At 43.7% G+C, this 55,367-nt stretch carries 44 protein-coding genes and 2 pseudogenes; 11 read left to right on the plus strand and 35 right to left on the minus strand.

Annotated elements, in window-relative coordinates:
• Nucleotides 1–177: 177 nt before the first annotated feature.
• The 3 genes from gdhA to PGW42_RS09610 form a co-directional block, all read right to left on the minus strand.
• Nucleotides 178–1,512, minus strand: coding sequence for an NADP-specific glutamate dehydrogenase (gene gdhA, locus PGW42_RS09600; RefSeq protein ID WP_008374749.1), 1,335 nt, complete (start codon nt 1,510–1,512; stop codon nt 178–180).
• Between the two features lie 312 nt (nt 1,513–1,824).
• Nucleotides 1,825–5,583, minus strand: a complete 3,759-nt coding sequence (locus tag PGW42_RS09605; protein ID WP_270203356.1) for a phosphoribosylformylglycinamidine synthase — start codon at nt 5,581–5,583, stop codon at nt 1,825–1,827.
• A gap of 150 nt (nt 5,584–5,733) precedes the next feature.
• The gene (locus tag PGW42_RS09610) at nt 5,734–6,438 is read right to left on the minus strand and encodes a TIGR01906 family membrane protein (protein ID WP_117556299.1); all 705 of its coding nucleotides are present in this window, start codon (nt 6,436–6,438) and stop codon (nt 5,734–5,736) included.
• Between the two features lie 128 nt (nt 6,439–6,566).
• Between PGW42_RS09610 and PGW42_RS09615 the strand changes: the two genes are divergently transcribed.
• Nucleotides 6,567–7,445: a LysR family transcriptional regulator gene (locus tag PGW42_RS09615; RefSeq protein ID WP_008374739.1), complete on the plus strand. Its 879-nt coding sequence runs from the start codon at nt 6,567–6,569 to the stop codon at nt 7,443–7,445.
• An 8-nt stretch (nt 7,446–7,453) separates the two neighbouring features.
• Here PGW42_RS09615 and PGW42_RS09620 read toward each other — a convergent pair whose 3' ends face one another.
• From PGW42_RS09620 to argC, 26 genes are all read right to left on the minus strand, one after another.
• On the minus strand, nt 7,454–9,826 hold the full coding sequence (locus tag PGW42_RS09620; protein WP_270203342.1) for an ATP-dependent DNA helicase: 2,373 nt from the start codon (nt 9,824–9,826) through the stop codon (nt 7,454–7,456).
• Nucleotides 9,827–9,982: 156 nt separating this feature from the next.
• Complete coding sequence (locus PGW42_RS09625; RefSeq protein ID WP_117823958.1) at nt 9,983–10,819, minus strand: Mrp/NBP35 family ATP-binding protein; 837 nt, start codon at nt 10,817–10,819, stop codon at nt 9,983–9,985.
• A 35-nt stretch (nt 10,820–10,854) separates the two neighbouring features.
• On the minus strand, nt 10,855–11,232 hold the full coding sequence (locus PGW42_RS09630) for a RidA family protein (protein WP_117556305.1): 378 nt from the start codon (nt 11,230–11,232) through the stop codon (nt 10,855–10,857).
• Between the two features lie 84 nt (nt 11,233–11,316).
• Nucleotides 11,317–12,681: an MATE family efflux transporter gene (locus PGW42_RS09635; RefSeq protein WP_243006437.1), complete on the minus strand. Its 1,365-nt coding sequence runs from the start codon at nt 12,679–12,681 to the stop codon at nt 11,317–11,319.
• Nucleotide 12,682: 1 nt separating this feature from the next.
• Nucleotides 12,683–13,867 carry an iron-containing alcohol dehydrogenase gene (locus PGW42_RS09640; protein WP_270203343.1) on the minus strand — a complete coding sequence of 395 codons (1,185 nt, stop codon included), beginning with the start codon at nt 13,865–13,867 and terminating at the stop codon, nt 12,683–12,685.
• Between the two features lie 74 nt (nt 13,868–13,941).
• On the minus strand, nt 13,942–14,490 hold the full coding sequence (locus PGW42_RS09645; RefSeq protein WP_070097332.1) for a DUF6465 family protein: 549 nt from the start codon (nt 14,488–14,490) through the stop codon (nt 13,942–13,944).
• 351 nt (nt 14,491–14,841) lie between these two features.
• A complete protein-coding gene (gene dnaJ, locus PGW42_RS09650) occupies nt 14,842–16,029 on the minus strand; it encodes a molecular chaperone DnaJ (protein WP_008374725.1) in 1,188 nt (395 codons plus the stop codon).
• A 217-nt stretch (nt 16,030–16,246) separates the two neighbouring features.
• Complete coding sequence (gene dnaK, locus PGW42_RS09655; protein WP_008374721.1) at nt 16,247–18,121, minus strand: molecular chaperone DnaK; 1,875 nt, start codon at nt 18,119–18,121, stop codon at nt 16,247–16,249.
• 88 nt (nt 18,122–18,209) lie between these two features.
• Nucleotides 18,210–18,857 (minus strand): nucleotide exchange factor GrpE, encoded by a 648-nt coding sequence (gene grpE / locus PGW42_RS09660; RefSeq protein ID WP_117823989.1) that lies wholly within the window; start codon nt 18,855–18,857, stop codon nt 18,210–18,212.
• A gap of 36 nt (nt 18,858–18,893) precedes the next feature.
• Complete coding sequence (hrcA, locus tag PGW42_RS09665) at nt 18,894–19,955, minus strand: heat-inducible transcriptional repressor HrcA (RefSeq protein WP_008374717.1); 1,062 nt, start codon at nt 19,953–19,955, stop codon at nt 18,894–18,896.
• Between the two features lie 301 nt (nt 19,956–20,256).
• Nucleotides 20,257–20,703 carry an RrF2 family transcriptional regulator gene (locus tag PGW42_RS09670; protein WP_008374709.1) on the minus strand — a complete coding sequence of 149 codons (447 nt, stop codon included), beginning with the start codon at nt 20,701–20,703 and terminating at the stop codon, nt 20,257–20,259.
• Nucleotides 20,704–20,706: 3 nt separating this feature from the next.
• A complete protein-coding gene (gene cysK, locus PGW42_RS09675; RefSeq protein WP_055157569.1) occupies nt 20,707–21,639 on the minus strand; it encodes a cysteine synthase A in 933 nt (310 codons plus the stop codon).
• A 114-nt stretch (nt 21,640–21,753) separates the two neighbouring features.
• Nucleotides 21,754–22,935: a radical SAM family heme chaperone HemW gene (gene hemW / locus PGW42_RS09680; RefSeq protein WP_270203344.1), complete on the minus strand. Its 1,182-nt coding sequence runs from the start codon at nt 22,933–22,935 to the stop codon at nt 21,754–21,756.
• A gap of 208 nt (nt 22,936–23,143) precedes the next feature.
• The gene (lepA, locus tag PGW42_RS09685) at nt 23,144–24,955 is read right to left on the minus strand and encodes a translation elongation factor 4 (RefSeq protein ID WP_008374702.1); all 1,812 of its coding nucleotides are present in this window, start codon (nt 24,953–24,955) and stop codon (nt 23,144–23,146) included.
• Between the two features lie 38 nt (nt 24,956–24,993).
• A complete protein-coding gene (holA, locus tag PGW42_RS09690) occupies nt 24,994–25,983 on the minus strand; it encodes a DNA polymerase III subunit delta (RefSeq protein WP_270203345.1) in 990 nt (329 codons plus the stop codon).
• Nucleotides 25,980–28,214, minus strand: coding sequence for a DNA internalization-related competence protein ComEC/Rec2 (locus PGW42_RS09695; RefSeq protein WP_270203346.1), 2,235 nt, complete (start codon nt 28,212–28,214; stop codon nt 25,980–25,982). Before PGW42_RS09695 ends, holA begins: the two co-directional genes overlap by 4 nt.
• Before the next feature lie 4 nt (nt 28,215–28,218).
• A complete protein-coding gene (locus PGW42_RS09700) occupies nt 28,219–29,145 on the minus strand; it encodes a GerMN domain-containing protein (protein WP_147356964.1) in 927 nt (308 codons plus the stop codon).
• A 5-nt stretch (nt 29,146–29,150) separates the two neighbouring features.
• On the minus strand, nt 29,151–30,488 hold the full coding sequence (locus PGW42_RS09705) for a sensor histidine kinase (RefSeq protein ID WP_442872431.1): 1,338 nt from the start codon (nt 30,486–30,488) through the stop codon (nt 29,151–29,153).
• Between the two features lie 88 nt (nt 30,489–30,576).
• A complete protein-coding gene (locus tag PGW42_RS09710; protein WP_008374691.1) occupies nt 30,577–31,266 on the minus strand; it encodes a response regulator transcription factor in 690 nt (229 codons plus the stop codon).
• Nucleotides 31,267–31,279: 13 nt separating this feature from the next.
• Nucleotides 31,280–31,942 carry a helix-hairpin-helix domain-containing protein gene (locus PGW42_RS09715; protein WP_022220712.1) on the minus strand — a complete coding sequence of 221 codons (663 nt, stop codon included), beginning with the start codon at nt 31,940–31,942 and terminating at the stop codon, nt 31,280–31,282.
• Nucleotides 31,943–32,023: 81 nt separating this feature from the next.
• Nucleotides 32,024–32,455, minus strand: coding sequence for a DMT family transporter (locus PGW42_RS09720; protein WP_008374687.1), 432 nt, complete (start codon nt 32,453–32,455; stop codon nt 32,024–32,026).
• A 78-nt stretch (nt 32,456–32,533) separates the two neighbouring features.
• On the minus strand, nt 32,534–33,715 hold the full coding sequence (locus tag PGW42_RS09725; protein ID WP_118217300.1) for an aspartate aminotransferase family protein: 1,182 nt from the start codon (nt 33,713–33,715) through the stop codon (nt 32,534–32,536).
• Between the two features lie 29 nt (nt 33,716–33,744).
• Nucleotides 33,745–34,632, minus strand: a complete 888-nt coding sequence (argB, locus tag PGW42_RS09730; RefSeq protein WP_008374684.1) for an acetylglutamate kinase — start codon at nt 34,630–34,632, stop codon at nt 33,745–33,747.
• A 12-nt stretch (nt 34,633–34,644) separates the two neighbouring features.
• Nucleotides 34,645–35,868, minus strand: a complete 1,224-nt coding sequence (gene argJ / locus PGW42_RS09735; RefSeq protein WP_117823967.1) for a bifunctional glutamate N-acetyltransferase/amino-acid acetyltransferase ArgJ — start codon at nt 35,866–35,868, stop codon at nt 34,645–34,647.
• Nucleotides 35,869–35,883: 15 nt separating this feature from the next.
• A complete protein-coding gene (locus PGW42_RS09740; RefSeq protein WP_334304022.1) occupies nt 35,884–36,333 on the minus strand; it encodes a GNAT family N-acetyltransferase in 450 nt (149 codons plus the stop codon).
• 43 nt (nt 36,334–36,376) lie between these two features.
• Nucleotides 36,377–37,417, minus strand: coding sequence for an N-acetyl-gamma-glutamyl-phosphate reductase (argC, locus tag PGW42_RS09745; protein ID WP_022220715.1), 1,041 nt, complete (start codon nt 37,415–37,417; stop codon nt 36,377–36,379).
• Nucleotides 37,418–37,768: 351 nt separating this feature from the next.
• Here argC and PGW42_RS09750 point away from each other — a divergent pair, with 351 nt between their 5' ends.
• Complete coding sequence (locus PGW42_RS09750; RefSeq protein ID WP_270203348.1) at nt 37,769–39,100, plus strand: MATE family efflux transporter; 1,332 nt, start codon at nt 37,769–37,771, stop codon at nt 39,098–39,100.
• Nucleotides 39,101–39,181: 81 nt separating this feature from the next.
• Here the strand turns inward: PGW42_RS09750 and PGW42_RS09755 are convergent, their stop codons facing one another.
• Nucleotides 39,182–39,688: a methylated-DNA--[protein]-cysteine S-methyltransferase gene (locus tag PGW42_RS09755; RefSeq protein ID WP_270203349.1), complete on the minus strand. Its 507-nt coding sequence runs from the start codon at nt 39,686–39,688 to the stop codon at nt 39,182–39,184.
• A gap of 194 nt (nt 39,689–39,882) precedes the next feature.
• A pseudogene (proA, locus tag PGW42_RS09760) lies at nt 39,883–40,050 on the minus strand (glutamate-5-semialdehyde dehydrogenase); the annotation flags it as partial.
• Between the two features lie 386 nt (nt 40,051–40,436).
• Between proA and PGW42_RS09765 the strand changes: the two are divergent.
• Nucleotides 40,437–41,657, plus strand: coding sequence for an argininosuccinate synthase (locus tag PGW42_RS09765; protein ID WP_270203350.1), 1,221 nt, complete (start codon nt 40,437–40,439; stop codon nt 41,655–41,657).
• A gap of 519 nt (nt 41,658–42,176) precedes the next feature.
• Here the strand turns inward: PGW42_RS09765 and PGW42_RS09770 are convergent.
• Genes PGW42_RS09770 through PGW42_RS09780 form a run of 3 tightly spaced genes read right to left on the minus strand, consistent with a single transcriptional unit; the run spans nt 42,177 to nt 46,000 of the window.
• Nucleotides 42,177–43,685 (minus strand): ATP-binding protein, encoded by a 1,509-nt coding sequence (locus PGW42_RS09770; protein ID WP_195251293.1) that lies wholly within the window; start codon nt 43,683–43,685, stop codon nt 42,177–42,179.
• Nucleotides 43,682–44,986, minus strand: coding sequence for a vWA domain-containing protein (locus PGW42_RS09775; protein WP_270203351.1), 1,305 nt, complete (start codon nt 44,984–44,986; stop codon nt 43,682–43,684). The genes PGW42_RS09770 and PGW42_RS09775 overlap by 4 nt, the downstream gene beginning before the upstream one ends.
• 24 nt (nt 44,987–45,010) lie before the next feature.
• A complete protein-coding gene (locus PGW42_RS09780; protein WP_270203352.1) occupies nt 45,011–46,000 on the minus strand; it encodes a leucine-rich repeat protein in 990 nt (329 codons plus the stop codon).
• Nucleotides 46,001–46,203: 203 nt separating this feature from the next.
• Between PGW42_RS09780 and PGW42_RS09785 the strand changes: the two genes are divergently transcribed.
• Entirely contained in the window at nt 46,204–46,539 is a 336-nt protein-coding gene (locus PGW42_RS09785; protein WP_270203353.1) for a sporulation initiation factor Spo0A C-terminal domain-containing protein, read from the plus strand.
• Nucleotides 46,540–46,701: 162 nt separating this feature from the next.
• Here the strand turns inward: PGW42_RS09785 and PGW42_RS09790 are convergent.
• Nucleotides 46,702–46,929 (minus strand): annotated as a pseudogene (locus tag PGW42_RS09790) (manganese catalase family protein); the annotation flags it as partial.
• Nucleotides 46,930–47,134: 205 nt separating this feature from the next.
• Between PGW42_RS09790 and PGW42_RS09795 the strand changes: the two are divergent.
• The 7 genes from PGW42_RS09795 to PGW42_RS09825 all read left to right on the plus strand — a co-directional run bounded on the left by PGW42_RS09795 (nt 47,135) and on the right by PGW42_RS09825 (nt 55,312).
• Entirely contained in the window at nt 47,135–50,563 is a 3,429-nt protein-coding gene (locus tag PGW42_RS09795) for a VaFE repeat-containing surface-anchored protein (protein ID WP_117981830.1), read from the plus strand.
• 243 nt (nt 50,564–50,806) lie between these two features.
• Nucleotides 50,807–51,121 (plus strand): YdcP family protein, encoded by a 315-nt coding sequence (locus tag PGW42_RS09800; protein ID WP_117981855.1) that lies wholly within the window; start codon nt 50,807–50,809, stop codon nt 51,119–51,121.
• A 15-nt stretch (nt 51,122–51,136) separates the two neighbouring features.
• Entirely contained in the window at nt 51,137–51,508 is a 372-nt protein-coding gene (locus PGW42_RS09805; RefSeq protein WP_117981831.1) for a YdcP family protein, read from the plus strand.
• A gap of 50 nt (nt 51,509–51,558) precedes the next feature.
• Nucleotides 51,559–52,347: a hypothetical protein gene (locus PGW42_RS09810; protein ID WP_015541083.1), complete on the plus strand. Its 789-nt coding sequence runs from the start codon at nt 51,559–51,561 to the stop codon at nt 52,345–52,347.
• A 58-nt stretch (nt 52,348–52,405) separates the two neighbouring features.
• Complete coding sequence (locus PGW42_RS09815; RefSeq protein WP_115623101.1) at nt 52,406–53,809, plus strand: FtsK/SpoIIIE domain-containing protein; 1,404 nt, start codon at nt 52,406–52,408, stop codon at nt 53,807–53,809.
• A gap of 137 nt (nt 53,810–53,946) precedes the next feature.
• Complete coding sequence (gene mobT / locus PGW42_RS09820) at nt 53,947–55,194, plus strand: MobT family relaxase (protein WP_101884091.1); 1,248 nt, start codon at nt 53,947–53,949, stop codon at nt 55,192–55,194.
• A gap of 4 nt (nt 55,195–55,198) precedes the next feature.
• Nucleotides 55,199–55,312: a DUF3789 domain-containing protein gene (locus PGW42_RS09825; protein WP_270203354.1), complete on the plus strand. Its 114-nt coding sequence runs from the start codon at nt 55,199–55,201 to the stop codon at nt 55,310–55,312.
• Nucleotides 55,313–55,367 lie beyond the last annotated feature (55 nt).

Below are 55,367 nucleotides of genomic sequence, written 5' to 3' on the forward strand. Positions count from 1 at the left end.
ATGTTTGTCCGTCTCACAACCGACTTTGTTATTATACAATTATAATCACTGAAATGTCAACTGTTTTTTTACTTTTTTTGACACTTTTTTTAACAGATTTTTACCCTTCCTAAGCAAAAGCCCCCGGAATTTACTTCCGGGGACTTTTGGTTTATATTTTTACATAGAGGATATGTCTTATACAATTCCCTGAGCCTGCATTGCGTCTACAACTTTTTCAAATCCGGCAATGTTAGCACCTACTACATAGTTTCCTTCTGCTCCGTAACGTTTTGCTGCGTCTGCTGCGTTGTGGCAGATATTTACCATGATGTTCTGAAGTTTTGCATCAACTTCTTCGAATGTCCAGCTGAGACGTTCGCTGTTCTGTGACATCTCAAGTGCTGATGTGGCAACACCACCTGCATTAGAAGCTTTACCAGGTGCAAATAATACACCGTTCTCCTGCAGATACTGTGTAGCTTCCAGTGTGGTAGGCATGTTAGCTCCTTCTGCTACTGCGAAGCATCCGTTTGCAACAAGCTGTTTTGCATCTTCCAGATGAAGTTCGTTCTGTGTTGCACAAGGAAGAGCGATATCAACTTTTACTGACCATACACCACGTCCTTCATGATATTCTGAATTTGGACGGTAGTTCTTGTATTCTGTAAGTCTTGCTCTCTTCACTTCTTTGATTTCTTTCAGTGCTGCAACATCGATTCCTTCCGGATCATAAACCCATCCAGTAGAATCGCTGCATGTTACAACTTTGGCACCCATCTGCTGTGCTTTTTCGATTGCGTAGATTGCAACGTTACCTGCTCCAGAAACAGCAACTGTCTTGCCAGCGATGTCTTTTCCTGCAAGTTTGAGCATCTCGCGTGTAAAATACAGAAGTCCGTATCCTGTAGCTTCTGTACGTGCAAGGGATCCACCGTAGCTGAGTCCTTTACCTGTAAGAACACCTTCTGATAATCCACGGATTCTCTTGTACTGACCGTACATATATCCGATCTCTCTTGCACCTGTTCCGATATCTCCGGCCGGTACATCTGTGTCTGCTCCGATATATTTGCAAAGCTCTGTCATAAAGCTCTGGCAGAATGCCATAACTTCACGATCTGATTTTCCTTTCGGATCGAAATCTGATCCACCTTTACCTCCACCGATCGGAAGACCTGTCAGAGAGTTTTTGAAGATCTGTTCGAATCCAAGGAATTTGATAATTCCGATATTTACTGAAGGATGAAGACGCAATCCTCCTTTATATGGTCCAATTGCACTGTTAAACTGTACACGGTATCCTGTATTAACCTGAACCTGACCTTTATCATCTACCCACGGTACGCGGAATTTGATCTGTCTTTCCGGCTCAACAAGTCTTTCAAGAAGAGCGTCTCTTCTGTATTCTTCTTCATGAGCTTCTACAACTGCACGAAGAGATTCCAGAACCTCTTTTACTGCCTGATGAAATTCTGGTTCATCTGGGTTTTTCTTTACTACAAGTTCAATTACTTCATCAACATAAGACATACTACTCAATACCTCCTGAATGTTCTTTTACAAAAATGTGACTTTGCACACTTCTTTGCTAAAAAAAGAGGGACAAACAAATGTCTGTCCCTCCGGAACACCTTTGTTCTTTAACAGAGTAAAGCATTCAGGCGCCTGTGTCAAGATTTTTTTTGCATATTTTTCAATTTTTATGAATTTCCACTACATTTTTGTTTCAAATACAGCTGATTTTCATTTTTTTTCTTGATACTTCTTCTCTTTTTTGCAAGTTTGTGTCGACAATCTTGCATTTTCGTCTCATTCGAAGCATTTTATTCCAGATTTCCCGTCTTATTTGAAATATTTCACACCGGATTCAAAGATCTTCATATCCTGCTCACCATAAATATTGATTGCCACGGAATCTGCACGACGTTCTGAATGTGCCATCTTACCAAGCACACGGCCATCCGGACTTGTGATACCTTCAATTGCGCGATAAGAGCCATTGACGTTCCATTCTTCGTCCATAGATACATTTCCGTCAAGGTCACAGTACTGTGTTGCAACCTGTCCGTTTGCAAAGAGCTTGTCGAGCCATTCTTCACTTGCAACAAAACGTCCCTCTCCGTGGGATGCCGGATTGGTGTAAACTCCGCCAAGCTCTGCCCCCTGCAGCCATGGTGACTTGTTGGTAACAACTTTCGTGTAAACCATCTTGGAAATATGGCGTCCGATGGTATTGTAGGTCAGTGTCGGAGAATCCGGTGTCTGTCCCACAACTTCTCCGTAAGGAACCAGACCAAGTTTAACCAGTGTCTGGAATCCGTTACAAATACCAAGTACAAGACCATCTCTTTCGTTCAGAAGTTTTTCTACTGCTTCTTTGAGTTTTGCATTCTGGAATGCAGTTGCAAAAAATTTTGCTGAACCATCTGGTTCGTCACCAGCTGAGAATCCACCCGGGAACATGATGATCTGGGATTTTGCAATTTCTTTTTCAAATGTATTCACAGAATCTACGATATCTGCTGCATCCATGTTACGGAATACTTTTGTGATGACCTTTGCACCTGCTCTTTCAAATGCTTTTGCACTGTCATATTCGCAGTTTGTTCCCGGGAATACCGGGATAAATACGGTCGGCTGTGCAATCTTGTGTCCGCAGATCACAATGTCTTTTGTGTCATACAGTGGAGATTCTACCTTTTCATCAGAAGCTTCGTCAGATACCGTACGGAATACCTGTTCCAGAGTTCCTGTCCATGCATCTTCTGCTTCTTTCAGTGTGATTTCTGTATCTCCAAATGCGAATTTCGCATCATCTGTCACTTCACCGATCACAGTGTAAGAAATGGAGAGTTCTCCTACCTTGTCTGCCGGAACTTCTGCTACGATGTCACCGAATGCAGGTGCAAAAAGTTCTCTTGCATCCATGCTGTGTTCGATCTTCACACCCATTCCGTTACCGAATGCCATCTTACTGACAGCTGCGATCACTCCATGGCGGTCAAGTGCGTAAGCCGATACAATCTTTCCGTTGTGGATATCATCAGCGAACTTACCGTACTGATCCATTACCTGTTCATATACCGGAAGCTCATATTCATCTTTTTCAATCTTCATCCATACAAGTTTATTACCTGCTTTTTTCAGTTCCGGAGTAATGATATCTCCTTCTTTGGCAATGTCAACTGCAAAGGATACCAGTGTCGGCGGTACATCGATATGTTCAAATGTTCCGGACATGCTGTCCTTTCCTCCGATTGACGGAAGTCCGTAAGCAATCTGTGCCTTATATGCACCAAGCAGTGCTGCAAATGGCTGACTCCATCTTTCCGGATCCTCTGTCATTCTGCGGAAATATTCCTGGAATGTAAAACGGATCTTGCTGTAATCTCCACCACAAGCCACGATCTTAGCCATAGACTCTGTGACAGCATAGACAGCTCCGTGATACGGACTCCAGCTTGACAGATACGGATCAAATCCATAACTCATCATCGTAACGGTATCGCATTTACCATGCATAACCGGAAGCTTTGCAACCATACTCTGCGTCTCTGTCATCTGGTATTTTCCACCGTGAGGCATGAAAACCGAGCCTGCTCCGATGGATCCGTCGAACATCTCAACCAGACCTTTCTGCGAGCATACATTCAGATCTTTCAGAGTATCCAGCCATTTTTCTTTTACATCGCCAACCTCAACCTGTTTCTTAAGGATGGTATCTTCTCTTGAAGGAATATCAACTTTAACCGTTGTCTCCTGGTGTGCACCGTTGGTGTTCAGGAAGGCACGGGAAATATTTACAATCTCTTTTCCTCTCCATGAAAGAACAAGTCTCGGATCTTCGGTAACAACTGCAACCTTTACCGCCTCCAGATTCTCTTCTTTTGCATAGCCAAGGAATTCATCTACATCCTTCGGATCTACCACAACAGCCATACGCTCCTGGGATTCAGAAATTGCAATCTCTGTTCCGTCAAGACCTGCATATTTTTTCGATACTTTGTCCAGATTGATCTGAAGACCATCTGCAAGTTCTCCGATTGCAACAGATACTCCGCCTGCTCCGAAGTCATTACACTTCTTGATCAGCTTGCTGACTTCTTCTCTGCGGAACATTCTCTGGATTTTACGTTCGGTCGGCGCATTACCCTTCTGAACCTCAGCTCCACATGTCTCGATAGATTCTTCGGTATGAACTTTGGAAGAACCGGTTGCTCCACCACAGCCATCACGTCCGGTACGTCCGCCAAGAAGAATGATGATATCTCCCGGATCCGAATTTTCACGGATAACTGCACGTCTCGGAGCAGCACCCATAACCGCACCGATCTCCATTCTCTTTGCCACATAATCCGGATGATAGATCTCTTTTACCAGTCCGGTTGCAAGTCCGATCTGATTACCATATGAGCTGTATCCATGTGCTGCACTACGCACCAGTTTCTTCTGCGGCAGTTTTCCTTTCATCGTCTCTTTTACAGATACGGTCGGATCTGCTGCACCTGTTACACGCATTGCCTGGTATACATAAGTACGTCCTGACAGCGGGTCACGGATTGCTCCACCAAGGCAGGTAGCTGCACCACCAAATGGTTCGATCTCGGTCGGATGGTTGTGCGTCTCGTTCTTGAAGTTGACAAGCCACTCTTCTTCCACACCATCTACTTCAACCGGGACAACGATACTGCAGGCATTGATCTCATCGGATTCTTCCTGATCCTGAAGTTTGCCTTCTTTTTTCAGCTTCCGCATTGCCATCAACGCAAGATCCATCAGGCATACAAATTTGTCTTCGCGTCCTTTAAAGATCTCACTGTGTGTCTGAAGGTATTCTTTATAAGTATCTTCCATCGGCTTTCTGTAATCGCCATCACCGAAGGATACTTCTGTAAGTTCTGTTGAGAATGTAGTATGACGGCAGTGGTCAGACCAGTAAGTATCCAGAACACGGATCTCTGTCATAGATGGATCTCTGTGTTCCTCCCCTTTGAAATAATTCTGGATGTGCTGGAAATCCTTGAATGTCATAGCAAGTCCAAGAGAACTGTATAACTCTTTCAGTTCCGCTTCCGGCATATCTTTGAATCCGTCAAAAATCTTTACATCTGCAGGTTCCTCGAATTTCGTAACCAGTGTCTCCGGTTTTTCAAGCCCTGTCTCTCTGGAATCCACCGGATTGATGCAGTGTGCCTTGATAGCTTCCATCTCTTCTTCGCTGATCTCACCTTCGATCACATAAGTGGTCGCTGTCTTGATAACCGGCAGCTCATCCTCTTTGATAAACTGTACGCACTGAACAGCAGAATCTGCTCTCTGGTCAAACTGTCCAGGAAGAAATTCTACAGAAAAAATGTGGTCACTTTCTTCGCGCGGGAAGTCCTCTCTGTAAAGCACATCTACCGGTGGTTCTGCAAACACACCGTTGCATGCTCTTTCAAATGTTGCATCAGAAAGATTTTCCACATCATAGCGGATCAGTACACGTACATTCTTCACCGTCTTAATTCCAAGATAACTCTTCACCTCATGGCGAAGTTCTTTAGCCTGTACTGCAAATTCTGGTTTTTTCTCCACATATACACGTTTTACGCCCATAATTTCCTCCATTAGCTTTGGTAGTAATATTGAAACCGCATGCCTTGATCCGGCATAACGGCAGTTTCCTCGATTTTTATTTTACCACATCACCTTTTATAAGTACAATAAATATAACTAAATCTTTTTATAAGTATATCTTATTTATTACAATTAACGTGAACCGCATCTCTTATTTATCTTTTTCTGAACAATACTGCAGACAAAAGATACGATTAAAAACACAGCAAAAATACTTCCGATCCTCATCACCATATCATAGAAAAAGCCCTCCGGTAGCATCCGGATCATATAGTCTTCTGCCGGATCAAGGATCCATAAGTTATTGTTAAAGAAAATATGATGAAAGATCACGAAATATTTGTTAAAGTCTCTTGAGAACAGAAATCCTGCCACCGCGGTAAGTGCCAGAAATACCGCCAGCACCCGCTGATACATCTGCGGGATCAGTCTCTTCCAGTCTGCTTTCATAAGCACAAGTGCCGCCATTGAAAAAAGCAGTACAAGGATCGCTCCCCGCCGGATTGCAAGTCCGCCAAGAAAAAGCCCCTGCACATCTGCCATATGAAGCCGGTCCTTCTCATTGAAAAAATCCTGTATATTTCCTTCCACTTCCGTCTCAATACTCAGTTTCTTCTCGTTGCCCCGCAAATAAGACATCATGAATTTTGTCACCTTCATAATATCCGGCATCTCCATATAAAGTTCATCCGCTACCTTATATTTTTCATATTCTTTTTCATAAAAATTCCAGTCTCCGTATGCACCGATCTCAAAACTGCTGATCAGCAGGATCACGATCAGTGAAATACTCGGCAAAATCGCCAGGATTTTATGCAGCCATTTCTTTTTTGCCATCCTTTTTCTCCTTCTCTTTTTTGTCTATAGTTTAGCAACCCTGTCTTCATTTGTCAAAAATGGTTTTCTCTTGAAATTTTATTTTTTATCACTTATAATACTAATAGGTTTTATAAGGAGGACTAATAATGGATATCAACTATGAATTATATAAAGTATTTTATTATGTTGCAGACACGCTCAGCTTTTCTGAGGCTTCCAAGCAGCTCTTTATTTCACAGTCCGCTGTCAGCCAGTCCATTAAAGCACTGGAAAAGAAACTGGATCAGGTTCTTTTCATCCGAAGCACAAAAAAAGTTCAGCTCACCCCGGAAGGTGAGATCCTTCTGCGTCATATCGAACCGGCGATCAATCTGATCAAGCGCGGGGAATCCCAGATCATGGAAACAGCCTCTACCGGCGGTCAGATCCGCATCGGTGCCAGCGACACCATCTGCCGGTATTTTCTGGTCCCTTATCTGGAACGTTTCCACAAAGCTTTCCCTAACGCACATATAAAAGTGACCAATGCCACTTCGATCAAGTGTACGGAACTTCTTGAGAACGGTCAGGTAGATCTCATTGTCGCTAACTATCCGAACGTTTACCTTGGCAGTCTTGCCTCCTTCCGAAAGATCCGTGATTTTCACGATGTCTTTATCGCAAACCAGTCCTTTGCGGAACTGCAGGGGAAAAAGCTTTCCCTCAAAGAACTGCAGCGTTATCCGATCATCATGCTGGACAGAAAAAGTACAACCAGTGAATTTCTGCATTCTCTCTTCCAGCAGCATCAGTTGGATCTGGTTCCTGAAATCGAGCTGAGCAGCAACGATCTTCTGATCGATCTCGCACGGATCGGACTTGGCATCGCTTTTATTCCGGACTACTGTGTACCAAAGAATTCCGACCAACTCTTTGTCGTCCAGACCGAAGAACAACTTCCAAAGCGTCAGCTGGTTGCCGCATGGAACGGACATGTTCCGGTTTCCCGCGCGACACAGGCATTTCTGGATTACTTTAATGCATAAAAAGTTTCTTAATTATCCGTCTGTTTTTCCCAGAACAGACGGATTTTTTCTTCCACAATGTCTAACCGGCATCTTTCACAGTCCGCCCATTCTTTCGGGAAAATCTCTTTCCCCTTCTCCCTCTGAAAACGCTCATCCAGAAGAAGTATCACTCCGCGGTCATCCTCTGTGCGGATCACCCTTCCTGCCGCCTGCAAAACCTTGTTCATCCCCGGATACCGGTAAGCATAGTCAAACCCGTAAAGTCCCTTCTGGTCAAAATAGCTTTTCAGGATTTCCCGCTCATTGCACACCTGCGGCAGCCCTGTTCCGATGATCAGTGTCCCGATCAGCTTCTCATTTGTCAGATCGATTCCTTCTGAGAAAATCCCGCCAAGAACTCCAAAACCGATCAGACTTTTCTCTCTTCCCATTTCAAATGCACGCAGGAAATTTTCCCGTTCTTCTTCATCCATGTGCTTCTGCTGAATAACCAGTTCCATCTCTTCTTCATCTGATGCAAGAAGCTGTGTAAATTCCTGATACACATCTTCCATAAACCGGTAAGACGGGAAAAAGATCAGATAATTCCCCATTTTTGCTTTCACTACCCGGAAAATGTATGTCGCATATCGTTGATACATTTCCCTGGAACGCATGGCGTAACGGGTACTCACATCCACACCATTCATAAGCAGTCTCTTCTTTGTATCAAACGAAGAATCAATGTAGACCGCATAGTTGTCTTTTTCCGTACTCAGAAGTCTTTTGTAATACTGGATTGGCAGAAGTGTTGCCGAAAAGAATACAGCACTGTTCCCCTTATCCAGACATTTCTGCAGATTTGCCGCCGGGTTAACACAAAACAACTTCAGAACAAATCTTCCATTCTCCTGATACTCCGTATAGACGACATAGTTCTCATCCAACCCATCATATATATTCAGGAAAGACCTCACTTGAAAATAAAAATCCAATACGGTTTCCCGGACTTCTTTATCCACACATTCCTCCAGATACCGGTCTGTCTCAGATAGTACATTCATAAGCTGGATTCCAAAATGCGAAATATTGTCCAGCACTTTATAGTTTTCACACTCTTTTTTCATTGCCAGAAGAATCTTATTGCATGCCTCCAGTCTTTTTGCAAACCGCGGTGCTTCTCCCTTTACCAGTTTCTTCACCGCAAGAAAGTCCTCCTTGCATAACTCTGCACTGTACATCTGCCGTCCACGTTCTACCAGATTGTGTGCCTCATCGATCAGAAACAAATATCCTCCAGCGCCACCTTCTGCAAAGAAACGTCTGAGCCGGGCATCCGGGTCAAACACATAATTATAATCGCAGATCACACCATCCACCCAGGTCGACACATCCAGTGCCATTTCAAATGGACAGACCTTATGCTTTCTTGCCTGCGCTTCCAACACTTCCCGGCTCATCACATCTTCCCGCATCAAAAGCTCATAGACCGCGTCATTTACCCGGTCAAAATGCCCTTTGGCATATGGGCAGTCATCCGGATTGCAGCTTGTCTCCTCACAGAAACAGATTTTTTCTTTTGCCGTTAAAGTGATCACCTTGAACTTCAGATTCTGTTCCCGTAAGGTTTCAAATGCCTGCTCCGCCACCGTCCGGGTGATTGTCTTTGCCGTCAGATAAAAAATCTTCTCACCCAGTTCTTCTCCAACCGCTTTCACTGCCGGAAATACCGTTGAAATCGTCTTCCCCACTCCGGTTGGTGCCTGGATGAACAACTTTTTCTTCCGAAGAATCGTCCGGTAAACAGATACCGCAAGATCTCTCTGCCCTTTACGATATGGAAACGGAAATTCAATCCCTTTAACAGATGCATTTCTTGCCTTTCTCCATTCAATCTGGAACTTTGCCCATTTTTCATACTGTCGGATCACTTCATCGAACCAGACTTTCAGTTCATTACTCCGATAAGAATACTGAAACCTTTTCACCTCTTCCGTCTCCATCTGGCAATAGGTCATCTGTACCCCGATCTCATCCACCCCTTCCTGTTCTGCTACCATGCTGGCATAACATTTTGCCTGTGCCAGATGAATGCCTGCCGGCTCCTGCACCCGGTCAAGTTCCCGCAGAACACCCTTGATCTCATCTACCATGACCTGCTCTTTTGTATGAATCAGTCCGTCGGCACGTCCTTCTATTTTCAAAGTAAACCCATCACAGACGATCTCTGTCTTAAGAGGTACCTCCGCCTGATAATCCGATCCCATCTGTCTCTGGATCTTCCGGTGAATCCGGCTTCCCATCTGCATATTCTCCGGATCTTGTCCGCCTCCTGTTCGATTGTCAATATTCCCTTCTCTTAAAATAAACTCCACAAGGTTTCGCACCGAAATCCGGATCATCGGGAGATTCTCGTCCATGTTCTTTCTGCCTCCGCTTTTTGCTACCTGTTATCATACCATAAACACATGTTCCTTGCCAATTGTATCCGTCCTGTCATGATATGGCTTTTCACATTTTCCGTGCCTCTATAACTAAAAAGCCCCGGCGATCATCACCTCGCCGGAGCTTTCTTCTTAATTGAACTTGTCAATGATGTTTTTAAGATACTGGTTGTCTGCCTCATAGAACTTCTCCTGTTCTACAATTTCGGCAAGTTTCGGATCGATCGGCATCTTTCCGAGTACTTCTACCCCAAGTTTTTCTGCAATCTCGTCAATGTGGCTTTCCCCAAATACAGATATTTTCTTTCCACAGTCCGGACATTCCAGATAACTGTAGTTTTCCACCAGTCCGAGAACCGGTATGTTCATCTTCTTTGCCATATTGTAAGCTTTCTCTACGATCATCTGTACCAGATCCTGTGGCGAAGTCACAATCACAACGCCGTCTACCGGAAGTGACTGGAATACCGTAAGAGGAACATCCCCTGTTCCCGGCGGCATATCAACAAATAAGAAATCCAGATCTCCCCACATTACATCAGTCCAGAACTGGGTTACTACTCCTGCGATCACCGGTCCTCTCCAGATGACAGGATCTGATTCGTGTTCCAGAAGCAGATTGACCGACATGATCTTCGTGCCGTCTTTTGCAACGCACGGGAACATTCCCGCCTCGCTTCCGACTGCACTTCCATGCACTCCATACATCTTCGGGATAGATGGTCCTGTGATATCCGCATCCAGAATACCAACTGAATATCCCTGCTGTACCATCATACGTGCAAGAGATGCTGTCACCATTGATTTGCCGACTCCACCTTTACCGCTGACTACTCCAATTACTTTTTTTACCTGTGAATACGGATTTGCCGGTGCTTTCAGATCTTTCTTCGCACTGCTGCATGAACCCGCATGCGCACAGGAAGAACACGATTCCGGCGAACATCCGCTGTTCTGCTCTTCTGCCATAACGCCATCCTCCTAATTTTCAGGATTTATAAATCCTATTCTTCTACTGCTGCTATCACTTCAATTTCGCAAAGAAGGTTCTTTGGAAGTGTCTTAACAGCAACACAGCTTCTGGCTGGTTTTGATGTGAAATATTTCGCATAAACTTCGTTAAATGCGGCAAAATCTCCCATATCAGCAAGGAAACAGGTTGTCTTTAATACTTTGTCAAAAGAAGTTCCTGCTTCTTCAAGGATTGCTCCGATGTTCTTACATACCTGGTCAGCCTGTCCTTCGATGGTATCAGCTTCTACAGTATCTGTAGCCGGATTGATCGCAATCTGTCCTGCTGAATAAAGGATTCCCCCATGTACATATCCCTGGGAATACGGTCCAAGTGCTTTTGGTGCTTTTTCTGTTGATACTAATTTCATGTTGCAAATCTCCTTTTCAAATATATTCTTTCTATATCATATCACATCTGCCTCAAAATTCCAAATTTATTTTCGCATACAATGTTATGACAGCTCTGCTTTTTCTCTCGTCACATTCTGAATCCATTTATAGCTTCGGTAGCGCATGACTGTGATCGGTACTTTGATCACCTCATCACTCATCAGAAGGATATAAACAACCTGCACCGGCGCATGAAAGACAAAGGCAGCGATCATACCCAGCAGAATAGAGCATCCCCACATGGTAGACACATCCAGGATCAGACCAAACCTGGTATCTCCTCCTGCCCGGAATACACCCACCACAAGTGTCGTATTGATCGCCTGGCAGAGTGTAAAGTAAGACATAACAAAAAACATAAAATAAAGATACCCCTGCGCTTCCTGTGAGAGTGTCATCACATGATTTGCAATCGGAGCAGCTATCAGAATGATGCCGCCTCCTACCGCACCAGTAATAATACTCAGCCACAAAAATCTTTTTCCATACTCTTTTGCCAGATGAAACTCTTTTGCACCGATGGTCTTACCAAGATAAATGGCAGTCGCATTGGATACACCAAAGGCAACCACCGTTGCCAGCTGTCTTGCAACCTGCGCCACGGAATTTGCTGCCACCGCAGCACTTCCCAGATGACCGATCACTGCTGTATTCGCTGTAGAACCAAGTCCCCACATCATTTCATTCAAGATCACCGGACTCGCATAAATCAGAAAGTCTTTTAGAAGCACCTTGTCGATCTTACGCATATAGACCGGGTGAAATCTAACGTCATGGTTTTTTACTTTTGCATACCAGATTACAATGATAAGTTCTACGATCCTTGCTGTCAGAGTTCCGATTGCCGCACCCATAATTCCCATCTTCGGTAAACCAAATAAGCCAAAAATAAGAAGCGCATTTACCAGGACATTACAAACTAGTGACGCGCTGTAAACAACCGTTGCGATCACAACCTGCTCGATACTCCGCATAATGTAAAGATAGACCTGCGTTGCCGCCATCAGAACATAGGAAAGCGCCACGATCCGCAAATATTTCACACCTTCTGCGATCACGGCCGGGTCACTGGTATAGATATGAAGCAGCACTTCCGGAATGATTTCCGCAACAATGGTAAAAAGAGCTGCACAGCTGACACCGATGGTCATTCCCATTCCAAGGATTTTTTCAATCGTCTGTGTATCTTTCTTTCCCCAGTACTGTGCAGTCAAAACCGTTGCACCTGATGTTGTACCAAAAAGGATCAGTGTCATGACAAACTGTATCTGCCCTGCAAGGGATGCACCTGAAAGAACTTTTTCGCTGACTCTTCCAAGCATCAGCACGTCTGCCGCCGTCACACCCACATTGATCAGATTCTGAAGTGCCATTGGGATTACAAGTGCGAACACTTGTCTGTAAAATTTTCTCTTATTTATTTCCATCTTATTTTCCTGCTGCTTTCCGAAAAATCTGGTATACATCTTCGGCAGTAAGTTCTTTGATTTTTGAAAGTTTTACGGTATCATTTAATGTCGCAGCCATAGAAAGTTCCCGCAGATCTTCCTCTGATACTTCTCCGATCTCCAGTTCCTTTAAATTTGTCGGCATATGAATCTCACGGAAATATTCTACAGTCCGGCGAATTCCCTCTTTTGCGGCTTTCGCCACATCTTCTTCCTCTACGCCCCATACTTTTTTTGCGTAATGCGCAAATCTTTCTTCATCGTTTTTATAGACATATTCTGCCCAGGATCCCCAGACAGCTGAAAGGGTTGCACCATGCGCCTTATCATATTTTGCACCAAGTGCATGTCCGAGCTTATGTACAGAAAAATCTTTTGCTCTTCCGAGACCTGTCAGACCATTATGGGAAAGGCTTCCTGCCCACATGATTTCACTCATGGCATCGTAATCTGTCGAATTCTCCAGACCTTTCTTTCCATTTTCAATCACAACCCGCAGAACTCCCTCTGCAATTTCATCTGTTATCTGATTTCTCGTATTTGGAATAAAATATCGCTCTAGTGTATGCATCATGATATCCACGATTCCGCACGCAATCTGATATTTTGGAAGCGTATAGGTAAGAACCGGATTCATAATCGCAAACTTCGGGCGGTTCAGGCTAGTGCTGATTCCTCCCTTTTTCCTTGTTTCTTCGTTTGTCAGAACTGCGGAATCGCTTGTTTCACTTCCTGCTGCCGCAATCGTAAGTACGCATCCTACCGGTGTCGATCTGGTAAGTATGATTTCACCTCCCCAGATTTCCTCCAGAGACCAGTCCGGGTTTGCCACACCATGGGCGATCGCCTTTGCTGTATCAATAGAACTTCCACCGCCTACTGCAAGAAGAAAATCCGCACCGAACTCAATTGCTTTCTCAACGCCTTCCTGTGCATATGCCATCCGGGGATTTGGCTTTACTCCGCCAAATTCCTCATAAGCAAGTCCTTCTTTTTCCAGTGCTTCTTCTACCTGCGCAAGAAGTCCGCTTTTCTTTACACTTCCATCGCCATATACGATAAACACACGGCTTCCGCCCCATTTCTTAACTTCTTTCCCAACTTCTGCCTGTGTGTTTTCTCCAAACAGGATTTCTGTCGGGGTATACTGTATAAACTTTTGCATTTTACCTCTCTCCTTAAAAAAATCCGAACCGTTCAATAAAGATTGCGGTTCGGACTAAATCTTTCAGTCTTATCTTATAACCATACTTTTCCGGTATGTTCGCCATTGATTACATAGTATACTGCATAATCTTCCGGTTTTACATAAAGCTCAATACTCTTGATCTCGGAAATTTTATGTTTCTGTTTTGTCCAGTCTTTTTTTACTGAAGCAATCATATCTTTTGTGTTTACTTCTTTTTCACCATACTGAAGAACAACTTCTGTTTTGATTTCTTTCTTTGCCGCAGATTTTTTTGCTGTTGTTTTTGGTGCTGCTTTCTTTACTTCTTTTGTAACTTTCTCTGCAGTTTTCTTCACTTCTTTTGCAGCTTTTTCAGCTGTTTCTTCTACTGTTTTTTTCACTTCTCCTGCAGCTTTTTTTACCTCCTGCGCTTTCTTTTCAACAGTAGCCTTTACTTCTTTCGGCTGTGCTTCTTTTTTAGCAGTTTCTTTTACTTCTTCTACTTTTTCGCTGACTTTATCTTCTGCTGCTTTAACTGCTGTTTTTACTTCTTCTTTAGTTTCTGCCGCTGCCTTTACCTCTGCTGCCTTTGTTTCTTTTATCTGTTTTTTCAGTGCCATATTGGTTTGCCCTCCTTAACCGCTAAGCCTTACTATTTTAAATCCGCAAAACTGACAATACGCTGTGTTATCATTTGCTCTTTGACATTATAGCATACTAAATGAAAAAAGTCACATTTTTTCATTTAATTTTACTTGCCTCCGTGTTATACTATAAAAAGACGAGAAAAGGAGGTACGTGTTATGGGTATTTTAGTAGCACTGATCGGTGTAGCAATCATCGCCGCTGTCGTTGTTGCTTCTTTCACTGCCGTTCTCGGAGGTGTCATCGGAGGAGAACTGGAAGACGAAGAAGAATAAAAAAAGGTGGCTGTGAAAAATTCAATCGAGTTTTTCACAGCCACCTTTTTATTATTCTTCAAATGTTTCTTTTAACTTATCCATGAACCCTTTTTTCTTAGCTTTACCCTTCGATTCAGAAGCCGGCTCTTCCTGGTTCAGTGTATTTCCTGTCAACTGATCAAAATGTCTAAGCACTTCTTTGGCTTCCGGACTTAATTTTTCCGGGGTCTGAATAACCAGCGTCACGTAATGATCACCTCTGACCTGAGGATTTCTCAAAGAAGGTACCCCTTTTCCTTTCAGGCGTACTTTTGTATCAGTCTTAGTTCCCGGTTTTACGGTATAGATCACATCACCATCAACCGTCTTGATTCGCACATCACCACCAAGTGCTGCCTGCGCAAACGAAATTGGTGCAGTTGAGAAAATATGAACATCCTGTCTCTGGAAGATTGGATGTCTGGAAACCGTAACTTCTACCAGAAGGTCTCCCCTCGGTCCGCCATTCACACCCGGTTCACCTTTCTCACGGATTCTTACGCTCTGACCATTGTCAATACCTGCCGGGATTGTGACTTTGATCTTCTTGCGGCTTGAAGTATAGCCTGTTCCACCACAGTCCGGACATTTCTCACGAATGATCTTACCCGTTCCATGACAGTCCGGACAGGTCTGCACATTCTGCACCGTTCCGAAGAACGACTGTGATGTATAAACAACCTGACCTTTTCCACCACATTTTGAACAGGTCTCCGGACTCGTTCCCGGTTTTGCTCCTGTTCCGTTACACTTTGTACATGGATCTTTCAGAACGATATCCAGTTCCTTCTCGCATCCAAAAATTGCTTCCTCAAATGTAATCCGGACACCTTTACGGATATTGGCGCCTTTCATCGGACCATTGTTCGCACGTCCGCCTCTTCTGCCACCGCCAAACAGATCACCGAAGATATCACCAAAAATATCACCAAAGTCTGCCCCGTTAAAATCAAAACCGCCATATCCACCGGCTCCGCCTGCACCGCCTTCAAACGCTGCATGACCAAACTGATCGTACTGACGCCGTTTGTCTGCATCACTCAGAACAGCATAGGCTTCAGAAGCCTCCTTGAACTTCTTTTCGGCTTCTGCATCTCCTGGATTCATATCCGGGTGATATTTTTTCGCCAAAGCTCTGTATGCTTTTTTCAGAGTCGCATCATCCGCATCTCGTGATACGCCCAGGATCTCATAATAATCCCTTTTTGCCTCTGCCATAATCCTACCTCACTTAGATATTTCTCAAAGTATTTTAATACAGAATGTACCCTGGCACATTCTCATGCCCGCGCCGGCTCTCTGCAACATCTTCTTTGCACATGCAGTTCACCTAACCGGAGGCTTTTTATGTCATAAAAACTATTTTTATTTATGATACATGAAATCTGCAAGACGGTATAATGCCGCCTTGCAGTTTCTCATCTTATCTTACGGATTAAACTTCTTTGTAATCTCCGTCAACTACGTCATCTCCGTTAAATCCTTCCGGAGCCGGTCCTGCTTCTGGTGCAGGTCCAGCCTGTGGTCCTGCCTGACCAGCCTGTGCGCCTGCCTGTTCGTAAACCTTTGTGAACAGTTTCTGAGCGCTTTCCATCAGTTTTTCTTTTCCTGCTTTGATTTCTGCAACCTGAGCATCTGTAAGTTCTTCTGTATTCGCTTTCGCAAGCAGATCTTTCAGAGCCTGTACGTCAGCTTCTACTGCTGCTTTGTCTGCTGCATCGATCTTATCTCCAACTTCGCCAAGTGCTTTTTCTGTCTGGAATACCATAGCGTCGGCATCGTTCTTAGCATCGATTGCTTCTTTACGTTTCTTATCCTGAGCTTCAAATTCAGCAGCTTCTTTTACAGCTTTGTCGATATCTGCATCAGACATATTAGATCCTGCTGTAATTGTGATGTGCTGTTCTTTTCCTGTTCCCAGATCTTTTGCAGATACATTTACGATACCGTTTGCATCAATATCGAATGTAACTTCGATCTGTGGGATTCCACGTGGAGCCGGCGGAATTCCATCCAGTCTGAACTGTCCAAGGGACTTGTTATCTCTTGCAAACTGTCTTTCACCCTGTACAACATTGATATCAACGGCTGTCTGGTTATCAGCTGCTGTAGAGAAGATCTGGCTCTTCTTTGTCGGGATTGTTGTGTTTCTCTCGATCAGTCTTGTAGCTACACCACCCATTGTTTCGATAGAAAGTGAAAGTGGAGTTACATCAAGAAGAAGGATGTCGCCTGCACCTGCATCTCCTGCAAGCTTACCACCCTGGATAGAAGCACCAAGTGCTACACATTCATCCGGGTTAAGAGATTTGCTTGGTTCTTTTCCTGTCAGACGTTTTACTTCTTCCTGAACTGCCGGGATACGTGTAGATCCACCAACAAGAAGTACCTGACCTAAGTCTGCTGCTGTAAGTCCTGCATCAGAAAGTGCACGTCTTACCGGTTCCTGTGTCTTTTCTACAAGGTCACGTGTCAGTTCATCGAATTTAGCTCTTGTAAGAGTCATATCAAAATGCTTCGGTCCTTCAGCTGTTGCTGTGATGAACGGAAGGTTGATGTTTGTTGTTGTTGCAGAAGAAAGTTCTTTCTTTGCTTTTTCAGCTGCTTCTTTCAGTCTCTGAAGTGCCATTCTGTCTGTTGACAGGTCTACGCCTTCTTTTGCCTTGAAATCTGCAAGCATATAATCTGTGATCTTCTGGTCGAAGTCATCTCCACCAAGTCTGTTGTTACCAGCTGTAGAAAGAACTTCGATAACGCCGTCACCAATCTCGATAACAGATACATCAAATGTACCACCACCAAGGTCGTATACCATGATCTTCTGTTCTTTTTCATTGTCAAGTCCATATGCAAGAGCTGCTGCTGTAGGCTCGTTGATGATACGTTTTACATCAAGGCCTGCAATCTTACCTGCATCTTTTGTAGCCTGACGCTGAGCATCATTGAAGTAAGCCGGAACAGTGATAACTGCTTCCGTAACTTTTTCTCCAAGATATCCTTCTGCATCTGCTTTCAATTTCTGGAGGATCATAGCTGAAATTTCCTGTGGAGAATATTTCTTTCCATCGATGTCTACTTTATGATCTGTACCCATCTCACGCTTGATAGATGAGATTGTCTTTTCTGCATTTGTTACTGCCTGACGTTTTGCAGGTTCACCTACAAGACGTTCTCCTGTCTTTGTAAATGCTACTACAGATGGTGTAGTTCTTGCTCCTTCTGTATTTGCGATTACGACCGGCTGTCCACCTTCCATAACCGCTACACAACTGTTTGTTGTACCTAAGTCAATACCAATGATTTTGCCCATTATGAAGACCTCCTGTTAATATTATAAAAATTGTATTTTGCTTTGTTATTTATATAAAGTGTATCGTAAATGCGGTACACGGTATATCTTAGTTTGCTACCTTTACCATGCTGTGTCTTACGACTGAGTCACGGTACATATATCCTTTCTGGAATTCCTCAGCTACTACATTTTCACCAAGTTCTTCATCCTCCACATGCATCACTGCATTGTGGAAATTCGGATCGAATTCCTGACCAACTGCTTCGATCGGTTTTACTCCGATTCCTTCCAGTGTGCTCATCATTTGTTTATAGATCTTATCCATTCCATCTACGAACGGATCATCTTTCTTTTCTTCCGGTACGGACTGAAGTCCGCGTTCAAAGTTGTCTACAATCGGAAGAATTTTTTCTACAACATCTTTGGCTCCGATCTCATACATCGCTGACTTTTCTTTTTCAGTACGCTTTCTGTAATTATCGAACTCAGCCATGTGTCTCGTAAGTTTGTCTGTCAGATCTGCGATCTGCTCATCCTTTTTATCTTTTTTATTCTTCTTTTCAAACAGCTTCTTTTTCTTTGGTTCTTCAGCATCTTCGGAATTCGTCTCTTTACCAACAGCTTCTTCCTCTGTTGCTTCGGTTTCTTCCGTGTCTTCCGGTTCCTGCCCTTTTGCCTCCTGCTCTTTGGCTTCTGCCTCCGCAGCTTTCTTTGCTTCTTCCACTGCTTCTTTTACCATTTCTTCATTACTCATCTTTTTATCCAATGGTTCTTCCACCTTTCTTACTTCTTATTCGAGCTTTTTCGGCTCATCCCTGTGGAATATGTCATCCAGCTCTGCCATCAGTGTCTTAAGCGTCTTCATGACATGTTCATAATCCATTCGCTTCGGTCCGATGATTCCGATGGTTCCTTGCATGCCCTCGCCCAACTCATATGTTGCTGTGACTACGCTGCAGTCTTTCATGTTCTCCACATTCGATTCATCTCCGATGTATACCTGGATGTCTCTGTCTTCACCGCCGTTTGCCATTGACTTTGTTACCAGAGCGGCAAGCTGCTGCTTTTCTTCAAAAGCACTGATGATCTCCTGTGCGCTCTGCTTATCACTAAGCTCCGGATACTTGAAAATATTCGTCGCGCCACTGGTGTAAATCTCCATGTCGTCATCCAGCTGGATCACATTCGCTACTGCATCCAGGACACTGCTCATCACACCACTGTGGATCCCTGCCTGTTCTTTCAGTCTTGCGATCACTCCCAGATTGATCTGCTCTAGCGAAGTTCCGTTCAGCGAAGTATTCAGAAGCATATTCAGCTTCAATAGTGCTTCATTGCTGAGCGGCTCATCCAGTGTCACGATCTGGTTCTTTACAATGTTGCCTTCCATCACGATCACAACGATCAGCTGATGGTCATCAACCTGTGAAAGCTGGATAAATTTTAATTTGTTCCCGTTGTAAGTCGGAGTCGAAATCATCGTCGCATAATTCGTGTTGTTCGCAAGAACCTTTGCAACCTGCTTCAGAAGTTCTTCCATCTTGTCAGCCTTCTCAAGCATCTGACCTTTGATTTCGGTAATCTCCTGTTCTTTCTGGCTCATCAGCATATCCACATACCATCTGTAACCTTTATCCGACGGAATCCTTCCTGCTGATGTGTGAGGCTGCATGATATAACCAAGCTCTTCGAGATCTGCCATCTCATTCCGGATTGTTGCCGAACTTAAATTCAGATCCGTATACTTGGAAATCGTTCTGGATCCCACAGGCTCTCCGGTCTCAAGATAGTTCTTAATGATTGCATGTAAGATCTTCGTCTTCCGCTCACTAAGTTCCTGTATGGCTTCCATATGCTACCTCCTTTTTGTTATTAGCACTCGTTATGTATGAGTGCTAATATTTTCTACGCTTATAAATGTACCACTTACTATTCACTTTGTCAACAGGGTTTATGATTTTTTTATTTTTAGTCCGGTTCCACCCGGATATGCTGTCGGATTCCAATTCAATCGGCAAACCATTCCGTTTGAATCGGAATCCCTTCTTTTCTGCCTGAACCGCCTGCTCCCTTCCTCCCAAACTCCCCACCCGACCGTCAAACCAAAAAATACACACCCCAGCCTCCCGGTCTGATGGTGTGCATTTCTTCTATTATATATAGTACATATCCTGACTGTATTCACTGTATTCCTGATATTTTTGTTCGAGGTCAGAGAGAAACAGATTCTCAAGGATATCCTGTAGTCCTCTGTTCAGACGTTCGATAACTTCACTCTGCACAGCCTGAGCCGCAGCTCTTCCATTCTCGGCGCCTTCTACATCCTCTTCTTCGATGAGATAATCACCTTCCAGCGCACGTAATATTTCCGCAACCGAAATCTTTGTGGCAGGCTTCGCCAACAGGTATCCCCCCTGTGGTCCTTTCACACTTTTGATGATTCCGGCTTTTCTGAGTGCCGCAAATACCTGTTCCAGATACTGCGGTGAAATACTGTTACGCTCTGCAATTGCTGCAAGTGCAACATGGGATTCTTTCGAGTATACGGACAGGTCGATCAGTGCCCGAAGTCCGTATCTGCTTTTCTTTGAAAAATTCATATTCTACTCCGTGAAGAGCGGTGTGGAGTAATATCTGTCTCCGGTATCCGGAAGCAGTGCCACAATCGTCTTTCCTTTGTTTTCCGGACGTTTTGCAAGTTCGATTGCTCCATAAAGTGCAGCTCCCGAAGAAATTCCTACCAGGATTCCCTCTTTCTTTGCAAGCAGCTTTCCTGTTGCAAAAGCGTCATCATTTTCTACAGTAAATATTTCATCATATACAGTTGTGTTGAGTACGTCCGGTACAAATCCTGCTCCGATTCCCTGAATTTTGTGAGGACCACCTTTTCCTGTAGAAAGTACCGGTGAACTTGCAGGCTCCAATGCAACGATCTTCACATCCGGATTCTGGGATTTCAGATATTCGCCGACACCGGTCAGTGTTCCACCTGTACCAACACCTGCGATAAACAGATCTACTTCTCCGTCTGTATCCTTCCAGATCTCTGGTCCGGTTGTCTTTCTGTGTACTTCCGGATTAGCCGGATTAACAAACTGTCCAGGGATATAGCTGCCCGGGATCTCTTTTGCAAGTTCATCTGCTTTTTCAATCGCACCCTTCATTCCCTTTGCGCCTTCTGTCAGAACAATCTCTGCTCCGTATGCTTTCAGTATGTTTCTTCTTTCTACACTCATTGTCTCCGGCATAGTAAGAATGATACGGTATCCTTTGACTGCTGCAATCGATGCAAGACCGATTCCCGTATTTCCCGAAGTAGGCTCAATGATAACAGAACCTTCTTTTAATAATCCTTTTTCCTCAGCATCCTCGATCATTGCTTTGGCAATTCTGTCTTTTACACTTCCGGCCGGGTTAAAATATTCCAGTTTCACAAGGATTCTTGCCTCTAATCCTAATTCTTCTTCAATATTTTTCACCTCTACAAGAGGAGTATTTCCAACAAGCTCTAAAGCACCATTATAAATTTTTGACATCGTAAGTTCTCCTTTCTTTCCTACTGTTTTGATAGGTTTAACTCGATGATGTCATTATATGCCTATAAAACCTATTTGTCAAGTATACTTTATATTTTTCTGATTTTCCAAATTTTACTCTTCCAGCAGAAACTCTACAAACACACTGTTGCTGACATCGATCCCCCGTTTTGTAAGCCATACTCTGTCATCATCCTGCTCAAGAAGCTTTAAGCTTTCCAGTTTGCAGATCGGTTCACCGTAAATATCCTCCAGACTCTTCCCAAAATACTCTGAAAATTCTTTTTTTGAGATTCCGTTCATTTTCCGCAGTCCAAGAAACATAAATTCCTCCATCTCCTCAGTTTCTGTCAGAAGCTCTGCCTGAAATTTGTTCCTGTAGGAATGTGCATACTCCCTTAACTGATCCGGGTTCGTGTAGCGACTCATTTTTCCTTCCAGCTTCCTGCATTTTCCAATCAGATCCCCGGGAACCAGAGATGCCGCACCAATTCCAAATCCCAGATACGGAATTCTCTCCCAATATCCCAGGTTGTGCCGGCAGGCATATCCCTCCTTAGCATAATTGGAAATTTCATAACGGTGATATCCGTTCTTCTCCATCAGCGTTTCCGTATCCCAGTACATCTGACGCTCCGCATCCTCATCCGGAAGCTTTGGTCCTTCTTTTGTCTCGTCTTCTACATATTTTTTATAGAAAGTTGTTCCCTCTTCCAAGATCAGACTATATGCAGAAATATGCTCCGGGGAAAGTGCCATTACCTGCTCCAGTGTACGCCTCCAGCTTTCCACCGTCTGCCCTGGAATTGCCGAGATCAGGTCTACATTGATATTTGAAAAACCATTGGCTCTCGCCAGATGATATGCTTCCCGAAATTCTTCATAAGTATGGATTCTTCCAAGCAGACGAAGTTCCTCATCATTGACCGACTGCAGACCGATACTCAGACGGTTCACCCCTGCCTGTCTGTACTTTCGCAGTTTTTCTTCCGTTACCGTTCCCGGATTCATTTCCATAGTGATCTCTGCGTCCTCATCCAACGTAAATATTTCCCTGACCGTATCCATCAGCCGCCCAATCTGCTCACCGGTAAGAAGAGATGGAGTTCCGCCTCCGAAAAAAATGGAAATCACCCTGTAATTCTGCACTGTATCCGGACAGTTTCTGATCTCGTCGACCAGCATTTTCACATATTCCTCTTTTTCCTTTTCTCCGGCCGGACCGGAAAGGAAATCACAATATGCACATTTTTTCACACAAAACGGAATATGAATATATAGTTCTAAAGGCTGCATCTGCTTTTCTCCTTTTCTGTGCAAAAGGCAGGAACTTTTCCTCGGAAATCGCTCCTGCCTTTTTGTGTATACGATGAGCCAAGTACAGATTTGTGCTTGCACAAGAATCTGTACTTGGCGAATGTACATCATCGAGCTGTTAAGCGAGATAGTGTACAAAGTATACGAATCGAGTAGGAGTCAGCCTGCTCGATTATCCTTTGTCTGTCTATTTGTCGTCCAGTTTTAATACACTCATAAATGCCTTCTGTGGAATTTCTACATTTCCAACCTGGCGCATACGCTTCTTTCCTTCCTTCTGCTTTTCCAGAAGCTTCTTCTTACGGCTGATATCACCGCCGTAGCACTTGGCAAGTACGTCCTTACGCATGGCTCTTACTGTCTCACGGGCAATGATCTTGCTTCCGACAGCTGCCTGGATCGGAATCTCAAAAAGCTGTCTCGGAATCTCTTCTTTGAGCTTCTCACACATCTTTCTTCCTCTCTCATAAGCACTTCCCGCAAATACAATAAAGGAAAGAGCATCCACTTCTTCTTTGTTGATCAGGATGTCCAGCTTGACCAGATCAGATTTGACATAGCCGAGCATTTCATAATCAAAAGACGCATAACCGCGGGATCTGGATTTGAGCGCATCAAAGAAATCATAGATGATCTCATTCAGAGGCAGGTGGTATTTCAATACCGCTCTGGTCTCTTCGATGTATTCCATTCCCTGATATTCGCCACGTCTTTCCTGACACAGATCCATGATCGCACCGATAAATTCGGATGTCACCATAATCTCTGCTTTTACCATCGGCTCTTCCATAAAATCAATTTCTGACGGATCCGGAAGATTAGACGGATTAGTCAGGTCGATCACTTCTCCGTTGGTCTTGTGCACCTTGTAGATAACGCCCGGCGCAGTTGTCACCAGATCCAGATTGTATTCTCTTTCCAGTCTCTCCTGAATGATCTCCAGATGCAAAAGTCCAAGGAAACCACAGCGGAAACCAAATCCCAGCGCAAGAGAGGTCTCCGGTTCAAACTGAAGTGCCGCATCGTTGAGTTGCAGTTTTTCCAGTGCATCTCTCAGATCCGGGTATTTGGAGCTGTCTGCCGGATACATTCCGCAGTACACCATCGGGTTGACCTTTTTATATCCCGGAAGAGGCTCAGAACATGGATTTTCCGCACCTGTTACGGTATCACCCACACGGGTGTCCTTTACATTTTTCAGGCTGGCTGTAAAATATCCAACCATTCCTGCTGAAAGCTCATCACAAGGGATAAACTGTCCGGCACCAAAATATCCAACCTCCACAACATCGGCAGTTGCACCTGTCGCCATCATATGAATCGGCATTCCTTTCGTGATACATCCTTCTTTGATACGGCAGAATACGATAACGCCTTTATACGGATCATAGAGGGAATCGAAAATCAGTGCCTGAAGCGGTGCATCCGGATCTCCTGTCGGAGAAGGGATCTTTGTCACGATCTGTTCCAGAACCTGATCTACATTAAGCCCTGTCTTTGCCGAGATCAGTGGTGCATCCTGCGCTTCAATTCCGATCACATCTTCAATCTCTTCGATCACACGCTGCGGCTCTGCGCTTGGAAGATCGATCTTGTTGATAACCGGCATGACATCCAGATCATGGTCCAGTGCCAGATATACATTTGCCAGTGTCTGCGCTTCTACGCCCTGTGCCGCATCAACGACCAGGATCGCTCCATCACAGGCTGCAAGACTCCGTGACACTTCATAGTTAAAGTCTACGTGTCCCGGAGTATCGATCAGATTAAAGATATATTCCTCCCCATCCTTTGCCTTATAAACCGTGCGGACTGCCTGTGATTTGATTGTGATACCACGTTCTCTTTCCAGATCCATGTTATCCAGCACCTGTGCCTGCATCTCTCTGCTGGTCAGAAGACCTGTCTGTTCAATAATACGGTCCGCCAGTGTGGATTTTCCATGGTCAATATGTGCAATAATACAAAAATTCCGAATCTTTTTCTGATCCATATGCATATTTTCAGTCTCTCCTTTTTCTTCTTATCTATATCTGATTACTTTTCCCGTTTGCTACTGTACTGCACCAGAAAGAGTTCCACCGAGAGGATATCTCCCATCTTTCCGGTTTTTACATCTTCTTCCGTCTGTACACCGGCTTCTACGATCCCACGCAGCTCTTTCCTGGTAAATGCCTTCGCCTGTGCCCGGTACTTTCCTACCAGGAATGGCATGATTCCCACCTTGGCGGCAATCTCTTTTGGCGGAACCCCAGTACGGTCCATCTCTTTTACCTCCATCAGGATACGGAACTGTCTGGTCAGCAGGTAGAGGATCCGCATCGGCGGTTCCCTCAGTGTCAGAAGATCATAATAGTAATCCAGCGCTTTTTTCTGCTCTTTTGCTGCAACTGCATCTACCATATCAAAAATATGGTTTCCGATCTGCGTAGTACAGATTTCATCAATATCTGCTGCCGTGATCTCCGTGTGGTTCATGCAGTAACAGAATAATTTTTCCAGCTCCTGCCCGAGATTCTCCATGTCATTACCAGTCTTTGCAAGCAGATAGCGCACTGCTGCCTCCGACATCTGAAGCTTCTCCTTTTTCGCCATCCCAAGGATCCAGCGGATCAGTGTCTTTTCATCCTGCCGCTTCAGTTCTACAATATGACCTTTCTCCTTGATCGCTTTGTAGAGCTTTCCTCTCTTATCCAGCTCTGATTCCACAAAGATCATATAAGTGGTCTCCGGCATGTTCTTCAGATATTCTGCCAGCTCCGGTGTCGCATTTTTCAGAAAACCGGTATTTTCCAGAACGATCAGCCTGCGCTCTGCAAAAAAAGGTAAGGTCTCGGCAAGGTCGATAATCTCCTTCGGGTTCGTGTTCTTTCCCTCAAAATAACGATAATTCATCGTGTCACCTTCCGGAATCATCGCTTTGACGAAACGGTTTTTATATAATTTTTTCAGATAAGCTTCTTCGCCGTACAGAAGATAAATCTGCTTAAACTGTCCTGTCTTTAAATCTTCATTCAAACTTTTCATGGACTTTGGATACCATATTCCCTTCCATCTGTATACATACTGACAGCACCTCTGTCTTTCGTATTATATAGGCTTACGCCCCATTTTGCAAGTCTTTCCAGTGTTTCCGCATGCGGATGTCCATAACGGTTTTCTTTTCCGGATGAACAGAATGCTACCCGTGGTCGGATCACTTCCAGAAGCTCTTCGCCGGTCGCATTTCTTGATCCGTGGTGTCCGACTTTCAGCAGATCATAACACGCCGGAAGTTCTCCTTTTTTCCGGAGATTCTTTATTCTCTCTGCCAACAGCTCTTCTCCGGTATTTTCCAGATCTCCGGTAAAAAGCATGGTAATTTTTCCATATTGCAGGTGAAGTACCAGAGAATTTTCATTTCCATTTTCAGATGGCTCACCTTCTCCAGGCCAGAGACAACGCATCTTCAATTTTCCAGACAGAAAAATAGTATCCATCTCCATTACCCGTACCTTCGTTCCTGCCTCTTCTGCCAGATTACATAATTTAATAAGCCTTTCATCCCAATATTTCTGTTCCGGAAAAATCAGATACTGGATTTCTACTCCATACTTTCTCCGTTCCAGAAGTTCTTCCACTGCATTTAAGTGATCCACATCCCCATGCGTCACCCACACATAATCCAGCCTCTTCACGCCCCGGAATTTTAAAAATGGTTCCAACCGGTATCTTCCTGCTGCATCTACCGAACTGCTTCCGCCGTCGATCAGGTAATTTTTTCCGTTTCCGTCCCGAAAGAAAAAACAGTCGCCCTGTCCCACATCCAGCATAGTCAGCTCCATCTGCCCTCGTTTCCACTTTGGAATCCCGAGCAGGATGAGCAGGATTCCAGCTGTCACAAGCTGTCTTACCACCTGTTTCCCGGTTTGTCTGCCCTCTTTCTTTTCCTTCCTTTTTCTCCACAAATAAAATAGAAGAACCCCATAATAACAGGCAATCTGCCAGAGCCGTGGTCTTCCCGGAATCCACCTTGCCCCCGGAAGTTCCAGGAGCAGACCGCTCCCTTTTTCATAAAAAAGCAAAATCCACTCTGTTATTTTCCAAAGTGCGCTCTGCATTATATCTCCTGCCCCACACGGAATCAGCATGACTGCCATCCCTGCACTCCCGCAAAACAGAAGCACGGATGCCATCGGAATTACCAGAAGATTCCAGGCTGGCGCATACAGGCAGGTTTCATAATAGTGCCACAATGTAACTGGCAGCAGAAAAAGCCAGAGCCTCACCGACATCCGGACACTGTCTGAAAATCTGCCTTTTTTATTTCCCAAACCAATCAGATAGATACCGAGAACCGCAGCAAAAGAAAGCTGGAACCCTGCCGTAAAAAGCCGCAACGGATTTGCCAGAAGCAAACCAATTTCCGCAATCCCAAGTGCCGTCAATCCATCGTATTCCCTTCCTGTCAGCTCTGCTCCCATCCGGATCAGAAACATGGTAAACGCCCGCAGTGCCGAAACACTCATTCCAGTCATCACCACATAGCTCCCAAGAAGCAGACTTCCCACTACACCGGCCTGTAAAATAGAAAATCCGGTTTTCCTAAGCCCCCGGTAAAGTCCGTTGCCAAAAAAAGAAATATGCAGACCGGATATAGCCAGCAGATGCCCGATCCCTGCCACCCGGTAAAGTTCTTTCACTTTCTCTTCTGTATAAAAAGAATCTCCCAGAAGAACCGCACACAAAATACCCCCTCGACGCTTTCCCATCTCTCTGCAGATCTCATCTGCGGTCCGGTTCCTAAACTGCCACAGCTTTTCGCGGAAGGAAGTCTTTTTCACCTGTTTTTCCAGAACCTTCCCTTTCCATAAGACTGCCTGGATATTCTGCTGCTTATAATAATTTTTCTGGTCAAAATTGCCCGGATTGGCCGCCGGATCAAAAAATCCCACATTGCCTTTAACCAGAATCCGCTGTCCGATTTCCGGACCATTTCCCTTTTCATCCAGATAGACAAGCAGCCTCTCGTCAGCGACTGCTTTTCCATTCCCCATCTCTCTGATCTGTATTTTTTTCAGATACAGGATCAGTTTTTCTTCTTTTCTGGTTTTCTGATAAACCTCTCCTTCCACCATCACTTCTTCCGACTCTTTCCAGAGCTTCTCACACCTTGACACACCGAGTCTTCCAAAAATCTTTCCTCCCCCTGTCAGATACAGTACCAGAATCAGTCCTGCCAGAAGTATTCCGGCAAAACCAAGTCTTCGCTTGATCAACCGATCAATCCTCCTTTATCATTTCCTGGTTTCTGCTCAGAGGTTCATCCAGCTTTATACTCTCCTGATATACAATACTGCTGTCTCCGTTGATTGAAATCTGTACTTCAGAGACATTTCCACCATCGATCACTGAATTTACGATGGAATAGATCACCGTCTCCGGACTGACTCCCGGAGCAATGTTCCGAAGTCCTTCATCAAAATTCAGATAGCAGATATGATCTTTGATCGACACACCCAGCAGCTTTGTTCCTTTTGGTATGGTAGCAAGCAGTCTGTTATTGGATGGTCCTCGCATCAGCTGTTCCACTACAACCCGTTCCTTCGACTCATTGCTGTTATACCGCACCGTATCCTCTTCCTTTTGTAGCTTTTCTCCAGATGAATCTGCATAATACAGTGTAAGCTTCATCTCCTGGAAAGAGTTAATAGAAGAGCCTGTGTTCTGTACAAAATCTTCTGCCTGCTGGTATCCATAAGTATTCCCCTTTTTATCCGTAAGTGGCGTTCCATCTACACAGATCATCACCAGATCCACTCCGTCGATCTGCGTCAGTGAACGGACAAGCGCTGCCCTGCACAGAACCTCTCTTACCGTATCCATCTTTCCGTAAACAGCATTATAGTACAGGATCAGCTTTTCATCCTCCAGAGTGTATCTCTCCAGTTTTACCTTTTTCGGCAGTGCCGCCTGTGCCTTCACCTCGTCATCACACTTCTGCAGCGCAGACAGCATTCCTTTTACTTCTTCGTCCGCCGACTTTCCTGTTCCATCATAGCCGTTCGGAACCAGCGCCGTTCCGCTCTGGTTAATCTGGTAAATCGTGTATTTTGCATCTGCTTTCTGCTCCTTTTTTCTGCATCCCACAACGCCTGTAAGAAGACACACTGCAAGAAGAATGCTTATGATCTGGTAATTTTTTTTCATTCTTCTCACCCTTCCCTCTTGATATAAGTAAGCGGGATCCGGACTGTAAATGTCGTTCCCTCTCCCGGTTCACTGTAGACCTTGATCGCACCGCGGTGCATGACAACCGCATTTCTTGCAATCGAAAGCCCAAGACCAGTTCCGCCGATCTCACGAGAATGGGATTTGTCCACACGGAAAAACCGCTCGAATATATGATCCGTATCTTCTTTCGGAATCCCGATTCCAGAATCCGCAACCTTCAGATAAAAATACTTATGATCCGCATTTAAAGACACGTGTACCCATCCGTTCTCTTTATTGTACTTGATCGCATTTTCCACCAGATTCGTGATCACAAGTGCAATCTTTACCTCATCAATCTCCGCTGTCACCGGACGAAAACTCTCAAATACCAGTTCAATATTACTTTTTGCCGCAAGTGGCTGTAATCTTTTGAGAATCCGTTCTACCAGTTCATTAACATCCTGACTCTTAATATTTAAGTTTGCACCCTTCTTATCCAGTTTTACAAGATCCAGAAGGTCATTGATGATCTTATTCTCCCGCTCGATTTCTTCGGACAAATCACCCATGAATTCCCGGTAAATCTCCGTCGGTGCATCCGGCTGCATCAGCAGTGAATCCGCCAGCACCTTCATAGAGGTCAACGGTGTCTTCAACTCATGGGATACATTTGCCACGAACTCTTCTCTCGATGCATCCAGTACTTTATAGCGGTCCCACAGCTTATTAAATGCATTGGAAATCCGTTCCGTTTCATCGTAAGCATTTTCATGGAGATAATTATCTCCATAACCTCCTGCCATCTCCTCGATCGATTGAGACATCCTTTTCAGCGGCCTTACAAGCAGCATACCGATGATTGCTGATAAAAAGATCCCGATAATACTGATTGCAACCGTTGCAATTCTTGCCTTTGTCTGCAATGCCTCTACATTGTCACGCAGACTGTCTGTAGAAACACTGACCAGAATCATTCCTTTTACCGGCTCTTCCCCTTTTTTGACCGGGACTGCCACTTCAATGTACCGGCTCTTTCTGTCATAACTTGCCGGCTTCTCGCCGCGGAAGCATTTGACTACATCCTCGGAAATGATCGTCTTTCCCTCCTCCAGATCATAGGTATCTTCCACAATCCGGAATTCATCATCAATAACAAGCACTCTTCCATTGTAAATATTGGATAACTGTGATAGTTCTGTATCGATCACATCAGAAACTCCCGTTTTCAGATAATCAGAATTGACCAGCTGATTACTCAGAATCGTACACTGGTTTTGAATCTCTGCTGTGCGCACGAATACGGTTCTCTGATCATAGCTTTGCAGAATCGCATTCATCAGGATCACACTGGATAATATGACAAATACGCTCAGGATCACCGTTACCCGCACTTGCAGACTTTTTATGAATTTTGGTACAAAAAATTTAACCCCTGAAATAATAGCCAACTCCCCACTTTGTGTAAACGTATTTCGGATCACTTGGATTTACTTCAATCTTCTCGCGCAGTCGTCTGATATGTACATCTACCGTTCTTGCATCTCCCGGATACTCATATCCCCAGACAATATTCAAAAGACTTTCCCTGCTGTAAACCTTGTTCGGATTCATCGCAAGAAGCTCCAGAAGATCAAATTCTTTTGCGGTAAGATTCAGTTCCCTGTCCCCGGAAAAAACTCTCCGACTTTCACAGTCGATCTTCAGATCTCCCTTTACCACAACTTTACCGCTCGCGCTCATCCCGTCTTTTTTAGCGACCCTGCGCATGATTGCCTTCATTCTGGCCTTAACCTCAAGAATGTTGAACGGCTTTGTGATGTAATCATCTGCGCCATATTCCAACCCGAGGATCTTGTCCATATCCTCGCCCTTCGCAGTGAGCATGATGACCGGTACATCTGAGAAATCACGGATCTGTCTGCATACTTCAAATCCATCGTATTTTGGAAGCATGACATCCAGAAGAATCATATCATACTCTTTTCTTTTTACCATCTCAAGTGCTTCCTCACCGTCGTATGCGCAGTCAACTTCCATATCATCCTGTTCCAGGCTGAATCTCAGTCCTTTCACGATCAGCTTTTCATCATCTACTACCAATACTTTTCTGCCCATCTTGCGCACTCCTCTACTCTACCGTTATCTGCTCCCGGATCTTCTGAAAGATTCCTTCCTTGATCCCGTCCACTTTCTTCAGATCCTCTATCTTCCTGAATCCACCGTTTGTCTCTCTATAAGCAATAATTGCTTCCGCGCGGGACTCGCCAATCCCGCTTAAGCTTAAAAGTTCAGCCTTTGTCGCGGTGTTCAGGTTTATTATTCCTGTGTCTTTTCCCATCCCGGCATCTGCCATATCCGATGGTGAACCTTCTTCTTTCAAAGTCTGTTCTTCTTCTCTGGATGGCACATAAATCCTTTGTCCATCTGTCAGATGTGCTGCCTGATTCAGATAAACCTGTCCTGCTGCCTCCGTCAGCCCTCCCGCTGCTTCTATGGCATGCGTGATGCGGTCTCCTTCCTGCAGTTCATATACACCGGGTGATGCCACCTCGCCACATACATACACCCAGATCGAACCTTCTTTTTCTTCACCACCCGGATCTGCTTTTGCCTTATCCGGCTTTTCTTCGGCAGCCTTTGATTCTGCCTCGTTTTTCTTATCCCCGGCATCCGCTTCTGCAGCAGCCACACTGGTAAAGGTCTCTTCTTTTTCATGGCATGCTGACAGCATACAGCTGATTCCAAGGAAAATTCCACATATTTGATATAAAATCCGTCTTCTTTTCCGCATACATACTCCTTTTCCGCAGAGCATGTCCCCTCGTACTTCCAAGACATGATTATTGTAACGAATTTTTTTCCAAAAGACAACCTATTTCCACTGAAAAATTGTCGTGCCGATCAGAGCGATCCCCATACCGATCACTTTTCTCCAGGAAAATGGCTCTTTTTCCACACCAAATAATCCCACCAGTTCAATCAGATACGCCACAATAAGCTGAGACATAACGATCAGAAGTGCCGCCTTTGCAGGCCCGAGCTGCGCCATACTTTTGATCACGGTCCAGGTGATCCCTGCTCCGATCACACCGCCAAGCAGCATATATTTAGGCTGCACCTCTCCTATCGTGGCAATACTGTCCCTTCCCATGATCAGCCACATTACCAGGCAGATGGCAAATGCACTAAGCTGCACCCAGGCATTGCTCACCCACATTCCTGTCGTCTTTGTTACCTGGGTGTTAAATACCCCCTGCACACTCATCAGCGCTCCCGACAGCAGGGCAATAAAAAATCCGGTCATCTTTCATACCTCCTTTTCTTCTGAAAGTATATCCGATGACCGGCTCTTTTATTCTCTTATTTTTATCAGGCACCGACTTTATGCAAGTGCTTTTTTCAGGATCTCTGCCATCTCATCTACCTGTTCTTTACCGATAACAAGCGGTGGGATCATTCGGATCACATCTGTTCCAGCTCCGATGATCAGAAGTCCTTCTTCCAACGCTTTGGCTGTCACTTCACCCAGCGGCTTGGTGATCTGAAGTCCCTGGATCAATCCTCTTCCCTTTACTTTAACGGCTGCATCGCAGGTATCCACGATTTCCTGCAGTTTCTGTGTCAGATATGGTGCGATTTCATTGACATGATCGAGCATATGCTCTTTTTCAAAGATCTCAATAGTCTTGCTGACCGCTGCACAGCAAAGTGGGTTTCCACCATATGTAGTTCCGTGATCTCCCGGTACCAGCGAATTATCTGCAACTTCTTTTGTCATCGCAAATGCGCCGACCGGAACACCGCTTCCGATTGCTTTCGCCATTGTCATGATATCCGGTGTGATTCCCATCTGCTGCCATGCAAACCATGCACCGCTTCGTCCCATACCACACTGTACTTCATCGCAGATCATCAGGATTCCGTTCTCATCACAGATCTTACGGATTCCCTGCATAAATTCTTTTGTCGCTGCGTTGATTCCGCCTTCGCCCTGGATTGTTTCCAGAATGATCGCGCAGGTCTTATCATTTACCAGTGCTTTTACACTGTCAAGATCATTGTAGATTGCAAAATGTACACCAGGCATAACCGGTTCAAATGGCTCTCTGTATTCTTTGTGTCCGGTAAGTGCAACCGCACCCATACTTCTGCCGTGGAATGAATTCTCCATTGCAATAAATTCATAACGTCCGGTTTTTTTTGTGTACGCATATTTTCTTGCAGTTTTGATCGCACCTTCGATTGCTTCTCCACCACTGTTTGTGAAGAATACCTTGTACATACCGGTGATCTTTTTCAGATCTTCTCCTGCTTTACCGCAGGTTGTATTATAATACAGGTTTGATGTATGGATCATCTTGTCAATCTGAGCCTTTAATGCATCATTAAATTCCTTGTTATTATATCCCAGAGAAGATACTGCATATCCTGCTGAGAAATCCAGATATTTCTTTCCTTCCGGATCATAGAGGTATGCGCCGTCTCCATGGTCCAATACAACCGGATAACGGTTATAAGTTTTTAAAATCGCGTCGTCCTCTTCCTGCATATACTGATTTGCCATAAGAATTACCTTCTTTCTTTGTCTTCCCTTTAATCTTCTTCACCGTTTCTTAAAATTGCAGTTCCGATACCCTTCTTCGTGAAAATCTCAAGAAGCAGGCAGTGCGGAATTCTTCCATCCAGAATATGGACTCTGGACACTCCGTTTTCAATCGCTCCTACACAGTTCTGCAGTTTCGGGATCATTCCTCCGGAAATTGCTCCGCTTTCGATCAGTTCATTCGCCTGATCTACAGTAAGAGCTGTGATCAGAGAAGATTTATCCTCGTAGTCTCTGTATACCCCTTCAATATCAGAGAGGAACGCAAGCTTCTCAGCATGAACCGCTTTTGCGATCGAATAAGCTGCATCATCCGCATTGATATTATAAGTGTTGTAATCATCATCGATTCCGACCGGGCATACGATCGGGAGAAAATCTTTATCCAGAAGATCCAGAAGAACCTCTGCATTGACCTTCTTGATATCTCCTACAAATCCAACGTCCTGTCCTGTCATGGAAAGCTTTTTATCAACTCTTAAAAGTCCGCCGTCTTTTCCACTGACACCGATAGCACGGACACCAAGTTCTTCGACCATACGAACCAGATTTTTATTAACCTTGTTCAGTACCATCTCTGCAATTTCCATGGTCTCTGCGTCCGTCACACGAAGTCCGTCGATGAATTTCGGCTCCATTCCGGCTTTACTTACCCATTTACTGATCTCTTTTCCACCGCCGTGAACGATGATCGGTTTGAATCCAACCAATTTCAAGAATGTAACATCCTTGATGACATTTTTCTGGAGTTCTTCGTCCAGCATTGCACTTCCTCCGTATTTTACAACGATGATCTTACGGTTGAAACGCTGAATATAAGTAAGCGCCTCAATCAGAACTTCTGCTTTGTCCAGATACTGCTGCATATCCTGATCCATTTTGCTTACCTCCTAGCTTCTGTAATCTGCATTGATGTCAATATATCCGTGAGTCAGGTCACATCCCCATGCGGTTGCGCTTTCGCTTCCCATCTTCACATCAGCAACTGCTTTTACTTCTTCCTGTGAGAGGATCTCCGTTGCTTTTTCTTCACTGTAATCTACCGCTGTACCATTTTCGATGATCTGGATCTTTCCTGCCTTGCTCTCGAAGAACAGATCCACCTTTTCCGGGTCAAACTGTGCTCCGGAATATCCCATTGCACAGAGGATTCTTCCCCAGTTTGCATCATGTCCTGCAATTGCTGCCTTGGTAAGATTTGAGCATACGATTGATTTTGCAAGTGTCTTTGCAGTCTCTTTTGTATCTGCACCAACTACAGTTACTTCAAATAAAGCAGTTGCTCCTTCTCCGTCCCCTGCGATCTTCTTTGCAAGGTATTCGTTGATCTCATGCAATGCTTCCGCAAAGGTCTTATAGCTTTCACTGTCTACCGTGATCACTTCATTTTCAGCCATCCCGTTTGCAAGAAGAACTACAGAATCATTTGTAGAAGTATCTCCGTCTACGGAAATCATATTGTATGTATCATTGACATCATCACTGAGGGCTTTCTGAAGGGCCTCTTTTGTGATTGCTGCATCTGTTGTGATAAAGCTGAGCATGGTGCACATATTCGGATGGATCATACCAGATCCTTTTGCCATACCACCGATGGTAACGGTCTTTCCGGCAACCTCGATTTCTACTGCGATCTGTTTTTCACAGGTATCAGTCGTCATGATTGCTTTTGCTGCCTCAGTTCCGTTTGCCAGTGTATCATTTTTCTTTTCAGCAAGAGCCTTTACCCCTGCCACGATGCGATCAATTGGAAGCTGCTTTCCGATGACACCGGTCGATCCGATCAGTACACCGTCTGCATTAATTCCAAGAGCTTCTGCTGCCGCATCTGCTGTGTCCTTGCAATAGCCAAATCCTTCCGCACCGGTACATGCATTGGCAATTCCGGAATTGACGATCACAGCCTGTGCTTTTGCACCGCTCTTTACAACCTGCTGATCCCATTTTACGCATGCTGCCTTTACAACGTTTGTAGTAAATGTTCCTGCACATTCACATGGAACCTGGCTGTAGATCATTGCCATGTCGGTTCTGTCCTGATATTTGATCTTTGCTGCTGTTGATGCTGCCTCAAATCCTTTTGCTGCGGTCACACCGCCTTCGATAATCTTCATCGTATATAGCCTCCTTTAGCCCTCTTCGATAAATGCTGTAATATTTTCCTCATTTAAAACAAACTCATAGTAGTTGACATCCGGTCTCTTGGTCCATCCGATCGTATTCCAGAACATATTGCCGATATCATTCTTGGTAAATGCGATCAGTGTGATCTTGTTGATATGTTCCTCTTTCAGAGCTGACATTGCATAGGCAACCATGCTCTTTCCGATCCCATGACAGCGGTACGCCGGATCTACACATACATGATAAAAACATCCGGTTCTTCCGTCGTGTCCGCAGAGGATTCCTCCTACTACTTTTCCGTCTATTTCGGCGATCACACTGGTTGTCGGATTCCTTTTCAGGAATCGTTCCACGCCTTCTTTTGAATCATCTATGCTCCGGATTCCAAATCCTTTGATCCGCATCCAAAGTGCATGAAGCTGGTCATAATCTTCTACTGTCATCGCACGAATAATTGTTGTCATATATTTTCCATTCCTTTTCTTTTTCTGCCGTGTTCTACGGGAACATCGGAACCAAATCAAGACCTTCACTTTCCGGAAGTCCAAAGATCAGATTCATGTTCTGTACAGCCTGTCCTGCTGCACCTTTTACCAGGTTGTCGATCGCCCCCATCATAATGATACGGTTTGTTCTCGGATCGATCTTAAACCCGATATCGACATAATTGCTTCCTTCTACCCATTTTGTTTCCGGGTAAACATCTTTCTCCAGAACGCGGACAAATTTTTCATTTGCATAATATTTATCGTAAACTGCTTTTACTTCTTCCCAGGTAACATCCTTTGTAAGCTTCGCGTACTCTGTTGCCAGGATTCCTCTGTTCATCGGAACCAGATGCGGTGTAAAGTTAATCACAACCTCTTTGCCGCTCGCATATCCAAGCTGTTCCTCGATCTCCGGTGTATGTCTGTGTGTTGCCACACCGTATGCTTTCATATTCTCATTGACTTCACAGTACAGGTTCGGAACCTTTGCCCCTCTTCCTGCTCCGGATGTTCCGGACTTGGCATCAATGATCAGCGTATCCATATCGATCAGTCCTTCCTTTGCCAGCGGATAAGCAGTCAGGATGGAGCATGTTGTATAGCATCCAGGATTGGCGATCAGTCTTGCGCCTTTGATATCTTCTCTGTTCACTTCACACAGTCCGTAAACTGCTTCTTCGATAAACTGCGGGCTCTTGTGCTCAATACCGTACCATTTTTCGTAAGTCTTGACATCTTTGATACGGAAATCTGCGCTCAGGTCGATGATCTTAACCTTTGATAAGATTTCTTCATTAACTAATGATGCGCACAGTCCCTGTGGAGTTGCTGTGAAAATCACATCTACCTGATCTGCAAGTTGTTCCATATTATCATCTAAACATACCGCATCTACGATCTGAAACATATTGCGGTATACATCTGCATATTTCTTATCGATATAGCTTCTTGAGCCAAACCATTTAATTTCTACGTCTTTATGTCCTGTTAAAATGCGAACCAGTTCTCCTCCGGCGTAACCGGTAGAACCGATGATTCCTGCTTTAATCATGTAAACCATCCTTTCGTAAATGCCGTATTTGTGTATAGATAGGCATAATCATAAATACTATAAACCCATTAATCCCTATTGTAAAGGGGTTCGCGGTAATTGGGGGAATGTTTTCCGATTGGTTCAGTATACATGGTTTTATTTTGGAAAGCAAGTGGTTTTTTGATTTTTATGCATGTTTCTGTGTATTTTTATGTATAATTTCTTATTTTTATGCATTTATATTTATTTTTATGCATTGTTATGCATTTTTATTATTATAAGATGTATTAAGTCTGTATTCTTTTTATTGACTATTTTAGGAAAATTCAATTAGTATTAAGGAAGTGATTGTAAAGGAGTTGTTATTTTATGGAACGGGATCTTACTTCGGGGAGTGTTTTTCGGAATGTGATTTATTTTTCGCTGCCTTATTTTTTATCTTATTTTTTGCAGACGCTTTATGGGATGGCGGATCTTTTTATTGTTGGGCAGTTTGATGGGGTTGCCAGTACAACAGCGGTTTCGATTGGGAGCCAGGTGATGCATATGTTGACGGTGATGATCGTGGGGCTTGCGATGGGGGCTACAGTTTCAATCGGGCAGTCTATTGGAGCGGGCGATAAGAAAAGGGCTTCTGTGTTTGTGGGAAATACGGTGATTTTGTTTATGGGGATTTCTCTGGTGCTGGCGGTTTTGCTTCTGTTTTTTGTGAAGCCGGCTGTTGCCGTGATGTCTACACCTGCGGAGGCTGTGTCAGGAACGGCAGCTTATCTGACGATCTGTTTTCTCGGGATTCCTTTTATTACGGCGTATAATGTGATCAGTTCAATTTTCCGCGGACTGGGGGATTCTAAAAGTCCGATGTATTTCATCGCAGTTGCATGTGCGGTGAATATTATACTGGATTATCTGTTTATCGGATTTTTCCATCTGGGAGCTTCCGGTGCTGCGCTTGGCACAACACTTTCCCAAGCGTGCAGTGTTCTGTTTGCACTGATTGCCATTAAACGTAAGCAGACCGGACTTTCTCTTTCCGGAGACTGTTTCCGCCCACAGAAAAAACCGCTTGGCAAAATTCTGAATATTGGGATTCCGGTAGCGCTTCAGGACGGATTTATTCAGATTGCTTTCATTATTATTACGATCATTGCCAACCGGCGCGGACTGAACGCAGCCGCTGCTGTCGGCATTGTGGAAAAAATCATCAGCTTTCTGTTCCTGATTCCGTCTTCCATGCTTTCGACTGTTTCTGCACTCGCAGCTCAGAATATCGGTGCCGGAAAGTATGACCGTGCAAAGCAGACGCTTCGCTATGCCATGATGATCGCCATTGGATTTGGTCTGGTCGTCTCTATATTGATCCAGTTTATCGCAGCTCCGGTTGTCGAACTTTTCACTGCAGACGCAGCCGTTATTCTTCTCGGCGCACAGTACATTCGCGGATATATCTGGGATTGTATTTTTGCCGGCGTTCATTTCAGTTTCAGCGGATACTTCTGTGCATGCGGAAAATCTGGAATTTCATTTTTACATAACCTGATCGCTATTTTGTGCGTGCGTATTCCGGGTGTTTATCTGACTTCAAAAATTTTCCCGCATACACTGCTTCCGATGGGACTCGCAACCGCTACCGGCTCCTTATTGTCTGTGATCATCTGCATCATTGCTTACCGATGGTTATGTGAAAAATCCGGAAAATAGAATACAGGATCGGACTCTTACGGATTTCTCCAAATCATCAAAAATGGTGACTCACTACGAGCCACCATTTTTGATGATCACTTATCTGATATGCGCTTCTTCATGTGCAAGCAGCCATTCTTTCTTTTCAAGTCCACCGGCATATCCGGTCAGGCTTCCGTCGCTTCCGATGACCCGGTGACAGGGAATAATCACAGAGATCGGATTATGTCCGACCGCACCTCCGACTGCCTGCGGCGAGATACTTTTCGCGCCCCGTTTTACTGCAAGGATCTTTGCAATCTTTCCATAAGTAATGGTACATCCATATGGGATTTTTGCGATAATCTTCCATACTTCTTTTCGGAAATCACTTCCTGCAGGTGCAAGAGGAAGTTCTTCCGGATCCGGATCCTGCCCTGCAAAATACCGATCCAGCCAGTACTCTGCCTGATCCAGTACCGGCAAGTCTTTCTTCTCCTCAAAATCTTCTATAATCTTGTCCATATAGTATTTCTGTCCTTCAAACCATACACCGACAAGTACATCCTCCCGTGCTCCAAGCGTAATTTTCCCGATCGGCGAATCATAGTAGCTTACATACAGCATTTTTCATTCTTCCCCTTTTTCATCCGTCCTGATACCCATGTTTTTGAGGATTGCGAGAGTGCAAAGCACGTAGCAATCTGGTATCAAAGGGGTCAAAATACCTTTGGACCCCAACATCTTAAAAATAAAAACAAAATTCCTTAACTTTTGTATCATTCAAATTATAAAATGGAGATTTTTTCCTGTCAATCTTCTTATCCGCGAATTTGTCCATTTCCAAAGATCACATACTTTTTCGTGGTAAGGGCTTCCTGCCCCATCGGTCCGCGGGCATGAAGTTTCTGGGTACTGATTCCGATTTCCGCCCCGAATCCAAATTCGTTTCCGTCAGTAAATCTGGTTGACGCATTGACATACACTGCCTTCTGCCGGCAATGTCAGAACGAAATCAAATATGTTATTCTTATTCATTTTATGCATATCACTCATCTCGCCGGTTCCTTTCTTCCTTTAGCGTGTTACCTTGTTACTTTTTGTTATATTTTACGGGTTTTTGTGTAAATGTCAAGTATTTTTCTGATTTATCTTTATATTTTCTGTTTAATCTTCTTCTATCCTTCTTTTTTCTTATTATTCTCTTTCCTTTTTATACATAATTATGCATATTTTATGTATATTTTTACTTTTATTTGCATAAAAATAACATTTTTAAAAGTTTTTTCATTTTATTATTGCATAAATATAAAAAATGGTGTATAGTGGGTTGTGAATTGAATACAAAAGAAAATTTTTAGGAGGTTTATATACAATGAAAGAAAAAGTAGTTCTTGCATATTCTGGTGGTCTTGATACTACCACACTGATCCCTTGGTTAAAGGAGACATTTGATTACGAAGTTATCTGCTGCTGTATCGACTGCGGACAGGGCGAAGAGCTGGATGGTCTTGATGAAAGAGCAAAACTCGCAGGTGCTTCTAAATTATACATCGAAGATATCACTGATGATTTTTGTGACAACTATATTATGCCATGTGTACAGGCAAATGCTGTTTACGAAAATGCATACCTTCTCGGAACTTCTATGGCTCGTCCGGCAATCTCCAAGAGACTTGTTGAAATAGCAAGAAAAGAAGGTGCTACTGCTATCTGCCACGGTGCTACCGGAAAAGGAAATGACCAGATCCGTTTCGAGCTTTCTATCATGGCTCTTGCCCCGGATCTTAAGATCATCGCTCCTTGGAGAATGACAGATCTGTGGACACTTCAGTCACGTGACGATGAGATCGCTTACTGTAAAGCTCACGGAATCGATCTTCCGTTTGACGCAAGCCACAGCTATAGCCGTGACCGTAACTTATGGCACATCAGCCACGAAGGACTGGAACTTGAAGATCCATCCTGCGAACCAAATTACGCTGATCTTCTTGTTCTTGGAAATACACCGGAAAATGCACCGGATGAAGATGAATATGTAACTATGACATTTGAAGAAGGTGTTCCGAAGACAATCAACGGCGAAGCCATGAAGGTTTCTGATATCATCCGCAAACTCAACGAACTTGGCGGCAAGCATGGTATCGGTATCGTTGATATCGTTGAGAACCGTGTTGTTGGTATGAAATCCCGTGGTGTTTATGAAACTCCTGGTGGAACAATCCTGATGGAAGCTCACAAACAGCTTGAAGAACTGGTTATCGACCGTGCTACCATGGAAGTTAAGAAAGATCTTGGCAACAAACTCGCTCAGGTTGTATACGAAGGAAAATGGTTCACACCACTTTGTGAAGCTCTTCGTGCTTTCGTAAAATCTACCCAGAAATATGTTACAGGTGAAGTTAAATTCAGACTTTACAAAGGAAATATCATTAAAGCCGGAACTACTTCTCCATACTCACTTTACAATGAATCTCTGGCAAGCTTCACAACTGGTGATATGTACGATCATCATGATGCAAGCGGATTCATCACTCTGTTCGGACTTCCGCTGAAGGTTCGTGCGATGAAGAATCTTGAGGTAAACAACAAATAATTGTATATCCCCATACTGACAGATTTAAAGGACGTTGATATGAAATTATCAGCGTCCTTTTTCTGAGCAAGCCAACGCTTAAAAGGTTCCGCTTTTGGCGAGGGTCTACATGAAATGTAAGTTTCACTCCAACAGGCTCGTCAGGCATACAATGTCATTTTTATAATTATGCTATAGTAGTTATCAGCCATTTATGATTCATATAAAGGCATATCCACCCCGTATTCTCTATCAATCCCCATACAGATCTGCTCAAATATCTGATTCGGCAGATATACACCTTACTTTCCGCTTTCAGGCAGCTCTCCCAGTGATAGTTTCCCCGGCACAACGCAGTTCCAAGACCGGGAGACGCGCGCAAAGTGAGATCATATTTCAGGCGATACTCCCCTGGTTTTATTTCGGGAAGTTCCTTACAAAATTGCAGATCTGGCATGAATTTCATTCCCATTTCTTCTGCTTTCTATCATTATATGATACCACAGGCATAGTCGTTCTTATTCTGTCAGTTCTTGCTCTTTAATCTTCAACCAGTCCTCTTTCCACTACATTTTCCACGGCATCCATCTGTTCCAGGATTTCTTCACGGCGTTCATCCAAAAGTAAACCTTTGTTGTATTTGTAATACATCGCACAGTCATTTTCCCGCAGGAACGCAATGCTGTACACATTACTGTTGAGTTCCGTGACAAATACTGCCATTTCCTGGCTCTCGCCGAAAGCAGATTCCAGGAATTCAAAGCAGTGATTCAGCGTTTCCAGTGTCTTATCTGCCATTTGCTCTCTCTGCTCTTCTTCGCTGTCAAATGTGGCCTTTACAGACTCAAATTCCGGAGCTTTCTGGTATTCTTCCAATTTGCATAAAATACGCTCCATACGGTGCATTTCCGCCTTTGTAAGCTGTCCGGCGGCCTTCTTCTGTTCAACTTCCCGCCTAAGAGACTGAATTTTCGCAGCAAGGACCTCTCCCGGAACTGCACCTTCCTTTTGCAATTCCTCTTTATAAGCACACAGCTGAGCAAACAGTCCCTCCACAAATTTTTCCATCTCATATTCTTCTTTAAAAAGTTCTGCCATCTTTCCGACCAGAAGATTTACCACACTCAGCCGCTCATCAAACGACGCAAATTTCAAACGTTCTAAGGTATCTTTTTCATAATATCCTGCAAGGATCCGCTCCAGTCCATACTCCTTCTGATATTTTCGGTAAAGCTCCAGATAATTTGCAAAATCCTTCGCTGTCTTCCAGTGCTGGAGGTACTGATGCACAACCTCACGATCCACCTCTTTACCAAGCTTTTCATAAACCTGGATCAACCTTGACAGGTCTTCCCATCCTCTGGCTGTGACAAACATTTTTCCATCTACTGTATTTTCCATACGATAGAAATTCTCTTTTCGAAGTTCCAGATAAGAAAGCACTGCAGGATGGATTCCAACCTGATACGCATATTCCTTCCAGACATCAAAATCAGCTTCCACATCGATCCGCTTGATCCGGTCCAGTGTCACCACATCAAATTCCCGCACCGACTTATTATATTCCGGCGGATTCCCTGCCGCCACAATGATCCATCCCTCCGGCACACTCTGATTACCAAACATCTTGCACTGTAAAAACTGCAGCATCGTCGGCGCCAACGTCTCTGAAACACAGTTGATCTCATCGATAAACAGGATTCCCTCTTTCATGCCGCTCTGCTCTATCTTTTCATATACAGCAGCAATGATCTCACTCATCGTATACTCGGTTACCGAATACTCTTTTCCACCGTAGATCTTTGTCTGAATAAACGGAAGCCCGATCGCACTCTGTCTGGTATGGTGCGTGATCGTATACGCAACCAGTCCGATCTCACATTCCCTTGAAATCTGCTCCATGATCTGTGTTTTTCCAATTCCCGGAGGTCCCATCAGAAGGATCGGTCTCTGATGGATTGCCGGAATCTGATATTCTCCATATTCATCCTTCATCAGGTATGCCTGCACCGCATCCTTGATTTCCTGTTTTGCACGTTTAATATTCATCTATTTCTCACTCCTCTCAAATCTTCTTCATCCAGAACCAGTTTCATCGCCCACGGCGGAACTTCCTGTTCTTCTGCCCCGTCGTCCATAAATACAAACGCGGTCTGGTACAAAGGCATTTTCTGCGGATAAATCCCCTGTCCATCGGTAAAATAGATCACACCCTTCAGTTCAGTGAACCGGTGCGTCGCGATCAGATCATCAATATAGGCAAACGCCGGTCTGAAATCCGTTCCACCTTCCCCGACAAGATCCAACTTTTCCATATATTCCTGTAATTCTTCTTTACAGGTAATCTTCCGGTCCGACTGCACCTGGTCATCACATTGTATAATGTGGATATTGACTCTCTGAAAAAAGCTCCCTGCCTCACTTAAAATGCCATAGGTCTCCTCCAGGAATTTTTTTACCAGATCTCCTGAACAGGACATGGAAGTATCGATCACGATTGCAAAATCCTCCACTTTTTTCACTTCTTTCCATTCCTGTGGCTCGATCAGAGGCATATTTCCATAAAGGCGCAGTCCATAACTGTAAAAAACATAATCAAAGCTGTCATCATCCACAGTAACCTCTTCCTTCAGCACAGCAAATTTGCGCAGAAAACCCCGGTAATCATATCGCTGCCGGTTCTCAACCCGGATCTGATCCAGAAAATGCCCGGTATTTGATGCTGCTTCTTTGGAAAATGTTTCCATATCGGTCTGCATTTTCTCACTGATATCCTGCCATCTCTGGTTCATTTCGCTTTGTTTTTCATCATCTTCATCTTTTGCCCAGTACTTGTGATCATCCACGGTAAATTCCCGGGCCATGCGCTCCATCTCTCTGTCCGAAAGCTTCCATCTTACCAGTACTCCATAAATTTTTTCCGCTGTAAATACCTTGATTTCCTCTTTCAGATCCCGGTAGGTTCTCTGTCTGATCCAGGACTGGCTTTTTCGTATATTCTGGAGGTTCCAGTCGTCAATCACAGATTCTACCGCAATATCCGCCGCCAGGTTCCATACAAGCTCTTCCCGTCCATTTCTGCGAAATACATGTCGGAAAATGCAGTGCAGAACCAGATGTAGATAGGCGCGGTTTACCCTGATCCGGTTCTGCCTGTACTCACCTCCCAGCATCTGCCCGTTAAAATACATTGTTTCTCCGTCTGTAGCAAGAAGGTCTACCGAAAAATCCTGTACATAATAAAACGCCGAAAGCGCCACATCCATAAATCTCATTTTCATATACAGTTCATTCCTTGTCAGAACCAGTATTTTATGTCCGATTTCTTCCAGACTCTGTTCTAATGACATTTCTTCCAATCTTTCCACCTTCTTTTACAATACAAACTTTTTCTTCTTTTTTGGAAAACTACGGTAACGCTCATCCATCAAAATAGCTGAAAGTTCTGTCTGTCCGGTATCTGCCGCATAAGCAATCGTTTTTCCCAACGCTTGTTCATCAAAATAATGCTCTCTGCAGCAAAAAAGCAGAACCTCCTGCGGATCTCCGGCGGCGATTTCGCGTCTTTCTTTCACCGCATGGATACAGCTTTCTCCAATTCCTTCCATATGCGCCTTTACATAATTTTCATAGCGCAGCTTTGCCGCATCTTCCAGCTTCCACGGATATCGCAGACGCGTCAGAGCCACACTGAAAATTGCCTCTTCCGAATCTCTTGCTTCAGAAAGTACAAACAGCCGGTCATATTTTCTATAATCCAGTTCCCGCCGGTAAAAGCACTCCCTGTACTCTCCACCGGAACCATAATAATGCGTCTCCACGATCCGCGCCGGCGTATTTTCCACCGCATCTGCGTAATATTCCGGAAACAGGATCTTCGTCTCCGTTCCCTGATAACGCAGTGTTGCAATGATCTGATACCGGATCTCCGTCAGAATTTCCTTAAGACAGGACTTATTTCCATCCATAAAATCAATCTCCACCTTCTCCAGACGACATCCGGTAAATACCCCGCTACCCATCCACACGATTGCATCTGTCCCATGGAAAAGTTTCAGATTCATACATCCATAAAACGCATAATTTCCAATTGACTGTACGGTAGACGGAAGATGGATCTCCCTTACTATTCCACCACAGCAGAGTTCTTCCGGTTGCGCAAAACGATCATCCTCTTCATCTGTCTCTGTCTGATAAACAGATGCATTTTTCTCTTCTTCATCTTTATGCAGTGAAAATGTATATGGAGCAATGCGGATGACAGGAATTCCCTCTATCTGCTCCGGTACTTTTATGATTCCTGAATCCTGCCAGATCCTGAGAATTTCAAGTCCGTTTTCTATTTTCTGATATTGTATCTTCATAAATTTCACTCCTGAAATTGATTCTGTCTGTTCTATCCAATTAAGGATTATAGCAAAAAAAAGCAGATTTTTCCATTATCCACTTCACACAATATATCGAAATTTCACGAAATGTATCGTTATGAACAAAATTATTTACATATCTATAGAATTCCTTTATTCTATAGTTAGATAGTCGGTATGAATATTTGAAGGAGGTACTTATGTATGACGTCAGGCATGTATTAAGAAAAGCCGGTCTCCGTTCCACCTACTCTGGTTATAACTATCTTGCTTCAGCAGTCGCTCTCGTTCTCAAAGATCAGGAATTTTATATGAAGAACGTAACCTCTAATCTCTACCGTGTTGTCGGCGAGCAGTATGGCGTTTCCAACATGTGCGTTGAAGCCGCCATCCGCACAATGATCAACAGTTATTGGAATCAGAATTCTAATAAAATTTTAAGCCCGCTGCTTGGTTATCCTATATTTGACAAACCGACCGCATCCGAATTTATTTCGATGCTGGCGGATTATATCCAGGATCATTCCTCTCGTTAATTATTAGATACTGGTAGAACTTATGCATTATCGCATATCAGCATGGTATATACAGAATAACATTAGTGGGCAGGCATTTAAAAAAGGTGCAGCCTATGAGGTTGCACCTTTTTTATCAAACCGGATTTTCATAATTGGGGACGTTTTTCCATACGCGCTGTTTTAATTGCCACAACTACTATTTGAATCCGTATCAAACTCCGGATTGATTGCATAAAAGTTCTTACTGTTCAGATTATCCTGAACGATCCTTAAACTTTCTCCAAATCTTTGGTAATGTACAATTTCCCGCTTTCTTAAAAAACGAATCGGATCACATACTTCCGGGTCTTTTACAAGCCTTAAAATGTTATCATACGTCGTCCTGGCTTTCTGTTCTGGTGCGACCTCGTAAGAACAACATAGCTGGAAACCCTTGAAAACACGCCATTTTGCGTAGGACAAGCCTTTTCCTGCTACGATTGCATAAGAACAAAAACATAGAAAAATGAAGATGAAGCAAGCTATCCTACATAGTTCCAATGGTTTCAGCAACTAAGACGTTCAACAATGAGCGTCTATTTTTTTACCCAAAATGAAAGGAGAATCAAACATTATGAAAAAGATTATGAAGCGATTGCTTACAGGTGTACTTACCCTTGCAACCGTATTTACTGCATTACCTGTCACACAGGTTCATGCTGCGGATTCCGTCTATACTACTACGGACGGTAAAGCAGGAACAATCGTCAAGATTGACAATGGTGGTTCAGAGGTTTCCAGCTTTGAAGAAAGCATAATGAACGCTGACGGGCAGATTGCCTACTGTATTGATATAAACACAAATTTCCAATCGGGATATAAGAATCGTATCAATGCAACGGAGCGAATGAGCGACGACCAAATATCTGATGTGGCGTTGAATCTGGAATACGTCAAACAGTATGCAGAAAAGCACAGTCTTTCCAGCAAACAAGTCTATCTGTTGGAACAATGTGTTGTCTGGCGAAGATTGAGCGTTCACTTAGGCTGGGGGTACAACAATGTACGAGCTGCCTATGATGAAGTGTCAGAGAAAATCCAGTCAGAAGTCTATGAGAACGCAAAGGCTTTCGCTAAAGAAAATAAAGACCGTTACGATTGCGGTGGTTACATCTATGTTGGTGAAGGACAGGACTTAGGACAGTTCTGGGCGAAGTTAGCTGTCGGTGATGGCAAGATTCAGAAATCGTCCAGTAATACAGCGATTACAAAATCTAATGACTGCTATTCTTTATATGGTGCGACTTATGGTGTCTATTCTGATAAAGGCTGCACGAAATCAGTTGCCACACTTATGACAGATGGCAACGGGAATACGGATACGGTGAAGTTGAGAGCTTCTACATACTATGTAAAAGAAATCGAAGCTCCAAAAGGATTCCAGTTAGATAACAACGTCTATACCCTTACGGTAAAGGCTGGTGAAACTTCCACATTGAAAGTCAGCGATACACCAAAAGTCACAGACACTTTGGTTGAGCTTTTCAAGATTGATATGGAAACAGGAAAAGCAACCGCACAGGGTAACGCTTCTTTAGAGGGTGCGGAGTTCGTCTGGAAGTATTATGACGGTTATTACACAAAAGATAATCTTCCATCAGAACCAACACGCACATGGACGACAAAGACAAAAGCGGAAAAAGGCAGCGATAACACTATCCACTATATCACAAGATTGGCAGATTCCTATAAGGTATCTGGTGACAGCTTCTATACACAAAACGGTACTATCTGTTTACCGCTTGGTACTATCACTGTAGAAGAAAAAGCTGCTCCAAACGGTTACTTGTTAGATGGTGCTTATATGCAAGCCGCTGGAAGTTCTGAACAGATAAAAGGCGTGTATGTGGCACAGATTACAGAAGATGGCGAACTTGCAGCATTAAGCGGCAGCAACCAGTATTCCGTATCGGACAAGATTATCCGTGGAGGTGTGAGAATCCAAAAGCGTGACCTTGAAACAAAAGACACAAAACCACAAGGCGGTGCAACATTGAAAGATACTGCCTTTGAAATTATTTCCTTAAATGATAATGCGGTATTGGTAGATGGCAAATTATACAACAAAAATGAAACAGTCAAGACAATCCATACAGGCGTTGACGGTATCGCTACGACTGCCGCAGATACTTTACCTTATGGAAAATACCGCTTAGAAGAAAGCAACGCCCCAGAGGGATATTTGACGGACGGTGCAAAACCGATTGAGTTTGAAATCACAGAGAATGGAAAAATCGTTGACTTAACTGACGAAGCACATTCCATCTACAATAAGATTAAACGTGGTGACTTGGAGGGTGTGAAAATCGGTGACGGTACTCATAAGCGACTTGCGAATGTTCCGTTCAGGATCACAAGCAAGACCACAGGCGAAAACCACATCATTGTGACGGACGCAAACGGTCAGTTCTCTACCGCTGCTGACTGGGTATCTCATACACAGAACACCAACGCTGGCGAAAACAGTGAGGACGGTATCTGGTTCGGTACTTCCACACCAGACGACAGCAAAGGTGCGTTGCTCTACGATACCTATACAATCGAGGAATTACGCTGTGATTCCAACAAAGGAATGACACTGATTCCTGCTTTTGATGTGATAGTTTCAAGAAATAAGACTGTCATTCATTTGGGTACATTGACAGATGATTATGAACCAGAAATCTCTATCCATACTACCGCTGCTGATAAGGCAACAGGCGAAAAATCAATTGTCGCTGGTAAAAGCGTGACTATCGTTGATACCGTCACTTTAGACGGACTTACAAAAGGTACGAAGTATCAACTAAAAGGCTGGCAGATGGTGAAGTCTGAAAACGCACAGCTTCTTATTGATGGTGAGCCTGTGGAAAGTGATTACACTTTCACTGCAAAAAAATCAGAGATGGAAGTTGAGGTTTCTTATACATTCAATGCTTCTGCTCTTGGTGGTAAAGATCTTGTAACTTTTGAGGAATTGTACGATTTATCCAATCCAGACGAGCCTATCAAGGTGGCAGAACATAAGGATATTGAGGACGACGGGCAGACTGTGAGAATCGAGGAAAGAATCATCACCATTCATACCACAGCTACCGACAAGGCAACAGGTGAAAAGATGATTGTTGCTGGTAAAGAGGTGACTGTCATTGATACGGTCACTTTAGATGGCTTGGAAAAAGGAACAAAATATCAGCTTAAAGGTTGGGAAATGGTGAAATCTGAAAATGCAGAGCTTCTTGTGGGTGGTGAGCGTGTGGAAAATGACCTTGCTTTCACCGCTACGGACACGAAGATGGAAGTTCAGATTACATTTACATTCAATGCCAGCGAGCTTGCAGGCAAGGAGCTTGTGACATTTGAGGAATTGTACGATTTATCCAATCCAGACGAGCCTACAAAGGTAGCAGAACATAAGGACATTGAGGACGACGGACAGACTGTGACAATCACAGAGCGTATCATTACCATGCATACAACCGCTACCGACAAGGCAACAGGGAAAAAGACAATCGAAGCTGGTAAAGATGTGACTATCGTTGATACCGTCACTTTAGACGGACTTGAAAAAGGTGTGAAATATCAGCTCAAAGGCTGGGAAATGGTGAAATCTGAAAATGCAGAGCTTATCGTTAATGGTAAGCGTGTGGAAAATGAACTTACTTTCACCGCTACCGATACGAAGATGGAAGTTCAGATTGCATTTACATTCAATGCCAGTGAGCTTGCAGGAAAAGAGCTTGTCACATTTGAGGAATTATATGACGTGACAAATCCAGACGAGCCTATCAAAGTAGCTGAACATAAGGACATCAAGGATAAGGGGCAGACGGTGACAGTCAAAGAAAAACCAGAATCCCCTGCCACATCAGAAGAACCCAGCACACCAACAAGAACAGGCAATTCACCAAAGACAGGTGACAATACACCATTTGCCGCATTGTTCGCTATGATGGGGATTTCCGCTGCTGGTCTTATTTTTGCAGGATATAAGAGATTTCGCAAAGTAAAGAAAGTTAAATAATACGGGAGGTCACAGTATATGAAAACTTCCCGTTCGCCGCCCACCATAAAGAAGTCAGTCTGTAACTGACAGCTTAACCAAATTCTGCTTGATTATCATTTATCTTTCTGAATGGGGATTGTCAAGGGTGCTTCAAGCACAACGCTTGCCCTTGATGATTCACAGGCAGACAGATACTATCCAGACAGCAGAATGACACTATCAATCATTAAAAATATAGAAAGAAAAGAGGTAAATACATTTATGGAATTAAAACACGTTATCCCTAACATGGAAAGAACATTCGGGAATTTGGAATTTGCAGGTGAGAATAAGGTGGAACAGCGTAGGATCAACGGACGTATGACGGTCGTTTCCCGTATCTTCAACCTTTATTCGGACGTGCAGAGAGCAGATGATATTATCGTGGTGCTGCCTGCTTCTGCTGGTGAGAAGAACTTTGAATCAGAGGAAAAAGTTAAACTTATCAATCCAAAAATCACCGCAGAGGGTTACAAAATCGGTACAAGAGGATTCACAAACTATATCCTGTCAGCGGACGATATGGTGAAAGCATAAGGAGGAAAAATTTATATGAGATTAGCAAATGGAATCATTATTGATAAGGAAAAGACATTCGGAGTGTTGAAGTTCTCGGCGTTGCGTCGTGAGGTACATATCCAGAATGAGGACGGTACGGTTTCTGAAGAAATCAAGGAACGTACCTACGACTTGAAGTGTAAGGAACAGGGACGCATGATACAGGTAAGTATTCCCGCCACTGTTCCGTTAAAGGAATTTGACTACAACGCAGAGGTGGAAATCATCAATCCTGTGGCTGATACGGTGGCAACCGCTACATTTCAAGGTGCAGACGTTGACTGGTATATCAAGGCAGATGATATTGTGTTAAAGGGTAAAATAAATCAAATGGCAACTAATAATATACTACCAAAAAATAAATAGTATAGATAAAAATTATCTGATATAATCATTTATAGAAAGTGGGTGATTATATGAGTAAAAAAGCAAAAAGTTTTGAAGAATTTTATTCTAAAAATAAAGATGATATTTTGGATATTGATATTGTAGCTGATTATGCAGAGTCCCATGATGGGGATACTACACCATTTGATAAAGATATGTTTTGTCCAGAATGTAAACAAGCAGAATTGAGTTTTGTTCATAAAACTTCTAAACGTCGTGCTCATTTAAGAAGAATTAAAAGCTCAAATCATAAAGATGGCTGTTCATATAACTATGAATATGCTTCCAAAAAGACAGTCAAAAAATATGTAGATTCTTTAAATTATGAGGAAATACAAGATAAGTTAAATTCAATTATGAATATGTTATGCCGAAAACATAATACGAAAAAGACAACCAGTAATGATAATGAGGATTTAACGAAAAAAAGAAAGAATCCTATGCTTATCCCAGAACGAAAAGATTGCGAAACTGTTTTAAGAGCATTGCAACGAAAAAGACTTAATGGCTGGATTGACGAATCAGATGGTGAAGATTTTTGCGTATTCTATGGCAAAGTAAAATTAAAAGTTATAGAAAAAGAAAAAAATAGCGATGACCCAAAAAAGACTTATAAATATTACCTGCTACAAATATATACCCAAAATAAAAAAGGCGAATGGAAATTCAGAACAAGTTTATATCGAGGTAATATGCGAGATTTAGTAAATGAAGAAGTAATGTATAATATTGTAATGATTGGACACTTGGATTTTCAATTTAAGCCATTTACAATCAAATTAGCAAATAAAAACGCTATCAAATATCGTGAAGCATAGTTATAGAGCAGTAGATTCTACAGAATTTACTGCTTTTTCTATATCCAAAGGAATGTTTATGAATTTACTGAAATATAAAGGAAAACATATTCGAGTCAGTGACAAATCATTGGTTTTTCGTTTCTCGGCTGGTTCACTGTTCCTGCTGTTCCTTGCTGTGATTATGCTGCTGAACCTAAAGTCAATCCTCACTACGGACTGGAAATCGGTCAGCTTTCTACAAGATGGCAACGTCCATTTAGTAGTCACACCATATAGGATAGTGACTATTGTTGTGGCGGCTCTGGTCTGTGTGCTGGCTGCCCTTTTCTATCGCAGATTCCAGTATGACAGAGTGAAGCAGCTCTTTCACCGTCAAAAGCTGGCTCGTATGCTGCTGGAAAATGGCTGGTATGAATCAGAATCCACACAGGACAGCGGCTTTTTCAAGGATTTGCCAGCCACTACCAAAAAAGAGAAAATCACCTATTTTCCTAAAGTGTATTACCGTATGGAGCATGGACTTTTATATATCCGTACAGAAATCACATTGGGGAAATATCAAGAGCAGCTTTTACACTTGGAAAAGAAACTGGAAACAGGCTTGTACTGTGAGCTGGTTTCCAAAGAGCTGAAAGACAGCTATGTGGAATATGTGCTGCTCTATGATACGATTGCGAACAGAATCACTATCAATGAGGTACAGGCTGAACATGGCAGCTTGCGTTTAATGAAAAATGTCTGGTGGGAGTATGACAAGCTCCCCCATATGCTGATTGCTGGCGGCACTGGCGGCGGTAAAACTTACTTTATCCTTACTATCATTGAAGCTCTGCTCCGCAGCAATGCGGTCATGTATATTTTAGACCCAAAGAACGCCGACCTTGCGGATTTGTCCGTTGTCATGCCGGAAGTCTGGTACAAGAAAGAAGATATAACCGCCTGTATTGATAGATTTTATGATGGTATGATGGCAAGAAGTGAAGCTATGAAGCTCATGGAAAGCTACAGGACAGGTGAAAACTATGCCTATCTCGGTCTTGCTCCGTATTTTCTTATCTTTGATGAATATGTGGCGTTCATGGAAATGCTGACAACAAAGGAAAATGCCGCTGTGCTGAATAAGCTCAAACAGATAGTCATGCTTGGACGACAGGCAGGATATTTTCTGATTCTCGCCTGTCAGCGACCAGACGCAAAGTATCTCGGTGATGGAATCCGTGACCAGTTCAATTTCCGTGTGGCATTGGGGCGTATGTCGGAACTTGGTTACAGTATGATGTTCGGTGAAGTAGACAAGGACTTTTTTCTGAAACAGATCAAAGGGCGTGGCTACGTTGATACAGGAAACAGTGTCATATCTGAGTTTTACACTCCCCTTGTACCCAAAGGACACGACTTCCTAAAAGAGATAGGGAGATTATCACAAAACAGGCAGGACGGACAGGCGGCGTGCAGCGCGAAAGCCGCAGGTACGGACTAGCCTGTGTTGGGGTGGCGTGAGCCGCCCCAACCATCTGCCCCCGTTATCTAACAGGGGGGCACAAATTATCTGGAAACAGTCAATTACATATCGAAAAATCCTTGAAAACAGAGGACTTTTCAAACATTCAAGGGAGTGTGACAAAATCGGTAACTGTCACATTCCTTTTTCGATTGGAGGGATTGAAACTGAATGATACCGACTGGATAAATGATTTTAAGGAAAAACGGACGCAGTACGGCGTTTCCCAGAATCGTCTTGCGGTCATGGCTGGTGTCAGTCGTGAGTATGTCAGCAGGATTGAATCTGGAAAAGTAGCCTTGACAGAAGAAATCAAGGGGAAATTCACGGACGCTCTGGAAAAGCTGAATCCAGACAATCCGCTGGAAATGGTCTTCGATTACGTCAGAATCCGATTTCCCACACAGGACGTTAAGCACGTGGTTGAGGATATTCTCAAATTAAGGCTTGATGTGATGATACATGAGGATTTCGGGTTCTACTCCTATGCGAAACATTATGTCTTGGGTGATGTGTTCGTGCTGACTTCGCCCGATAAAGAAAAAGGCACATTGCTAGAGCTGAAAGGGAAAGGCTGCCGCCAGATGGAGAGCTACCTTTTAGCACAGCATAGGAGCTGGTATGACTTTCTCATGGACGCTCTGATAGAGGGAGGTGTGATGAAACGTCTTGACCTTGCCATCAATGATATGGCAGGAATCTTAGACATTCCAGAGCTGACAGAGAAATGTAACCATGAGGAATGTATTTCCGTATTCCGCAGCTTCAAGAGCTACCGCAGCGGTGAGCTGGTGAGAAGCAATGAACAGGATAAATACGGTATGGGAAATACATTGTATATCGGTTCGCTCAAATCAGAGGTTTATTTCTGTATCTACGAAAAGGACTATGAACAGTACGCAAAGTATGACATAGCCATTGAGGATACGAAAATCAAGAACCGTTTTGAAATAAGATTGAAAAATGAGCGAGCCTATTATGCGGTGCGTGACCTGCTGACCTACCATGACGCAGAGCGTACCGCTTTTGATATTATCAACCGTTATATCCGATTCGCTGACAAGGAGGTGGAGAAACGACGCAGCGAATGGAAAACCAATGAGAAATGGGCGTACTTTATCGGTTCTGATCGTGGGCGTCTGAAACTGACGACCAAACCAGAACCGTACACGCTCACAAGGACGCTGAACTGGATAAGCAGACAGGTCGCTCCCACATGGAAAGTCTTGCAGCAGATAGACAGTACCAACGGTACGACCTATCTCAAAGATATTTTAGACCATGCGAAGCTCACGGAGCGTCACAAGAAACTGATTGAACAGCAGACAACTTCTACAGAGGAAATCATCAACAAGGAGGAATGACAACATGAAACATATCTTATTTGATTTATTTTTAGTATCTCTTGGTTCAGGTATCGGAGTGGTTACAATGTGTCTGGTACGGGCTGGCAGCCAGTTTGACAGAGATATGGAAACATAGAGATGAGCAAAACACATTGATCCAAAAGTAGAACTTGGCAGTTAGCTCCCATAAA

The organism is Coprococcus sp. TM115-187 (assembly GCF_027679115.1).
Lineage (GTDB): Bacteria > Bacillota > Clostridia > Lachnospirales > Lachnospiraceae > Allocoprococcus > Allocoprococcus comes.

What these genes read in the sequence shown, in the direction of transcription:
- gdhA (WP_008374749.1), bottom strand. Translation starts at nt 1,512, where the DNA reads ATGTCTTATGTTGATGAAGTAATTGAACTTGTAGTAAAGAAAAACCCA.
- PGW42_RS09610 (WP_117556299.1), bottom strand. Translation starts at nt 6,438, where the DNA reads ATGGCAAAAAAGAAATGGCTGCATAAAATCCTGGCGATTTTGCCGAGT.
- PGW42_RS09615 (WP_008374739.1), top strand. Translation starts at nt 6,567, where the DNA reads ATGGATATCAACTATGAATTATATAAAGTATTTTATTATGTTGCAGAC.
- PGW42_RS09620 (WP_270203342.1), bottom strand. Translation starts at nt 9,826, where the DNA reads ATGGACGAGAATCTCCCGATGATCCGGATTTCGGTGCGAAACCTTGTG.
- PGW42_RS09625 (WP_117823958.1), bottom strand. Translation starts at nt 10,819, where the DNA reads ATGGCAGAAGAGCAGAACAGCGGATGTTCGCCGGAATCGTGTTCTTCC.
- PGW42_RS09630 (WP_117556305.1), bottom strand. Translation starts at nt 11,232, where the DNA reads ATGAAATTAGTATCAACAGAAAAAGCACCAAAAGCACTTGGACCGTAT.
- PGW42_RS09635 (WP_243006437.1), bottom strand. Translation starts at nt 12,681, where the DNA reads ATGGAAATAAATAAGAGAAAATTTTACAGACAAGTGTTCGCACTTGTA.
- PGW42_RS09640 (WP_270203343.1), bottom strand. Translation starts at nt 13,867, where the DNA reads ATGCAAAAGTTTATACAGTATACCCCGACAGAAATCCTGTTTGGAGAA.
- PGW42_RS09645 (WP_070097332.1), bottom strand. Translation starts at nt 14,490, where the DNA reads ATGGCACTGAAAAAACAGATAAAAGAAACAAAGGCAGCAGAGGTAAAG.
- dnaJ (WP_008374725.1), bottom strand. Translation starts at nt 16,029, where the DNA reads ATGGCAGAGGCAAAAAGGGATTATTATGAGATCCTGGGCGTATCACGA.
- dnaK (WP_008374721.1), bottom strand. Translation starts at nt 18,121, where the DNA reads ATGGGCAAAATCATTGGTATTGACTTAGGTACAACAAACAGTTGTGTA.
- grpE (WP_117823989.1), bottom strand. Translation starts at nt 18,857, where the DNA reads ATGAGTAATGAAGAAATGGTAAAAGAAGCAGTGGAAGAAGCAAAGAAA.
- hrcA (WP_008374717.1), bottom strand. Translation starts at nt 19,955, where the DNA reads ATGGAAGCCATACAGGAACTTAGTGAGCGGAAGACGAAGATCTTACAT.
- PGW42_RS09670 (WP_008374709.1), bottom strand. Translation starts at nt 20,703, where the DNA reads ATGAATTTTTCAAAGAAAAGCAGATACGGACTTCGGGCACTGATCGAC.
- cysK (WP_055157569.1), bottom strand. Translation starts at nt 21,639, where the DNA reads ATGTCAAAAATTTATAATGGTGCTTTAGAGCTTGTTGGAAATACTCCT.
- hemW (WP_270203344.1), bottom strand. Translation starts at nt 22,935, where the DNA reads ATGCAGCCTTTAGAACTATATATTCATATTCCGTTTTGTGTGAAAAAA.
- lepA (WP_008374702.1), bottom strand. Translation starts at nt 24,955, where the DNA reads ATGCATATGGATCAGAAAAAGATTCGGAATTTTTGTATTATTGCACAT.
- holA (WP_270203345.1), bottom strand. Translation starts at nt 25,983, where the DNA reads ATGAAAAGTTTGAATGAAGATTTAAAGACAGGACAGTTTAAGCAGATT.
- PGW42_RS09700 (WP_147356964.1), bottom strand. Translation starts at nt 29,145, where the DNA reads ATGAAAAAAAATTACCAGATCATAAGCATTCTTCTTGCAGTGTGTCTT.
- PGW42_RS09705 (WP_442872431.1), bottom strand. Translation starts at nt 30,488, where the DNA reads ATGAATGCGATTCTGCAAAGCTATGATCAGAGAACCGTATTCGTGCGC.
- PGW42_RS09710 (WP_008374691.1), bottom strand. Translation starts at nt 31,266, where the DNA reads ATGGGCAGAAAAGTATTGGTAGTAGATGATGAAAAGCTGATCGTGAAA.
- PGW42_RS09715 (WP_022220712.1), bottom strand. Translation starts at nt 31,942, where the DNA reads ATGCGGAAAAGAAGACGGATTTTATATCAAATATGTGGAATTTTCCTT.
- PGW42_RS09720 (WP_008374687.1), bottom strand. Translation starts at nt 32,455, where the DNA reads ATGACCGGATTTTTTATTGCCCTGCTGTCGGGAGCGCTGATGAGTGTG.
- PGW42_RS09725 (WP_118217300.1), bottom strand. Translation starts at nt 33,715, where the DNA reads ATGGCAAATCAGTATATGCAGGAAGAGGACGACGCGATTTTAAAAACT.
- argB (WP_008374684.1), bottom strand. Translation starts at nt 34,632, where the DNA reads ATGGATCAGGATATGCAGCAGTATCTGGACAAAGCAGAAGTTCTGATT.
- argJ (WP_117823967.1), bottom strand. Translation starts at nt 35,868, where the DNA reads ATGAAGATTATCGAAGGCGGTGTGACCGCAGCAAAAGGATTTGAGGCA.
- argC (WP_022220715.1), bottom strand. Translation starts at nt 37,417, where the DNA reads ATGATTAAAGCAGGAATCATCGGTTCTACCGGTTACGCCGGAGGAGAA.
- PGW42_RS09750 (WP_270203348.1), top strand. Translation starts at nt 37,769, where the DNA reads ATGGAACGGGATCTTACTTCGGGGAGTGTTTTTCGGAATGTGATTTAT.
- PGW42_RS09755 (WP_270203349.1), bottom strand. Translation starts at nt 39,688, where the DNA reads ATGCTGTATGTAAGCTACTATGATTCGCCGATCGGGAAAATTACGCTT.
- PGW42_RS09765 (WP_270203350.1), top strand. Translation starts at nt 40,437, where the DNA reads ATGAAAGAAAAAGTAGTTCTTGCATATTCTGGTGGTCTTGATACTACC.
- PGW42_RS09770 (WP_195251293.1), bottom strand. Translation starts at nt 43,685, where the DNA reads ATGAATATTAAACGTGCAAAACAGGAAATCAAGGATGCGGTGCAGGCA.
- PGW42_RS09775 (WP_270203351.1), bottom strand. Translation starts at nt 44,986, where the DNA reads ATGTCATTAGAACAGAGTCTGGAAGAAATCGGACATAAAATACTGGTT.
- PGW42_RS09780 (WP_270203352.1), bottom strand. Translation starts at nt 46,000, where the DNA reads ATGAAGATACAATATCAGAAAATAGAAAACGGACTTGAAATTCTCAGG.
- PGW42_RS09785 (WP_270203353.1), top strand. Translation starts at nt 46,204, where the DNA reads ATGTATGACGTCAGGCATGTATTAAGAAAAGCCGGTCTCCGTTCCACC.
- PGW42_RS09795 (WP_117981830.1), top strand. Translation starts at nt 47,135, where the DNA reads ATGAAAAAGATTATGAAGCGATTGCTTACAGGTGTACTTACCCTTGCA.
- PGW42_RS09800 (WP_117981855.1), top strand. Translation starts at nt 50,807, where the DNA reads ATGGAATTAAAACACGTTATCCCTAACATGGAAAGAACATTCGGGAAT.
- PGW42_RS09805 (WP_117981831.1), top strand. Translation starts at nt 51,137, where the DNA reads ATGAGATTAGCAAATGGAATCATTATTGATAAGGAAAAGACATTCGGA.
- PGW42_RS09810 (WP_015541083.1), top strand. Translation starts at nt 51,559, where the DNA reads ATGAGTAAAAAAGCAAAAAGTTTTGAAGAATTTTATTCTAAAAATAAA.
- PGW42_RS09815 (WP_115623101.1), top strand. Translation starts at nt 52,406, where the DNA reads ATGAATTTACTGAAATATAAAGGAAAACATATTCGAGTCAGTGACAAA.
- PGW42_RS09825 (WP_270203354.1), top strand. Translation starts at nt 55,199, where the DNA reads ATGAAACATATCTTATTTGATTTATTTTTAGTATCTCTTGGTTCAGGT.